Origin of the sequence: Streptomyces sp. NPDC059743, from assembly GCF_042732975.1 — a bacterium.
In the GTDB taxonomy this organism is placed as follows: domain Bacteria; phylum Actinomycetota; class Actinomycetes; order Streptomycetales; family Streptomycetaceae; genus Streptomyces.
In genome coordinates this window covers 288,358-344,511 of the sequence record NZ_JBHWGS010000006.1, presented here as the reverse complement: position 1 = coordinate 344,511, position 56,154 = coordinate 288,358, and the positions used below count along the sequence as shown (strand labels likewise).

55 protein-coding genes (2 of these 55 cut by a window edge) are annotated in these 56,154 nt (G+C 69.5%); 13 read left to right on the top strand and 42 right to left on the bottom strand.

The genetic code is table 11. The features are described from left to right. From ACFV6H_RS14065 to ACFV6H_RS14015, 11 genes are all read right to left on the bottom strand, one after another. Positions 1–476, bottom strand: partial view of an ABC transporter ATP-binding protein gene (locus tag ACFV6H_RS14065; protein WP_385541430.1) — the 5' portion only. Its footprint begins 442 nt before the window's first position; the window shows 476 of its 918 coding nt (coding positions 1–476); it begins with the start codon at positions 474–476; its stop codon lies off the left edge, out of view. Continuing rightward, a complete protein-coding gene (locus ACFV6H_RS14060) occupies positions 473–823 on the bottom strand; it encodes a transcriptional regulator (protein WP_385541428.1) in 351 nt (116 codons plus the stop codon). Before ACFV6H_RS14060 ends, ACFV6H_RS14065 begins: the two co-directional genes overlap by 4 nt. Continuing rightward, positions 820–1,326: a hypothetical protein gene (locus tag ACFV6H_RS14055; protein WP_385541426.1), complete on the bottom strand. Its 507-nt coding sequence runs from the start codon at positions 1,324–1,326 to the stop codon at positions 820–822. Before ACFV6H_RS14055 ends, ACFV6H_RS14060 begins: the two co-directional genes overlap by 4 nt. Before the next feature lie 180 nt (positions 1,327–1,506). After that, complete coding sequence (locus ACFV6H_RS14050; RefSeq protein WP_093589444.1) at positions 1,507–1,845, bottom strand: metal-sulfur cluster assembly factor; 339 nt, start codon at positions 1,843–1,845, stop codon at positions 1,507–1,509. Next, positions 1,842–2,306, bottom strand: coding sequence for a Fe-S cluster assembly sulfur transfer protein SufU (sufU, locus tag ACFV6H_RS14045; RefSeq protein ID WP_385541423.1), 465 nt, complete (start codon positions 2,304–2,306; stop codon positions 1,842–1,844). The genes ACFV6H_RS14050 and sufU overlap by 4 nt, the downstream gene beginning before the upstream one ends. Before the next feature lie 24 nt (positions 2,307–2,330). After that, complete coding sequence (locus ACFV6H_RS14040; protein ID WP_385541630.1) at positions 2,331–3,626, bottom strand: cysteine desulfurase; 1,296 nt, start codon at positions 3,624–3,626, stop codon at positions 2,331–2,333. A 5-nt stretch (positions 3,627–3,631) separates the two neighbouring features. Then, positions 3,632–4,396, bottom strand: coding sequence for a Fe-S cluster assembly ATPase SufC (gene sufC / locus ACFV6H_RS14035; protein WP_384781926.1), 765 nt, complete (start codon positions 4,394–4,396; stop codon positions 3,632–3,634). A gap of 7 nt (positions 4,397–4,403) precedes the next feature. Next, the gene (locus ACFV6H_RS14030; RefSeq protein WP_066950228.1) at positions 4,404–4,721 is read right to left on the bottom strand and encodes a bifunctional 3-phenylpropionate/cinnamic acid dioxygenase ferredoxin subunit; all 318 of its coding nucleotides are present in this window, start codon (positions 4,719–4,721) and stop codon (positions 4,404–4,406) included. Next, positions 4,721–5,899 carry a Fe-S cluster assembly protein SufD gene (gene sufD / locus ACFV6H_RS14025; RefSeq protein ID WP_384979515.1) on the bottom strand — a complete coding sequence of 393 codons (1,179 nt, stop codon included), beginning with the start codon at positions 5,897–5,899 and terminating at the stop codon, positions 4,721–4,723. Before sufD ends, ACFV6H_RS14030 begins: the two co-directional genes overlap by 1 nt. 75 nt (positions 5,900–5,974) lie before the next feature. Beyond that, positions 5,975–7,396 carry a Fe-S cluster assembly protein SufB gene (gene sufB, locus ACFV6H_RS14020; RefSeq protein ID WP_384979518.1) on the bottom strand — a complete coding sequence of 474 codons (1,422 nt, stop codon included), beginning with the start codon at positions 7,394–7,396 and terminating at the stop codon, positions 5,975–5,977. Next, complete coding sequence (locus ACFV6H_RS14015) at positions 7,393–8,142, bottom strand: helix-turn-helix transcriptional regulator (RefSeq protein WP_385541420.1); 750 nt, start codon at positions 8,140–8,142, stop codon at positions 7,393–7,395. The genes sufB and ACFV6H_RS14015 overlap by 4 nt, the downstream gene beginning before the upstream one ends. Before the next feature lie 189 nt (positions 8,143–8,331). Here ACFV6H_RS14015 and ACFV6H_RS14010 point away from each other — a divergent pair, with 189 nt between their 5' ends. The 3 genes from ACFV6H_RS14010 to ACFV6H_RS14000 all read left to right on the top strand — a co-directional run bounded on the left by ACFV6H_RS14010 (position 8,332) and on the right by ACFV6H_RS14000 (position 11,259). Further along, positions 8,332–9,315 (top strand): ABC transporter ATP-binding protein, encoded by a 984-nt coding sequence (locus ACFV6H_RS14010; RefSeq protein WP_385541418.1) that lies wholly within the window; start codon positions 8,332–8,334, stop codon positions 9,313–9,315. 32 nt (positions 9,316–9,347) lie between these two features. Further along, positions 9,348–10,154, top strand: a complete 807-nt coding sequence (locus ACFV6H_RS14005; RefSeq protein ID WP_385541628.1) for an ABC transporter permease — start codon at positions 9,348–9,350, stop codon at positions 10,152–10,154. 130 nt (positions 10,155–10,284) lie between these two features. Further along, positions 10,285–11,259 carry a heme A synthase gene (locus ACFV6H_RS14000; protein ID WP_385541416.1) on the top strand — a complete coding sequence of 325 codons (975 nt, stop codon included), beginning with the start codon at positions 10,285–10,287 and terminating at the stop codon, positions 11,257–11,259. A 181-nt stretch (positions 11,260–11,440) separates the two neighbouring features. Here ACFV6H_RS14000 and ACFV6H_RS13995 read toward each other — a convergent pair whose 3' ends face one another. Beyond that, a complete protein-coding gene (locus ACFV6H_RS13995) occupies positions 11,441–12,739 on the bottom strand; it encodes a transcriptional regulator (RefSeq protein ID WP_385541414.1) in 1,299 nt (432 codons plus the stop codon). A gap of 118 nt (positions 12,740–12,857) precedes the next feature. Between ACFV6H_RS13995 and ACFV6H_RS13990 the strand changes: the two genes are divergently transcribed. Continuing rightward, on the top strand, positions 12,858–13,667 hold the full coding sequence (locus ACFV6H_RS13990) for a shikimate dehydrogenase family protein (protein ID WP_385541412.1): 810 nt from the start codon (positions 12,858–12,860) through the stop codon (positions 13,665–13,667). 90 nt (positions 13,668–13,757) lie between these two features. Here ACFV6H_RS13990 and ACFV6H_RS13985 read toward each other — a convergent pair whose 3' ends face one another. Next, positions 13,758–14,090 carry a hypothetical protein gene (locus ACFV6H_RS13985; protein ID WP_385541410.1) on the bottom strand — a complete coding sequence of 111 codons (333 nt, stop codon included), beginning with the start codon at positions 14,088–14,090 and terminating at the stop codon, positions 13,758–13,760. A gap of 161 nt (positions 14,091–14,251) precedes the next feature. Here ACFV6H_RS13985 and ACFV6H_RS13980 point away from each other — a divergent pair, with 161 nt between their 5' ends. The 4 genes from ACFV6H_RS13980 to ACFV6H_RS13965 are packed head-to-tail and all read left to right on the top strand — an operon-like array spanning position 14,252 to position 15,697. Continuing rightward, positions 14,252–15,115: a helix-turn-helix domain-containing protein gene (locus ACFV6H_RS13980; protein WP_385541408.1), complete on the top strand. Its 864-nt coding sequence runs from the start codon at positions 14,252–14,254 to the stop codon at positions 15,113–15,115. Next, positions 15,112–15,315: a DUF397 domain-containing protein gene (locus ACFV6H_RS13975; protein WP_385541406.1), complete on the top strand. Its 204-nt coding sequence runs from the start codon at positions 15,112–15,114 to the stop codon at positions 15,313–15,315. Before ACFV6H_RS13980 ends, ACFV6H_RS13975 begins: the two co-directional genes overlap by 4 nt. After that, on the top strand, positions 15,306–15,506 hold the full coding sequence (locus ACFV6H_RS13970) for a DUF397 domain-containing protein (protein WP_385541404.1): 201 nt from the start codon (positions 15,306–15,308) through the stop codon (positions 15,504–15,506). Before ACFV6H_RS13975 ends, ACFV6H_RS13970 begins: the two co-directional genes overlap by 10 nt. After that, the gene (locus ACFV6H_RS13965) at positions 15,497–15,697 is read left to right on the top strand and encodes a DUF397 domain-containing protein (RefSeq protein ID WP_385541402.1); all 201 of its coding nucleotides are present in this window, start codon (positions 15,497–15,499) and stop codon (positions 15,695–15,697) included. Before ACFV6H_RS13970 ends, ACFV6H_RS13965 begins: the two co-directional genes overlap by 10 nt. Here the strand turns inward: ACFV6H_RS13965 and ACFV6H_RS13960 are convergent. The 15 genes from ACFV6H_RS13960 to ACFV6H_RS13890 form a co-directional block, all read right to left on the bottom strand. After that, complete coding sequence (locus ACFV6H_RS13960) at positions 15,685–16,674, bottom strand: sugar kinase (protein WP_385541400.1); 990 nt, start codon at positions 16,672–16,674, stop codon at positions 15,685–15,687. The two genes, ACFV6H_RS13965 and ACFV6H_RS13960, sit on opposite strands and share 13 nt — an antisense overlap. Next, entirely contained in the window at positions 16,671–17,648 is a 978-nt protein-coding gene (locus tag ACFV6H_RS13955; RefSeq protein WP_385541398.1) for an SMP-30/gluconolactonase/LRE family protein, read from the bottom strand. The genes ACFV6H_RS13960 and ACFV6H_RS13955 overlap by 4 nt, the downstream gene beginning before the upstream one ends. Beyond that, positions 17,645–18,286 (bottom strand): bifunctional 4-hydroxy-2-oxoglutarate aldolase/2-dehydro-3-deoxy-phosphogluconate aldolase, encoded by a 642-nt coding sequence (locus ACFV6H_RS13950; protein ID WP_385541396.1) that lies wholly within the window; start codon positions 18,284–18,286, stop codon positions 17,645–17,647. The genes ACFV6H_RS13955 and ACFV6H_RS13950 overlap by 4 nt, the downstream gene beginning before the upstream one ends. 56 nt (positions 18,287–18,342) lie before the next feature. Continuing rightward, on the bottom strand, positions 18,343–19,221 hold the full coding sequence (locus tag ACFV6H_RS13945; RefSeq protein WP_385541394.1) for a hypothetical protein: 879 nt from the start codon (positions 19,219–19,221) through the stop codon (positions 18,343–18,345). Beyond that, positions 19,215–20,360 carry a galactonate dehydratase gene (gene dgoD, locus ACFV6H_RS13940; RefSeq protein ID WP_384979561.1) on the bottom strand — a complete coding sequence of 382 codons (1,146 nt, stop codon included), beginning with the start codon at positions 20,358–20,360 and terminating at the stop codon, positions 19,215–19,217. The genes ACFV6H_RS13945 and dgoD overlap by 7 nt, the downstream gene beginning before the upstream one ends. Further along, the gene (locus ACFV6H_RS13935) at positions 20,357–21,196 is read right to left on the bottom strand and encodes a FadR/GntR family transcriptional regulator (protein WP_385541391.1); all 840 of its coding nucleotides are present in this window, start codon (positions 21,194–21,196) and stop codon (positions 20,357–20,359) included. The genes dgoD and ACFV6H_RS13935 overlap by 4 nt, the downstream gene beginning before the upstream one ends. Before the next feature lie 67 nt (positions 21,197–21,263). After that, positions 21,264–22,022, bottom strand: coding sequence for an SDR family NAD(P)-dependent oxidoreductase (locus tag ACFV6H_RS13930; RefSeq protein WP_385541389.1), 759 nt, complete (start codon positions 22,020–22,022; stop codon positions 21,264–21,266). 147 nt (positions 22,023–22,169) lie between these two features. Beyond that, positions 22,170–24,344, bottom strand: coding sequence for an alpha-galactosidase (locus tag ACFV6H_RS13925; RefSeq protein WP_385541626.1), 2,175 nt, complete (start codon positions 24,342–24,344; stop codon positions 22,170–22,172). A gap of 56 nt (positions 24,345–24,400) precedes the next feature. Beyond that, positions 24,401–25,291, bottom strand: coding sequence for a carbohydrate ABC transporter permease (locus ACFV6H_RS13920; RefSeq protein WP_385541387.1), 891 nt, complete (start codon positions 25,289–25,291; stop codon positions 24,401–24,403). Continuing rightward, positions 25,291–26,172, bottom strand: coding sequence for a carbohydrate ABC transporter permease (locus tag ACFV6H_RS13915; protein WP_385541624.1), 882 nt, complete (start codon positions 26,170–26,172; stop codon positions 25,291–25,293). Before ACFV6H_RS13915 ends, ACFV6H_RS13920 begins: the two co-directional genes overlap by 1 nt. A 136-nt stretch (positions 26,173–26,308) precedes the next feature. Then, positions 26,309–27,598, bottom strand: a complete 1,290-nt coding sequence (locus tag ACFV6H_RS13910; RefSeq protein ID WP_384781981.1) for an ABC transporter substrate-binding protein — start codon at positions 27,596–27,598, stop codon at positions 26,309–26,311. Between the two features lie 134 nt (positions 27,599–27,732). Continuing rightward, on the bottom strand, positions 27,733–29,922 hold the full coding sequence (locus tag ACFV6H_RS13905; RefSeq protein ID WP_385541384.1) for a glycoside hydrolase family 27 protein: 2,190 nt from the start codon (positions 29,920–29,922) through the stop codon (positions 27,733–27,735). A gap of 222 nt (positions 29,923–30,144) precedes the next feature. Beyond that, entirely contained in the window at positions 30,145–31,257 is a 1,113-nt protein-coding gene (locus tag ACFV6H_RS13900) for an amidohydrolase (protein WP_385541383.1), read from the bottom strand. Positions 31,258–31,402: 145 nt separating this feature from the next. Beyond that, positions 31,403–31,810, bottom strand: a complete 408-nt coding sequence (locus ACFV6H_RS13895) for a hypothetical protein (RefSeq protein WP_385541381.1) — start codon at positions 31,808–31,810, stop codon at positions 31,403–31,405. A gap of 131 nt (positions 31,811–31,941) precedes the next feature. After that, a complete protein-coding gene (locus ACFV6H_RS13890; RefSeq protein ID WP_384781990.1) occupies positions 31,942–32,889 on the bottom strand; it encodes a heme o synthase in 948 nt (315 codons plus the stop codon). Between the two features lie 327 nt (positions 32,890–33,216). On the opposite strand from ACFV6H_RS13890, the gene tkt reads away from it, so the two are divergent. From tkt to pgl, 5 genes are read left to right on the top strand one after another with little or no spacing between them, the layout of a single operon-like run. Beyond that, a complete protein-coding gene (gene tkt, locus ACFV6H_RS13885; protein ID WP_385541379.1) occupies positions 33,217–35,292 on the top strand; it encodes a transketolase in 2,076 nt (691 codons plus the stop codon). A gap of 34 nt (positions 35,293–35,326) precedes the next feature. After that, a complete protein-coding gene (gene tal, locus ACFV6H_RS13880) occupies positions 35,327–36,445 on the top strand; it encodes a transaldolase (RefSeq protein ID WP_093599227.1) in 1,119 nt (372 codons plus the stop codon). 5 nt (positions 36,446–36,450) lie between these two features. After that, positions 36,451–37,983 carry a glucose-6-phosphate dehydrogenase gene (gene zwf, locus ACFV6H_RS13875; protein WP_384979592.1) on the top strand — a complete coding sequence of 511 codons (1,533 nt, stop codon included), beginning with the start codon at positions 36,451–36,453 and terminating at the stop codon, positions 37,981–37,983. Next, on the top strand, positions 37,980–39,026 hold the full coding sequence (opcA, locus tag ACFV6H_RS13870) for a glucose-6-phosphate dehydrogenase assembly protein OpcA (RefSeq protein ID WP_384979595.1): 1,047 nt from the start codon (positions 37,980–37,982) through the stop codon (positions 39,024–39,026). The genes zwf and opcA overlap by 4 nt, the downstream gene beginning before the upstream one ends. Then, on the top strand, positions 39,023–39,805 hold the full coding sequence (pgl, locus tag ACFV6H_RS13865; protein ID WP_384786273.1) for a 6-phosphogluconolactonase: 783 nt from the start codon (positions 39,023–39,025) through the stop codon (positions 39,803–39,805). Before opcA ends, pgl begins: the two co-directional genes overlap by 4 nt. 88 nt (positions 39,806–39,893) lie before the next feature. On the opposite strand, the gene ACFV6H_RS13860 is transcribed toward pgl, so the two are convergent. The 14 genes from ACFV6H_RS13860 to uvrC all read right to left on the bottom strand — a co-directional run. Beyond that, positions 39,894–40,733 carry a poly-gamma-glutamate hydrolase family protein gene (locus tag ACFV6H_RS13860; protein WP_385541376.1) on the bottom strand — a complete coding sequence of 280 codons (840 nt, stop codon included), beginning with the start codon at positions 40,731–40,733 and terminating at the stop codon, positions 39,894–39,896. Between the two features lie 84 nt (positions 40,734–40,817). After that, the gene (locus ACFV6H_RS13855; protein ID WP_385541374.1) at positions 40,818–42,440 is read right to left on the bottom strand and encodes a PH domain-containing protein; all 1,623 of its coding nucleotides are present in this window, start codon (positions 42,438–42,440) and stop codon (positions 40,818–40,820) included. Beyond that, positions 42,437–42,949: a PH domain-containing protein gene (locus tag ACFV6H_RS13850; protein ID WP_384979600.1), complete on the bottom strand. Its 513-nt coding sequence runs from the start codon at positions 42,947–42,949 to the stop codon at positions 42,437–42,439. Before ACFV6H_RS13850 ends, ACFV6H_RS13855 begins: the two co-directional genes overlap by 4 nt. Continuing rightward, positions 42,939–44,591, bottom strand: a complete 1,653-nt coding sequence (gene pgi, locus ACFV6H_RS13845) for a glucose-6-phosphate isomerase (RefSeq protein WP_385541622.1) — start codon at positions 44,589–44,591, stop codon at positions 42,939–42,941. The genes ACFV6H_RS13850 and pgi overlap by 11 nt, the downstream gene beginning before the upstream one ends. Positions 44,592–44,815: 224 nt before the next feature. Next, positions 44,816–45,151, bottom strand: coding sequence for an RNA polymerase-binding protein RbpA (locus ACFV6H_RS13840; protein WP_003976875.1), 336 nt, complete (start codon positions 45,149–45,151; stop codon positions 44,816–44,818). A 171-nt stretch (positions 45,152–45,322) separates the two neighbouring features. Continuing rightward, entirely contained in the window at positions 45,323–45,553 is a 231-nt protein-coding gene (secG, locus tag ACFV6H_RS13835; RefSeq protein ID WP_046495616.1) for a preprotein translocase subunit SecG, read from the bottom strand. A gap of 244 nt (positions 45,554–45,797) precedes the next feature. Beyond that, positions 45,798–46,574 carry a triose-phosphate isomerase gene (gene tpiA / locus ACFV6H_RS13830; RefSeq protein WP_384786265.1) on the bottom strand — a complete coding sequence of 259 codons (777 nt, stop codon included), beginning with the start codon at positions 46,572–46,574 and terminating at the stop codon, positions 45,798–45,800. Between the two features lie 7 nt (positions 46,575–46,581). Further along, complete coding sequence (locus tag ACFV6H_RS13825) at positions 46,582–47,793, bottom strand: phosphoglycerate kinase (RefSeq protein WP_385541371.1); 1,212 nt, start codon at positions 47,791–47,793, stop codon at positions 46,582–46,584. 140 nt (positions 47,794–47,933) lie between these two features. Further along, the gene (gene gap / locus ACFV6H_RS13820) at positions 47,934–48,938 is read right to left on the bottom strand and encodes a type I glyceraldehyde-3-phosphate dehydrogenase (RefSeq protein WP_384786259.1); all 1,005 of its coding nucleotides are present in this window, start codon (positions 48,936–48,938) and stop codon (positions 47,934–47,936) included. A 181-nt stretch (positions 48,939–49,119) separates the two neighbouring features. Then, positions 49,120–52,071 (bottom strand): M14 family zinc carboxypeptidase, encoded by a 2,952-nt coding sequence (locus ACFV6H_RS13815; protein ID WP_385541369.1) that lies wholly within the window; start codon positions 52,069–52,071, stop codon positions 49,120–49,122. A gap of 170 nt (positions 52,072–52,241) precedes the next feature. Continuing rightward, on the bottom strand, positions 52,242–53,231 hold the full coding sequence (gene whiA, locus ACFV6H_RS13810) for a DNA-binding protein WhiA (RefSeq protein WP_093596687.1): 990 nt from the start codon (positions 53,229–53,231) through the stop codon (positions 52,242–52,244). Then, positions 53,222–54,256: a uridine diphosphate-N-acetylglucosamine-binding protein YvcK gene (yvcK, locus tag ACFV6H_RS13805; RefSeq protein ID WP_384979606.1), complete on the bottom strand. Its 1,035-nt coding sequence runs from the start codon at positions 54,254–54,256 to the stop codon at positions 53,222–53,224. The genes whiA and yvcK overlap by 10 nt, the downstream gene beginning before the upstream one ends. Beyond that, positions 54,253–55,191: an RNase adapter RapZ gene (gene rapZ / locus ACFV6H_RS13800; protein WP_093596681.1), complete on the bottom strand. Its 939-nt coding sequence runs from the start codon at positions 55,189–55,191 to the stop codon at positions 54,253–54,255. The genes yvcK and rapZ overlap by 4 nt, the downstream gene beginning before the upstream one ends. Beyond that, positions 55,184–56,154: the final stretch of an excinuclease ABC subunit UvrC gene (gene uvrC / locus ACFV6H_RS13795; RefSeq protein WP_385541366.1), read on the bottom strand. It continues 1,180 nt past the right edge of the window; only the last 971 of its 2,151 coding nucleotides appear in the window; its start codon lies beyond the right edge, outside the window; it ends in the stop codon at positions 55,184–55,186. Before uvrC ends, rapZ begins: the two co-directional genes overlap by 8 nt.

The window sequence follows — 56,154 nt, the reverse complement described above, 5'->3', positions numbered from 1 at the left end:
AGGAGTTCGGGACGGCCGACGATGCCGAGCGCGACGTCCAGCCGCCGGCGCTGCCCGCCGGACAGCCGGTCCACCTGCCGGCCGGCCTGGTCGGTGAGGCCGACCAGGGCCAGCAGTCCGGCCGGGTCGCGCGGGTCGGGGTAGTACATGGCGAAGTGCGTCAGCAGCTCGGCGACCCGCCAGCGGCGGTGGTCGCGCCAGGACTGCAGGACCAGTCCGATCCGGCCGCGCCACGCGTCGTCGCCCCGCTCCGGGTCCGTACCGAGGACGCTCACCTCACCGGCGGAACGCCGCCGGAAGCCCTCCAGGATTTCGACGGTGGTGGTCTTCCCGGCGCCGTTGGGTCCGAGCAGCGCGAAGACCTCGCCGCGGTGGATGTCCAGGTCGACGCCGTGGAGGACGTCGACGTCGCCGTACGACATCGTCACGTCGCGCGCGTGGACGACGGGCTGGGCGTGTGTGTGCTTCGGCGTCATCGTCCTGCCCCCGAGTGGTATCGCGGTGATGGTGTTTCGGTCGCCGCCGGAGGACCGGCGCCCTCGACGATCGCCCGGAGCGCCGCGACGTGCCCCTCGAAGGCGGTACGGCCGCGGTCCGTCAGCCGTACCCTGGTGCGCCGCTTGCGGCCGCCGCCGTCCTTGTGGAGCTCCAGATATCCGGCCTCCTCCAGGGTGTGCAGCTGTTTGGACAGCGCGGAGTCGCTGAGCGAGAGGCTGTCTCGGACGAACGCGAAGTCCGCCCATTCGGTGGCGGCGAGCAGCGCGACCACCGACAGCCGGGTGGCGGGATGGATCAGCTCGTCGAAGCCGGCGGGAATGCTCATCGGTCCGCCCTCGCGCCTGCGGCCTGTGTGCCGCGGTCCCGCGCCGACCCGGCCGCCCAGCGGCTCGTCGGCCCGACGAACAGCACGAACACCGTCGCCGAGACCGTGGCCTGGATCAGACCGGCGGACATCGGCTCCAGCGAATCGACCAGACGGCCGGACAGCAGGGTCGTCCCGCCGGTCACCACCGCTCCCGAGACGAAGGTGCCGAGCATCCGCCGGGAGTACCGGGTGTGATGCAGGCGCACCCGGCTCCGGCGGTTGTGGAGCACGACCAGCACACTCAGCAGCGCGACGTACGCGGTGAGGACCAGCCCCACGCCCCACCCGGGCAGGTCCAGGCCCAGACCGGCCAGGAAGAGCCACATCAGCACGGCCGTGCCCCAGGTGGTGCCCCAGCCGCCCGCAGCGGACCGCTCGACCTCGTCGTACACCCGCTCCTGCGGCACTCGGATGCGCTGTAGGTCTCTCCATGCCTGTTCGGCATCCACCGGCGTGCTCATGTCCCTTGCCCTCCCGTCCCCGCTTTACTTTCCTACCAGGAAAGTACCTTTGGCTTTCCTCATAGGCAAGTCGGCGGTTCGCCGGCACCGGCAGGAACGGATCCAGCGACGCAGAAGCCCCATGACCCGGTCCTCGGGTCATGGGGCCTGTAGTGCATCCGCCCGGCGCGGCGCGGGCGGTCAGACGTTGAAGCCCAGTGCGCGGAGCTGTTCGCGGCCGTCGTCGGTGATCTTGTCCGGGCCCCATGGCGGCATCCAGACCCAATTGATCTTGAGTTCGCTGACGATGCCGTCCGTCGCCGCCTTCGCCTGGTCCTCGATCACATCGGTCAGCGGACACGCCGCCGACGTCAGAGTCATGTCCAGCGTCGCGTTGTTGGAATCGTCGATGTGGATGCCGTAGATCAGGCCGAGGTTGACGACATCGATGCCCAGCTCCGGGTCGACCACGTCGTACAGCGCCTCGCGGACCTCGTCCTCCGAGGCCGGCTTGATCGTCAGGGTCTCGTTCTCGCTCATGCCGTCTCCTTCGTCGCACGGTCGCCCAGGGCCTGGGCCGTCGCGTCCTTCCACGCCATCCAGCTCAGCAGGGCGCACTTGACGCGGGCCGGGTACTTGGAGACACCGGCGAACGCGATCGCGTCCTCCAGCAGTTCCTCCATCGCGTCGTCCGGCTCCAGCTGGCCCTTGGAGTGCATCAGCTCCAGGAAGGTGCCCTGGATCTTGTGCGCCGCGGCCAGCTCCTTGCCCACCAGCAGGTCGTTCAGCACGGATGCGCTGGCCTGGCTGATGGAGCAGCCCTGGCCCTCGTACGAGACATCCGCGATCCGCGAACCTTCGTACCGCACACGCAGCGTGATCTCGTCACCGCAGGTCGGGTTCACGTGGTGCACTTCGGCGTCGCCGTCCCGGAGACCGCGCCCGTGCGGGTGCTTGTAGTGGTCCAGGATGACGTCCTGGTACATCGAATCCAGCTTCACGGACAGCCTCTCAGTCCTCAGTCCTCATCCGAAGAATTGACGGACGTGCTCCAGGCCCTCGACCAGGGCGTCGACCTCGGCCGGAGTGGAGTACAGATAGAAAGACGCCCGCGTGGTCGCGGGAATTCCGTACCGCAGGCAGACCGGCCGGGCGCAGTGGTGGCCGACCCGGACGGCGATGCCCTGCTCGTCGAGGACCTGGCCCACATCGTGCGGATGGATGTCGCCGAGCGTGAAGGAGATCGTGGCGCCGCGGTCCTCGGCCGTCGCCGGACCGATGATCCGCAGGTCCGGGACCTCCAGCAGCCGCTTCACCGCGTATTCGGTGATCGCGTGCTCATGCGCGGTGATCCGCTCCATACCGATCGCGGAGAGATAGTCCACGGCCGCGCCGAGCCCGACGGCCTGCGCGATCGGCGGCGTACCCGCCTCGAACTTGTGCGGCGCGGGCGCGTACGTCGAGGAGTGCATCGAGACGGTCTCGATCATCTCGCCGCCGCCGAGGAACGGAGGCAGATCCTCCAGCAGCTCCTGACGGCCCCAGAGCACACCGATCCCGGTCGGTCCGACCATCTTGTGACCGGTGAACGCCACGAAGTCGGCCTGGAGCGCCTGGACGTCCAGCACCTGGTGCGGAGCGGCCTGCGAGGCATCGATGCAGACCAGCGCACCGACCTCCTGGGCCCGGCGGACTATCGCCTCGACCGGATTCTGGGTGCCCAGGATGTTGGAGACCAGCACAAAGGAGACGATCTTGGTCTTCTCGGTGATGATCCGGTCGATGTCCGAGAGATCGAGACGGCCGTCGTCGGTGATGCCGAACCACTTCAGCTTCGCGCCCGTACGCTGCGACAGAAGCTGCCACGGCACGATGTTGGAGTGGTGCTCCATCTCCGTGATGACGATCTCGGTCTCGTGGTCCACCCGGTAGGGCTCGTCCGCCCAGCCGAGCATATTGGCCACGAGGTTCAGCGACTCCGACGCGTTCTTGGTGAAGATCACCTCGTCGCGGCTGGGAGCGTTGATGAAGGCGGCGACCTTGTCGCGCGCGCCCTCGTACAGCGCCGTGGCCTCCTCGGCGATGGTGTACACGCCTCGGTGGACATTCGCGTTGTGCCGCTCGTAGTACTCGTTGAGCGCGTCGAGCACCTGGCGCGGCTTCTGCGAGGTCGCCGCGGAGTCCAGGTACACCAGCTTCTTGCCGTCGTGGATCACCCGGTCGAGGATCGGGAAATCCTTGCGGATCGCCTCGTCCAGCAGGCGGTCCGAGGCGGTGAGGTCTGATGCGGTGAGGTCTGATGCGGTGAGAAGGCCCGGCAGTTCTGTCACGCGGGTACGCCACCCTTCACATATGCCTCGTAGCCCTCTTCCTCCAGCTTGTCGGCCAGTTCCGCGCCGCCGGACTCGGCGATACGGCCCTGGGCGAAGACATGTACGAAGTCGGGCTTGATGTAGCGGAGAATCCGCGTGTAGTGCGTGATCAGCAGCGTGCCGACCTCGCCGGTCTCGCGGACGCGGTTGACGCCCTCCGAGACGACCCGCAGCGCGTCGACGTCGAGGCCGGAGTCGGTCTCGTCCAGGATCGCGATGCTCGGCTTGAGCAGTTCGAGCTGGAGGATCTCGTGGCGCTTCTTCTCACCGCCGGAGAAGCCCTCGTTCAGATTGCGCTCGGCGAAGGCCGGGTCCATCTGGAGACGCTCCATGGTCTCCCGGACCTCCTTCACCCAGGTGCGCAGCTTGGGGGCCTCGCCGCGTACGGCGGTGGCGGAGGTACGCAGGAAGTTGGAGACGGAGACACCGGGCACCTCGACGGGATACTGCATCGCGAGGAAGATCCCGGCGCGGGCGCGCTCGTCGACGGTCATCGCGAGGACGTCCTCGCCGTCCAGCGTCACGGTGCCGCTGGTGATCGTGTACTTCGGGTGGCCCGCGAGGGAGTACGCGAGCGTCGACTTGCCGGAGCCGTTGGGGCCCATGATGGCGTGCGTCTCGCCCTGCTTGACGGTCAGGTCGACGCCCTTGAGGATCTCGCGGGGGCCGGCCTCGGCCTCGACGGAGACGTGCAGGTCGTGGATTTCAAGCGTTGCCATGGGTGCCTCAGGACTCCTGTGTGACGGAGACGAGCACATCGTCCCCTTCGATCTTTACGGGGTATACGGGGACGGGGCGCGTCGCGGGCAGACCGGACGGCTTGCCGGTACGGAGGTCGAAGCTGGAGCCGTGCAGCCAGCACTCGATCATGCAGTCCTCGACCTCGCCCTCCGAGAGCGAGACATTCGCGTGCGAGCAGATGTCGTTGATCGCGAACACCTCGCCTCCGGTACGGACGACGGAGACGGGCGTGCCGTCGAGTTCCACCCGCTTCGGGGTGTCCTCCTCCAGCTCGTCCAGACCGCAGACACGGACGAAAGCCATCAGACTGACGCCTCCAGCTCCGCCTCGATCTTGGTCATCAGCCGCTCCTCGACATCCGGCAGACCGATCTTCTGGACCAGCTCGGCGAAGAAGCCGCGGACCACCAGCCGGCGGGCCTCGGTCTCCGGGATACCGCGGGCCATCAGATAGAAGAGCTGCTCGTCATCGAAACGGCCGGTGGCCGAGGCATGACCCGCGCCGACGATCTCACCGGTCTCGATCTCCAGATTCGGCACCGAGTCGACCCGCGCGCCGTCCGTGAGGACCAGGTTGCGGTTCATCTCGTAGGTGTCGGTGCCCACGGCCGAGGACCGGATCAGTACGTCACCGATCCAGACGGCGTGTGCGTCGGTGCCCTGGAGCGCGCCCTTGTAAGCGGCGTTGGACTTGCAGTGCGGCGCGTTGTGGTCCACGAAGAGCCGGTGCTCCTGGTGCTGGCCGCGGTCGGTGAAGTACAGGCCGAACAGCTCGGACTCACCGCCCGGCGCCGCGTACCGCACCTGAGGCGTGAGCCGTACGACATCGCCGCCGAAGGTGACCACCACGGACTTGAAGGACGCGTCCCGGCCGACCAGCGCGTTGTGCTGGGCGACATGGACGGCCTTCTCGTCCCAGTCCTGGAGCGAGACGACGGTCAGCTTGGCACCGTCGCCGAGGAGATAGTCGACATTGGCCGCGAGCACGGCGTCGCCGGTGTGGTCGATGACGACGACCGCCTCGGCGAAGGCGCCCAGCTCGACAATCTGATGGCCGTAGGAGGTACCGCCCTCGCCGTGGACGGCGATCCTGATCGGCTCGCTCAGCACGGTCTCCTTCGGCACCGAGACGACCGAGGCCTTCTCGAACGAGGAGAACGCCTGGGCGGCGACCCGGTCCACCGGCGTACCGGCCTTGCCGATCCGCGGGTCGTCACGGCCGACGGTCTCGACCACGACGCCGTCGGGCGCGGTCACCTCGACCGTGACGCCGTCCGCCGCGACGGCGGTGCCGTCGTGCAGCCCACGCAACCGCTCCAGCGGCGTGAACCGCCACTCCTCCTCACGGCCGTGCGGGACGGGAAAGTCCGCCACGTCGTAGGAAGGGGGCGCGCTCATGCGCGTGGCGACGGTCGACTCGGCGGCCACCGCGATCGAACCGGCGGTGGTGGAACCCGCCGGAATGTTCTGAGCCTCAGCCATGGCTGTCGTCGTGCTCTCTCTCTGCCTCTGCGTAAGGAATAACGGTCACCGGCCGAGCTGCCGGTCTGGCGTGGATCAGCCGACGGAGCCTTCCATCTGGAGCTCGATCAGCCGGTTCAGCTCCAGCGCGTACTCCATCGGCAGTTCCTTGGCGATCGGCTCGACAAAGCCGCGCACGATCATCGCCATCGCCTCGAACTCGGAGAGACCGCGGCTCATCAGATAGAAGAGCTGGTCCTCGGAGACCTTGGAGACGGTCGCCTCGTGGCCCATGGACACGTCGTCCTCACGGACGTCCACATACGGATACGTGTCGGAGCGGGAGATGGTGTCCACCAGCAGCGCGTCACAGAGCACATTGGACTTGGAGCCCGCGGCGCCCTCGCCGATCTCGATCAGACCACGGTAGGAGGTACGGCCGCCACCGCGCGCCACCGACTTGGAGACGATGTTGGACGAGGTGTTGGGGGCCATGTGGACCATCTTGGCGCCGGCGTCCTGGTGCTGGCCCTCGCCCGCGAAGGCGATGGACAGCGTCTCGCCCTTGGCGTGCTCGCCCATCAGATAGACGGCCGGGTACTTCATGGTCACCTTGGAGCCGATGTTTCCGTCGACCCACTCCATCGTCGCGCCCTCGTAGGCGACGGCGCGCTTGGTGACCAGGTTGTACACATTGTTCGACCAGTTCTGGATGGTCGTGTAGCGGCAGCGCCCGCCCTTCTTGACGATGATCTCGACCACGGCGCTGTGCAGCGAATCCGAGGAGTAGATCGGCGCCGTACAGCCCTCGACGTAGTGGACGTAGGCGTCCTCGTCGACGATGATCAGCGTCCGCTCGAACTGGCCCATGTTCTCCGTGTTGATACGGAAGTAGGCCTGGAGCGGGATGTCGACGCGCACGCCCTTCGGCACATAGATGAACGATCCGCCGGACCACACGGCCGTGTTCAGCGAGGCGAACTTGTTGTCACCGACCGGGATGACCGTGCCGAAGTACTCCTGGAAGAGCTCCGGGTGCTCCTTCAGCGCGGTGTCGGTGTCCAGGAAGATGACGCCCTGCTCCTCCAGGTCCTCACGGATCTGGTGGTAGACGACCTCGGACTCGTACTGCGCGGCGACACCCGCGACGAGGCGCTGCTTCTCCGCCTCCGGGATACCGAGCTTGTCGTACGTGTTCTTGATGTCCTCGGGCAGTTCCTCCCAGGAAGCGGCCTGCTTCTCGGTGGACCGTACGAAGTACTTGATGTTGTCGAAGTCGATGCCCGACAGATCCGAGCCCCAGCTCGGCATGGGCTTCTTGTCGAACAGGCGCAGGCCCTTGAGCCGCAGCTTCAGCATCCACTCCGGCTCGTTCTTCTTCTCCGAGATGTCGCGGACGACAGCCTCGGAGAGTCCGCGCTTGGCCGCGGCGCCCGCGGCGTCGGAGTCGGCCCAGCCGAATTCGTACGTACCCAGACCTTCGAGCTCGGGGTGGGCGGTCTCCGTGGGGAGCGTCATTCGGGGTTCCTCCCGGCTGTGCTTTCGGATGCGTGGTTTGTGGTCTCTTGGGTGGCGGTGGCGCGGGGGATGAACGTCGTACAGACACCGTCGCCGTGCGCGATGGTGGCCAGCCGCTGCACATGGGTGCCGAGCAGCTGGGAGAAGGACTCCGTCTCCGCCTCGCAGAGCTGCGGGAACTGCTCGGCGACATGGGCGACCGGGCAGTGGTGCTGGCAGAGCTGCTCGCCCTGCTGGTTGGGCGCGCTACGCGCCGTAGCAGCGTACCCGTCGGCGCTCAGTGCCCTGGCGAGGGCCTCGGTGCGCTTGTCGGGCTCGGCCGACTCGACCGCCGAGCGATAGGCCTCGGACTGGTCGGCGAGCCGGGCCCGGGCGAAGGCCGCCACGGCCGCCTCGCCGAGTGCGCCGCCGCCCGCGGCCCGCGCGATCCAGCGCAGGGCGTCGGCGGCGAGTTCGTCGTACGACTGGTCGAAGGCGTCCCTGCCGCAGTCGGTCAGGGCGAAGACCTTGGCCGGCCTGCCGCGCCCGCGCGAGCCGTAGACACGCTGCTCGCGCGGCTCCACGACGGCATCGGCGGCCAGGGCGTCGAGATGACGGCGGACGGCGGCCTGGGTGAGCCCGAGGCGCCCGGCCAGTTCGGAGACCGTGGAGGGGCCGTGGTCCAGGATGGAGCGCGCGACCCGGTTGCGAGTGGAGTGCTCACCGGTCGCGAGTTCCTCCTGGGAAGCCTCGCCGACGTATTTCACAACGCCATTGTTGCGTAATTCCGGCGGCACTGACAACCACGGTCCGCAGCGGCCGGCGGTGCGCTTTATCACTTAGGGTTACCTAACAAGCCACCGTCCTGCCGTACGGGACAAGGGTTTCCGGCCCCCTGAGGGCCCCTTTCGGCCCCGCGGGCCGGGCCTCGGCCGACACTGCATACACTTCCCGCCATGCACAGCAGCTTCCCGGGTGGCTCCCTGTCCGACCGCGGTCCCGCCGCGGGCCCGGCCCCCGGAGAGCCCGTGGTCGAGGTCCATGGCCTGGTCAAGCGGTACGGCGCCAAGACCGCGGTGGACGGTCTCGATCTGGTGGTGCGCGCCGGTACGGTCACCGCCGTGCTCGGTCCCAACGGCGCGGGCAAGACCACCACCGTCGAGATCTGCGAGGGCTACCGCCGGGCCGACGCCGGAACCGTACGCGTCCTCGGTCTCGATCCCGTCACCGAGGCGGCCCGGCTCCGCCCGCGCATCGGTGTGATGCTCCAGTCCGGCGGCGTGTACTCCGGCGCGCGCGCCGACGAGATGCTCCGCCATATGGCCCGGCTGCACGCACGTCCGCTCGATGTGGACACGCTGATCGAACGCCTCGGCCTCGGCGACTGCGGCCGTACTCCCTACCGCCGGCTCTCCGGCGGCCAGCAGCAGCGGCTCGCACTGGCTCTGGCCGTCGTCGGGCGCCCGGAGCTGGTCTTCCTGGACGAGCCGACCGCTGGGCTCGATCCGCAGGCCCGCCGCTCCACCTGGGAGCTCGTCCGCGAACTGCGCGCCGACGGCGTCACCGCCGTACTGACCACGCACTTCATGGACGAGGCCGAGGAACTGGCCGACCATGTCGTGATCATCGACGCGGGCCGGGTGATCGCCCAGGGCAGCCCGGAGGAGCTGTGCCGAGGCGGCGCCGAGAACACGCTGCGCTTCACCGGACGCCCGGGACTGGACCTCGGCTCCCTGCTGAAGGCGCTGCCCGACGGCACCGCCGCCGCCGAGCTGACCTCGGGCGCGTACCGGATCAGCGGCTCCGTCGATCCGCAGCTTCTCGCCACGGTGGCTTCCTGGTGCGCGCAGCACGGTGTGATGCCGGACGGGATCGCCGTCGAGCGGCACACGCTGGAGGACGTCTTCCTCGAACTGACCGGCAAGGAGCTGCGTTCATGACCGCCGATACGACGAGCGGCGCGAGCGCCTCCATGAGCGGCGCGGCGAGCGGGGTGACGGCCGGTGGCGTCGCGGGCGCCGGTACGTACGCTCCGGCGCCCGGCGCCGCTCCCGTGCTCCGCATGATCGCCGCGCAGACGGCGTTCGAGACGAAACTGCTGCTGCGCAACGGTGAGCAGCTCCTGCTGACCGTGATCATCCCTTCGCTGCTGCTGGTGCTGTTCTCGACGGTCGACATCGTGGACACCGGCGCGGACGAGGCGGTGGACTTCCTCGCACCCGGTGTGCTCGCTCTGGCCGTGATGTCCACGGCGTTCACCGGACAGGCCATCGCCACGGGCTTCGAGCGGCGGTACGGCGTGCTCAAGCGGCTCGCCGTGTCACCGCTGCCCAGATGGGCCCTGATGACCGCCAAGACTCTCTCCGTGCTGGTCACCGAGGTGCTCCAGATCGCGCTGCTGACGCTGATAGCCCTCGCGCTCGGCTGGTCCCCGCACGGCAACCCGCTCGCCGTCGTGCTGCTGCTCGTGCTCGGTACGGCGGCCTTCTCCGGGCTCGGTCTGCTGATGGCGGGCACGCTCCGGGCGGAGGCGACGCTGGCCGCGGCCAATCTGGTCTTCCTGCTGCTCCTGGTGGGCGGCGGAGTGATCGTGCCGCTGGACAAGTTCCCGGACGCGGCCCGGTCGGTGCTCGGGCTGCTGCCGATCTCGGCGCTCTCCGACGGGCTGCGGGACGTCCTCCAGCAGGGCGCGGCGATGCCCTGGGGTGATCTCGGTGTGCTGGCCGGCTGGGCGGCGCTCGGCCTGGGCGCGGCGGCGGTCTTCTTCCGCTGGGAGTGAGCCGTACGGGCCTCGTACGCCCTCCTGCACGGTAGGGACACGGCGTACGCAGCCCCGGAGAGCACCGGGAAACCGGCGTGCGGACGGCGTGCGGACCCCTCGTGAAAACCTGCACAAGCTCCCGCCTACGATGGTTTCCGTGCTGACCCCCCTCGCCCATATCGCCCAGCGCTGGACACCCTCACCCCGGACGGTCCGGCGCGCCGCGCTCACCGCCGTCGTGATGAGCGTGGTGATCGTCGTCACCGGCGGCGCGGTCCGGCTGACCGGCTCCGGCCTCGGCTGCGACACCTGGCCCAAGTGCACGGACGACAGTCTGTTCGCCACGCCCGAGCAGGGCATCCACGGTGCGATCGAGTTCGGCAACCGGATGCTGACATACGTCCTGTGCGCGGCGGTCGGCTGGGCGATCGTCGCGGTGCGCTCGGCGAAGCCCCGGCGGCGCGGACTGACGCGGCTCGCCTGGTCCCAGTTCTGGATCGTCATGGGCAACGCCGTGCTCGGCGGCGTCACGGTATGGATGGGCCTCAACCCCTGGACCGTGGCGGGCCACTTCCTGCTCGCCACCGGCCTGCTCACCGTCACCACCCTCACCTGGCTGCGTACCCGCGAGGGCGACGGCACGGTCCGGCCGCGTGTCCCACGTCCCGTACGCAAGCTGTCCTGGGCCCTGACCGGCGCGGCGGTGGTCCTGATCGCGGCGGGTACGACGGTGACCGGCTCGGGCCGGCACGCGGGCGACAGCAGCGATGTGCCGCGCATGCCCTTCGACTGGGTCGACGCCGCGCATGTGCACGCGGTGTTCGCCTGGCTCGTCTGCGCGCTGGCCGTGGCGATGTGGCTGGTGCTCCGGGTCGTGGACGCGCCCGCCGACACCCGGGCGCGCGCCCGCGAACTGCTGCTGGTCCTGCTCGCCCAGGGCGCCATCGGGTATGTGCAGTTCTTCACCGACACCCCGGAAGTCCTGGTCGGCGCCCATATGCTCGGCTCCTGCCTGGTCTGGATCGCCGTACTGAGGCTGGCGATGAGCCTGCGCGAACGCCCGCACACAACGGCGGAGATCCCGGCGCAGCCGGATCCGGCGCTCTCCACGGTCGCGGGCTGAAAGGCAGGGCCGGTCGATGCCGACTCGTGTGGCCGTCCACGGGGCCGGGTCCTGAGGACGGCCTTCTCCATAGTCCCCGCCGACGCCGGGTGTGAAGTGGACCTCATGTCACGCTCGCCACAGCCCGAACTCCGTTGAGCAGCGGGGCCCTTGCCTACCCTGCCTGTGCGTTTCGGATCTGTCAGGCCGGCACCGCGCCGGTTCGTACTGCGAACTCCCTCAGCCCCGGAAGGCTTTGGGGCGTGTAGAGAAGATCATTCGTGAGCGCACGAAGTGCTGGGCGGCGGACTTCCTCGGGTGCCCTGCGTTCGATGGCCCTGAGCGCACTGTACGTACGAGGGCCGTCGCCGATCTGGTGCCACATGCGGGCGGTGTCGGTCAGGTAGCGCGCGACGCGTTGGGTGGACGCCAGTTGCGCGGGAATGACACGTCGGGCGAAGGGCACGGCGTCGTCAGGGGTTCCGAGTGCGTTATAGGTGCTGATCCGGTACACGGCGCACTCGGTGGGACTCGCTGAGATCGTGAAGAGACCGGACGGCTCGCCACCTGCCGGGATACGGCCGGAGGTCTCTTCCGCTTCCTGAAGTAAGTCCAGCGCTGTGCTGCGCCGTCCCCCGGACGCGGCGGTGTAGGCCGCCGTCATGAGCAAGCACGCCTTGGCGGCGAGGGTCTCGACTGTCGGCGTGCCCTTCTCGGTTTCCAGGGAACTGGCGGTCCGGGCGAGGAGGTCGACGGCGGCTCGGCTGCGGCCGGCTCGGCGCATGGTGATGGCCAGGACCCGGGCGGCTTCGCTGATGGACTGTGGGTCGCCACTGGCACGGGCCGCTGTGAGCGCCCGGTCAGCGGTGGCCCAGGCGACTTCCGAGTGCTGTTTGACGGCGAGTTCGGTGGCCAGTACGTAGGAGCGCGCGACTACAGCCTGGGCGCGCTCGCGCCTGTGTCCGTCGGCACCGTCCCTGGTCGCTTCGGCCATGGCGATGAGGGACGGCAATGCGCCGCCGAGATCGGCGTAGCGAGCGTCCGCGAAGGCCGAACGGGCCGCGGAGAGCGCGTCACTCAGATCCGCCGGGCGCTGCGTCGCCGGCACGGTCGTCGGTTCGAAAAGGGCCAGCTCCATAGCGGCGGCCGGGTTCCCTGCGGCGGCCTGGGCACCTGCGGTCTCGGAGCCGGTACCAGCGATCATTCCGGCGCCGAGGCCCAGCGCCCCGGCCATGAATTCACGGCGTCGCACATCGTCCTCCTGCTCGGCTCCGGCCACCCTAGCGGCCGTGCGGACAGCAACGGCGGCGCTGCGCCGCATCTTGGGAGCGTCGGCGTCGGCTGTGCTACGAGCATCGGTGAGGCCCAACAGGGCGAGCGGGATGTTCAGACCGGTGGCGATGCGGATCAGGACCTCGACGCTCTGGACCAGGCGAAGGCCGCGTTCGATCTCGCTGACGTCGGACTGGGCGAGGCCCGATGACGGACCTGATCGCCGCATCAGCAGGCCTGATCCTTGGACAGCGTGGTCGCGGTGTCCCGGTCGCTGTGCTGCGGGGCATCGCCTACGAACCAAGCGACGAGGGCGTGGCCGCCATCCTTCACGGAGCGAACCGGCTGTGAGGCGACTCGCCGTTCTCGGCTCGCCTGTCAGCGGGGCGCTGTCGCCCGTGCTGCATCGGGCGGCCTACGCGGCGATGAACCTGCCCTGGACGTACCACGCGATTGAATGCCGCCCCGAGGAACTGGCGCCTTTCCTTGCCTCTCTGGACGGGAGTTGGGCCGGTTTCTCGCTGACAATGCCGCTGAAAACCGCCGCGGTTCCCCTCCTCGACGAGGTGTCGGACGCCGTCGTACGGACGGGCGCGGCGAACACCATTGTTGTGAGGGGCGGTCGGCTGGCCGGAGAGAACACCGATTTGTACGGAATGGTCCAAGCGCTTCGTGAGGCGGGAGTGACCGTGCCGTCCACTTTCACCGTGCTCGGCGCGGGAGCAACCGCCCGCACGGCTCTGGCTGCGGCCCGTGAGCTGGATTGCGACCAAGCTGTTGCCGTCGTCCGGGACACCGGTCGGGCCAAATCACACCTTGCGGCAGCGGCCAACCGGATCGGTATCGGGCTGCGCATCAGGCCGTGGACGGCAGCGACCCGCCACCTGTCCGCCAATCTTGTCGTATCCGCAGTACCGCCCCACGCTGCTGATGACCTCGCGCTCGGCTGGCCGCATGGAACCGGCACGCTCATGGACGTCACCTACCGTCCCTGGCCCACCGCTCTCGCCCGGGCCGCTCGGAACACTGGATGGAGTGTGCTGGGAGGGCTGCCGATGCTGGTGCACCAAGCCGTCCGGCAGGTCGTTCTCCAAACCGGAAACAGCACGGTCCCCTATGGGGAGATGCTGCTTGCCGCTACCGCCGAGGTGGGTTGAGCGGCACAACAACAGGGCTGTCGGCTTGGGTCCAGGAATGCCTCTTGGACCCAGCCCGGCAAGGTCCGAAAGACACCCGGAGAAGGGACCTTACAGCCACACCAGGTGCGGCACGATCCGCGTCCCGAACCGGTAGGTGCGCAGGGCGCGTTCGGGAGACGGGACGCGGTGCCGGCGGTGGCCCTCGACGCTGATCACTTCGGCGTGGTCCTCGAACGCCATGCCCCAGGCGGCGACTCGTCCGTCGACTCGGTCGCCGTACTCCTGGGCGACGGCGAACAGCCTCGGAGCGGTGTCGGTGACCAACTCCTTGAGGAGAACGGAGAACTCTTCCCGGTCACACAGCGGAGGCAGGCCGGTGGGATCCGGGACGAGCAGGTCGAGAGCGGGGGTACCGCTGGTCCAGCGGGTGAGGTTGTCCATTGCTGCCTCCGTGTCGTTGGAACGGGCCACGGCGTTGGGCCTGTGAGTAGGATGCCTGACAAGGATTCATTCCGGGCAACATTCCTGGAATTTAGACCCGAACGAGTTGTGGAGCCGATGCTGGAGGCGACAGAATGTCCGGCATGGCATGGAAGAGGGGCATGGCCCCGCAGTCGGTCTATCGACGTCAACTTGCAAAGCGACTGGGTGAGTTGAGGGAGGAAGCAGGGCTCACTCTTGCCGAGGTGGCGGCGCGGATCGAAGTGCATCAGGGGACGCTCAGCCGCCTGGAGAACGGTGATCGCGGGACCACGCCGGTCATGGTGAACTCCATGCTCGACTGCTACGGCGTCCAGGACCCGGCCCTGCGCGAGGACATCCTCGATCTCGTACGGGCCGACCGAGCGCAGAGCAAGCCGTGGTGGCGGAAGTACTCAACTGTCCTCAGCCCGACGCGATATGACGGCTACCTGGCTCTGGAAGCCAGCGCGGTGTCCATGCGCAGTTACCAGCCAATGTTGGTGCCCGGCCTGCTCCAGACGGAGGAGTACGCGGCGGCGGTCATTGGAGGCATGAGGCTGGACCTTACCTCGCGACAGGTCAAGCCACTGGTCGACGTACGTATGAAGCGACAGGCGGAGCGCCTCGGAGGGGACAGCCCCGTAAGGTTCTGGGCGATCATCGATGAATCCGCTCTGAGCCGCCAGATCGGTTCCCCGGCAATCATGCGGGACCAGCTCCAGAAACTGGTTGACCTCCATGAACTGCCTCATGTGACGGTTCAGTTGCTGCCACTGGCCTGCGGAGCGCATCCTGGCTTCTACGGCCCGTTCGTGCTCATGAGCTTCCCGGAACCGAATCCGGACCTGGTGTGGCTGGAGCTTCGCAAGAACTCCGTTTACCTTGAGGGGCAGGGGGACGTGGACGGATACGCGGACGTCTTCGACCATCTGCGCGCTCTGGCGCTCAGCCCGCCCGATACCCGGGCCCGAATCGAACAGATCATCAGGGAGTTGCCTCAGTGAACCGCGAACTCGACCTTACCCAGGCCCGGTGGCGCAAGAGTTCGTACAGCGGCGGAGACAACGACTGTGTTGAAGTCGCCGTGTTCCGCGAGCAGGTGGCCATTCGTGACTCCAAGCGCCCTGGGCGGCCCCCGCTGGTTGTCAGCCGTGCTGACGCGCGGGCGTTCATCGTCGGTATCCAGACGGGCCCATGGGAATGATCGACCTTAACCAGGCCCAGTGGCACAAGAGCTCCTACAGCGGTGGGGACAACAACTGCGTTGAGGTCGCCGTAGTCGACGGCCAGGTGGCCATTCGTGATTCCAAGTGTCCCGAACGGGCCCCACTTGTTGTCAGCCGTGCCGACGCGCAGGCGTTCATCAACGGTATCCAGGCGGGCCCATGGGAGTAATCGACCTCTCCCAGGCCCGGTGGCGCAAAAGCTCCTACAGCGGTGGCGCCAACAACTGCGTCGAAGTCGCCGTGCTCGACGGCTACATCGCGATACGTGATTCCAAGCGTCCCGAACAGTCTCCGCTCGTTGTCAGCCGTGCTGGGGTCCAGACGTTCATCGTTGGTATTCGGGCCGGTCACGTGGGTTGATAGGTTGCCCAGGTCTCCTCGTCCGCCGTCAGCAGTTCCCTCAGCCGGGCCCCTGGTGGCAGTGGGCCGTGGTCTGCGGTGACGCGTAGCGCTGATGCGGCCGTGAGGTGGCCCAGGCGCAGGGCGTGTACGGGATCGCCGTTGGTCCGTAGTCCTGCCAGGAAGCCCGCTGCGAACGCGTCGCCTGCGCCGACCGGTTCGATCACTTCGACGCGTGGGGCCGGGACGGAGTAGGGCACCGGGCCGAGGTAGGCCGTGGCCTCACGGGCGCCGTCCTTGATGACCAAGGTGTACGGGCCGGGCAGCAGGGCACGTACCGCCGCCGCGTCCGTCATCGTCGGGCCCCATAGTGCCTGGGCCTCGTCCAGGCCTACGAAGACGAGATCCGCGCGGTCGGCGAGCGTACGCAGGATCTCCGGTGCCGGGCGGCCGGGCCAGAGTGCGGCGCGGTGGTTCACATCGAAGCTGACCGGGTAGGGCCGGTCGGGCGCGAGCGCCTCCTCCACCAGGGCCAGACAGCTTGCCGAGAGGGCGGGAGTGATACCGGTGAGATGGACAAGTCCCGCCTCCCGTACGGCCGTCGACCGCAGTACGTCCGGGCCGAGCGCGGAGGCGGCGGAGCCGCGCCGGTAATAGAGGACACGGGTGCCGTCGGCGCCGGGATTCTTGATCAGCAGACCGGTGGGCCGCGTGGGATCCGTCCGTACGCCGGTGACATCCACGCCGAAGGACGCCACCCGCCGGCGGATCCGTGCGCCGAACGAATCGTCGCCGAGCGCGGAGATCCAGCGCACCGGTACGCCGTGGTCGGCCAGATACATCGCCACATTCGACTCGGCGCCCGCGATGTCCAGCCGGAGCAGTTCGGCGTCGTCGAGCGGCGCGACCGGCTCGGGCGCCAGCGCCGCCATCGTCTCTCCGACACAGACGACGGGCCCGGCACCGATGAGCCGTCGGCCGTTGTGTGCGGAGGTCATGACGCGGCTCTCGTCTCCGGGCGGTAGGACGCCGTCGGCAGACCCGGTACCTCGACCCGTACGGCGAAAACCGCGCCGTCGAGCGGTCCCGGCCGGGACAGACCCGTACGGGCGCTCGTGACGAACAGCGTGCGGCCGTCCTCTCCGCCCAGACAGACTCCGGCAGGCTGCGACGCGGGCACCGGCACGACCTGGTCGAGGGCGCCGTCCGGCCGGTAACGGTGCACCACACCCTCGCCCCAGACGGCGGTCCACAGACCGCCCTCCGCGTCGACAGCCATGCCGTCCGGACCGCCCGCGTCCAGCGCCGTGAACACCGAAGGATCACCCAGCTCGCCCGTCACCGGATCGACCGGATACCGCCTGATCAGCCCACGCGCGCTGTCCGCGAGGAACATGGTCCGTCCGTCGCCGGAGAACGCGGGACCGTTCGGTACGGTGATGCCGCTCAGCGCCCGGACCACCGTTCCGTCGCGGTCGACGCGGTAGAGGGATCCGGCGCCCTCGACGCCGTCGTACGCCATGCTGCCCGCCCAGAAGCGGCCGTGCGGATCGGCGGTCGCGTCGTTCATCCGCATCCGTACGGACGTACCGCCCTCCGGACGCGCCAGCCACCGCACGCCGTCAGCCGCGTCTCCGTCGGGACCGTCTCCCTCTGTGTCGAGCAGACAGATCCCCGGGCCCGCCGCCGCGATCCAGGTCCCGGGCCGGCCCTCGACCGGAGCCACCGCGCCGAGGGCCATGGGCAGCCGGGCCAGCTCGGCCAGGCCCTGTCCGGCTCGGTCGGCGGGCGGCGCGGCGAGCAGCCGGCCCGCGAGGATGTCGACCAGGACGATCCGGCCGTCGATCCAACGGATGCCCTCGCCCAGTTCGAGCCGGTCCGGCCAGTGGACCTCGGCCCTGCTGCCGTCTGCCCCGGTGCCGTCTGCCCCGATGTCGTCCGCCCTGCTGCCGTTTGCACCGATGCCGTTCATCGCTTCTGCTCCGCCCGCTCGCGGACCACGGCGAGGAACTCCCTTGCCCGCGCCCGCAGTCCGTCGATGTCACCGCCGTCCGCCGCGTCCCCGATCAGCGGCGAGCCGACGCCCACCGCCACCGCTCCCAGCGCCAGATACTCGCGCGCGGCAGCCGCGTCCACTCCGCCGACCGGGACGAACGGCAGGTCGGGGAACGGCCCGCGCAGCGCCCGCAGATACGCCGGGCCTCCGGTCTGCCCGGCCGGGAAGATCTTGAGCGCCTCGGCACCGAGCCGCAGCGCGCTCAGGATCTCGGTCGGTGTCATCACTCCGGCGAGAACCGGCATGCCCAGCTCCCGGGCCACCGTGATGCCGTCGCTGACCGCCGGTGTGACGATGAAGTCAGCGCCTGCGTCGTGTGCGGCACGCGCGTCGTCGGGACCGAGGACCGTGCCCGCGCCGAGCGGCGCGTCCGGGCCCAGAGCGGTCCGGGCCCGTGCGATGACATCCAGCGCGTTCCGGCCGGAGAGCGACACCTCGATCAGGGCGACACCCTCCTCGGCGAGTGTCAGTACGGTCCTCAGCGCCGCGTCCGGATCGTCTCCGCGCACGATGGCGACCAGCCGGTGGGCGCGCAGCGCGCTCAGCAGATCCACAGGTTCTTCTCCTTGTTCCTGTTCATGGGTGATGCCGCCTCAGAAGTGCTGTCACGTCAGGAGTGCCGCCGTACCGACAGCGTGAGCCGCCAGCGGACCTCGCCGGACGCAGGTACGCACGCCGCGTCCGTCTCCTCCGCGTGGGCCAGGTCGAAGACCCGGCCGAGCATCGGCTCGACACCGATGGAGCGGTACGGCGCGTCCTCCGGGAAGCCTCCGAGGTTCCGCCAGAGTGCGACGGAGACCGGCTGTCCCTCGGCCTCGACCGACAGACACAGCTCGTCGGCACCGTCCCGTACGGACACCTGGTCCGTGTCGACCACGGCGCCCATGGCCGTACCGTCGGCCGGGCCGAGCCGGTCGAGCGGCACGCCCGCCACCGTGGGCCAGTGGCCCGGGAGCCAGCGCGCGCCGCCGTCGGGATACAGCCGTACGGCCGCGCCCTCGGCCATCAGCGCCCGCGCCTGCCCGGAGAGTTCGAGCAGCGCGTGGACGGCCCAGAGGAACCGGTAGCCGGGCGCGGCGGACAGCCGGTAGTCCACGACCGTACGCGCGGCGTCCGTGGTGATCCGCCGGACCAGCCGGAAGTCCGGACAGTCCACCTCCTCGGCCGCCGCCTCCGACGCTCCGACCGACGCGCCGTCGCCGGTCCGCCTCCACACCCGTGACCACGCGTCGCCGTGATCCGGTGTCCCCCGGATCGTCGGAACACACTCCTCCAGACCGCCGGCGTCGGCGAACGCGTCCCCGGGACGGACGCCCGTCCGGCGCGGCTCGTCCCGGAACCACAGCCACTCCCGACCGCCGCCCTCGCCGCCCTCACCGCCTCCTCCGCCGCCCTCACTGCTCCCGCCGCCTCCGCCACTCAGCGACGTCCAACGCCCGCCGTGCGCCGGATCCGTGACAACAAAAGGCCCGGCCCCGGTGCTCACCATTCCGCGAACGACCCGTCCGCGTGCCGCCACACCGGATTGCGCCACGCGTGTCCCCGGCGGTCGGCGGCCCGTACCGCCTCCTCGTCCACCGTGATACCGAGGCCCGGCAGCCCGGTGCGGTGCGCCTGCCCGGCCTCGAACCGGAACGGTTCGGTGTCCACGACGTACGACAGCAGATCCGCGTCCTTGTTGTAATGGATGCCCCTGCTCTGCTCCTGGATGAGGAAGTTCGGTGTGCAGAAGGCGATCTGGAGGCTGGCGGCGAGCGCGATGGGCCCGAGCGGGCAGTGCGGCGCCAGTTGCGCGCCGTACGTGTCCGCCAGCGACGCGATCCGGTGCACCTCCGAGATGCCTCCCGCGTGCGAGAGGTCCGGCTGCGCCACCGCGATGCCCGCCCCCAGCGCGGGCAGGAACTCGGCCCGTCCGTAGAGCCGTTCACCGGTGGCTATGGGCACCGGGCTCGCCGCCACCAGTCCGGGCAGCAGATGCCCGTGCTCGGGCAGCAGCGGCTCCTCGGCGAAGAGCGGATGCAGCGGGCCTATCTCCTGGAGGACGCGGCGGACACCGGCCGGGCCGAAGCGCCCGTGGAAGTCCACGGCGACATCGCGGTCCGGGCCGAGGACCTCGCGAGCCGCGGCCACCCGCTCCACCACCGCGTTGGTCTCCGCGAGGGTGGTGATCGGCGACGTACGGCCCGCCGCGTTCATCTTGACGGCGGTGAAGCCCGCCTCGACCTGCTCGGTTATCTCCTCGACCAGCCGCGCCGGTTCATCGCCGCCGACCCATGCGTAGACGCGTACGGTGTCCCTCACCGGGCCACCGAGCAGGGCGTGCACGGGCGCTCCGTACGTCTTGCCCGCGATGTCCCACAGCGCCTGGTCGATGCCCGCGACGGCGCTGGAGAGCACCGGACCGCCGCGGTAGAAGCCGCTCTTGCTGAGGATCTGCCAGTGGTCCTCGATCCTGAGCGGATCCTGGCCGATCAGATACTCGGCGAGTACGTCGACCGCGGCCCGTACGACCTCGGCCCGGCCCTCGACCACCGGTTCACCCCAGCCGACCACGCCCTCGTCGGTCTCGACGCGGCAGAACAGCCAGCGAGGCGGGACGAGGAACGTCTCCACGCGAACGATCTTCACTTGGCCTCGGGGCCCTTCTCCTCGGTGCCGCCGCCTGGCGTCTCCTCAGTGCCGCCGCCTGGCGCGCCGTGGTTCTCCGTGCTGTCGCGCGGCGCGCCGTGCACCTTGTCGAGGTCGCGTACGGCCTGGTCGAGCAGGGCGCGCATGGCGCGCTCCGCCGCGTCCTGGTCCTGCGCCCGTACGGCGTCGAGGACGGCGCGGTGGCTGGGTACGGGATCCTCGCCGTGCGGTGAGCTGTGCACGATCTGGTCGCGATGGGCGAGTCCGGACTCGATGACCATCTCCATGCGTTCCAGCAGTTCGTTGTGGGTGGCCGCGAGCAGCGCGCGGTGGAAGGCGAGGTCGGCCTCGACCGCACGGGCGGCGCCGCTTGCCCCACCGGTCCCGTCGGCTCCGTCTTCGTACTCCGCCGTGCCGCCCATCGCCTCCAGCGCCGCCTCCAGCGCCGCGAGATCGGCGTCGGTACGGCGCGCGGCGGCGAGCCGTACCGCGGCCGGTTCCACGATCCCGCGCACCTCGCCGAGATTGCGCAGCAGACCGAGGTCGGCCTCGGAGCTGGTGCCGTCGGCGAACTGCCAGCGCAGCACATCCGCGTCCAGCAGATTCCAGTCGGCGCGCGCTCTGACGAAGGTGCCTCTTCGCTGGCGCGCGTCGACCATCCCCTTGGCCCCGAGCACCTTCAGCGATTCGCGCAGGGCGGTCAGACTGACGTCCAACTCTCGCTGCAACGCCACGAGATCAAGTGTCGCCCCCTCGGGAATCTCCCCGCTGAGCACCCGGCGCGCAAGAATCTCCACGGTCTGGCCGTGCACTCCGCGGCGCGCGTACGGCGTCATGTCGTTCTGCCTTTCTGCTGGTCGGTCGTTGTCCGGCGGTCGGTGGCGCGTGTCGGGCGGCCGGCGGTCAGGCCGACGCCTTCACCACGCTCCAGCCGCCGTCCACGAGCAGGCTCGATCCGGTGATGTACGAGGCTTCCTCGGCCGCCAGGAAGGCGATCGCGGCGGCGACCTCCTCGGGTCTGCCGAAGCGGCGGGCGGCGGTCTCGGCGATGCTGCGCTCCCGGTCCTCGGCCGGCACCCGGTCCCAGGCGGCGGTCAGGATCGGGCCCGGCAGAACGGTGTTGACCCGGACCTCGGGCCCGTACTCCACGGCGAGCTGTCCGCCGAGCGAGAGCAGCGCGCCCTTGGAGGCGGCGTACGCGGGATGCCCGGGAATGCCCTTGTGCGCGTGCACGGACGAGGTGAGGACCACCGCGCCGCGCTGCTCACGCAGATCGGGCAGGACTGCCTTGAATCCGAGGAAGCCGCCGGTGAGATTGACGGCGAGCTGCCGCTCCCAGGCGTCGAGCGACATCTCATGGGCGGGCGCGACCCGCACGGTGTAGGCGTTGCTGACGAGGACTCCGACGGGCCCGTAGGTGTGCGCGGCGGCCACGATCCGGTCCCAGTCGCCCTTGTCGGAGACATCCGCGGGGACGAACGCGGCACGGCCGCCGGCCGCGCGGATGTCCGCGGCGACGGCTTCGCCGCGCTCCTTCGCGATGTCCGCGAGGATCACGGCCGCGCCTTCGGCGGCGAGCCGCTGCGCGGTGGCGGCGCCGATGCCCGAGGCGGCTCCGGTGACCACGGCGACGCGGTCGGTGAAACGGGCGGTTCCGTTCATGGGACGGGTCGACTCCTTGGAAGGTAAGGGCGGTTGGCCGGGTGCGGCCGGGCGTCGGATACGGAGTGTCGGATGCCGGGTGCCGGGTGCCGGGTGCTCGACAGGGCCCGGGCGTCCTGACTGTAGTGACTGTGCGGTCCAGTCCGGTTACTCGCGCATGAGGACCACCAGCTCCGCGTCGTACCGCTCCGTCCAGGCGAACGGCACACCGGAATGGACGAGATGGGCGCCGCTGTACAGGACGCCCGACGCCTGGTCGCGATAGCGGGCCGCCGGATCGAGCCCGCGCAGCCGCAGTCTGGCCGCGCGTCCCGGGACCAGCGGCGCGCCGTCCAGGCGTCCGGTGTTCCACGCCGTGACGACGACCCGGCCGCCGCCCGGCTCCTCGTACTGGACTCCGCAGGTGGCGTTCGTCGGCGAGTTCAGCAGCCGCGCCTCGCCGTGGTGGACGACCTCGCGGATCTCCTTGTAGTGGGCGATCCACTCCGCCGCCTCGGCGCGCTGCTCCTCGGACCAGTGCCGGATGTCGGCGCCGATGCCGAGCACGCCCGCCGCCGCGGTGACGAAGCGGAAGCCGAGCGAGCGCGGGCGCGGGTCGAAGACACCGGGCGCGTCGGTGACCCAGGAGCTCATGGTGTGCGGTGCGTGCGCGTGGAGATAGCCGTACTGGATGGAGAGCCGGTCGAGCGGCGCGGTGTTGTCGCTGGGCCACACCACATCCGTACGGGCGAGCGTGGCGTGCTCGATCCGGGCGCCGCCGCCCGCGCATCCTTCGACGGTGACCTCCGGATGGCGCGTACGGAGATGGTCGAGGACCCGCAGATAGCCTGCGACATGCGCGGCGTCGAGATCCTGTTCCTCGACGGGACCGCCGCCGGGCCTGCCGCGTTCGGTGGGCGGGCGGTTCATGTCCCACTTGAGATAGCTGATGGCGTGGCCGTCGAGCAGCCGGTCGAGCGTGCCGAGGACAAAGTCCTGTACGTCTTCGCGGCCGAGGTCGAGAAGGAGCTGATTGCGTACGAGCGTGGCGGGACGGCCCTCCAGCCGGTAGACCCACTCGGGATGCGCCGCGTACAGCTCGGAGGCCGGGCTGATCGCCTCCGGCTCCACCCACAGTCCGAAGTCCAGGCCCAGATGCCGGACTTGAGCGATGAAGTGGTCGAAGCCGTCCGGGAAGGACGCCGGATCGGGATACCAGTCGCCGAGCCCGCCGGTGTCGTCGGACCGCCCGGGGAACCAGCCGTCGTCGACGACGAACAGCTCGGCTCCCATCCCGGCGGCGATCCGGGCCAGTTCGAGCTGGGTCGCGGCGCCGACGTCGAAGCCGGTGGCTTCCCAGGAGTTGTAGAGCACCTTGCGGGGCCGGTGCATCCGGTCGCCGGTGAGACGGCGCTCGTAGCGGTGCCAGACCCGGGTGAGTCCGTCGAGCCCGTCCGGACTGAAGGCGCAGGCGAGCCGCGGAGTGGTGAGTGTGGCACCGGGAGCGAGCCGTACCGCGCCCTCGTGCGGGACGCGGCCCGCCCGGACACGGACCGCGCCGCCGGGCTCGGCGTCGGTGGTGATGTGCCAGTTGCCGGACCACTCCAGCGCGATGCCGTAGGTGGGAGTGGCGCCTTCGGCCGGGTACGAGGCGTCCTGGACGGCGAGCCAGGGCGCGTAGGCATGGCCGGGGACGGCCTGGTTGGAGGACATCCCGAAGCTGCCACGGGCCAGTTCGAGCTGGGTGAGCTGGAACTCCTGGGACCACTGGCCGGTGAGATACGTCAGCCGGGCGCCGCCCGTGACGGGAATGTTCACGGCGGCGGAGTCGAAGCGCTCCAGCCGCAGTCCGGTCTCCGCGGTCTCCGCGGTCTCCGCGGTCTCCGCGGTCTCCGCGGTCTCCGCGGTCTCCGCGGTGCAGGTCAGTTCGGTCCAGCGGAGGATCACATCGGTGCCGGGAACGGTCTCGTAGCACAGGGCCGTCGTCAGTCCGAGGCTCTCGTCGGTGAAGACCAGCCGCAGGGAGGAGTCGCCGTCGTGCGTCGCCTCGGTGAAGGTCCACCACACGCCGCGCTCCTCGCCGGGCCGCTGGGCGACCAGATCGGCGCCGGTGAACGGCCGCAGCCCGTACGGGATGTACTCGGCGGGCGCCAGATCGGCCGGTGTGATGAAGTGCGTACGGCGTGACCAGTCCAGCGCCGAGGGCCCGGTCTCGGCGCCGTGCGGGCCCCATGCGGTCAGTTCGGCCCAGCGGCCGTCACCGGCGAGGGCGACCGCGTAGACGGTGTTCTCGGTGCGCAGCAGCCACCGGCCGTCCCGCGCGTCGGAGTCGTGCGCGTTCAGGTCGTGCGCGTTCTGATCGGGCACGTTCAGGTCGTACGCGCTCGGGTCGTGCGTGGTCACTTGACTGCTCCCAGATTGAGTCCGGCGACGAAGTGCCGCTGGAACCGCAGGAATACGATCACGGTCGGCGCCGCCGCGATCACCGAACCGGCCGCGATCACGTTCCACATCGACACGTACTGGCCCTGGAGGCCGATGAGCGAGGCCGTGATCGGCATCTTGGTGTCCGTACGCAGCACGGTGATCGCCCACAGCAGATCGTTGAAGATCCAGGTGAAGGAGAGCGCGCTGAGCGCGGCGAGGGCCGGCGTGGTCAGCGGCATGATGATGCGCCGGTAGATCTGCCACGGGCTCGCGCCGTCGATGACGGCGGCCTGCTGGATCTCGGGCGGGATGGAGCGCATGAAGCCGTGCAGCACGAAGACGTAGAAGCCGACGCCGAAGCCGACCTGGACGCCTATCAGCGCGTACAGCGAGTCGTACAGCCCGAGTGACTCGCTGATCTTGGAGACCGGGATCAGCAGGATCTGCGGAGGCAGCAGATTGCCGCCGAGCATCAGAAGCAGCAGCGTACGGCGCAGCGGCAGGTCGTAACGGGCGAGTCCGAAGGCCGCCAGCGAGGCCAGCGCGAGCGACAGCAGCACGGTCGGCACGGTCACGAGCAGGCTGTTGGCGAGCGCGCGGGCCTGGCCGCCGTCGGTCCACGCCTGGCCGAAGCCGCTCAGGGTGAAGGAGTGCGGCAGGCTGCCGAGGCCGTTGGCGGCGATGTCGTCGAAGGACCGTGTGCTGGTGACGAGGACGAGGACGATCGGCACCAGCCACAGCACGGACAGCGCGCCCGCGCCGAGATGGAAGCCGACGGTGGACCACACGCGGCGCCGGGCCCGGCTCCCGCCGGACGCCGGAGCGGGCGAGGCCGACGGCGTGTTGGCTCGGGTGACGCTCATCAGTCGGCCTCCCGGAAGGCGCGGACGAGATAGGACACGATGACTCCGAAGGCCAGCACGAAGATCACGACCGCGAGTGCGGAGCCGTATCCCAGCCGCAGCGACTGGAAGGCGGTGGAGTACATATAGGTGCTGAGCAGCTCCGAGGAGTGGTACGGACCGCCTCGGGTGAGCGCCCAGACCACGTCGAACGAGCGCAGCGAGTCGATGACGATCACCGACAGGACCACCGCGTTGACGCTGCGGAGCTGCGGCAGCGTGATGTGCCGGAACTGCTGCCGGCGCGTGGCGCCGTCGACCTTCGCCGCCTCGTAGAGCACCGGGTCGATGCCCTTGAGACCGGCGAGATAGAGCACCATCACATAGCCGATCTGGCGCCACAGCGCGGGCACGATCACCGCGTAGAGGGCGGTGTTCTGATCGGCCAGCCAGGCATGGCGCAGACTGCCGAGCCCGACGGCTTCGAGCGTGTTGTTGATCAGCCCGTCGGGCTGGTACATCGCCTGCCACACCAGGGCGGTGGCGGTGAGCGAGAACACCACGGGCAGGAAGAGGGCCGCCCGGTAGAAGCCGATCCCGCGCCGCTCCTGCTGGAGCAGCAGGGCCGCGCCGAGGCCGAGAATCACGGAGAGACCGCCGAAGAGCAGCAGCCACAGCACGGTGTCGAGCAGGGCCGTACGGAAGACGCTGTCGCCGAACATCTCGCGGTAGTTGGCGAGTCCGACGAACGACGGTGCCGAGACTCCGTCCCAGTTCGTCAGGGAGAGATAGAAGCCCTGGACCGCCGGCCAGAACACCCAGAAGGCCTCGGCGAGCAGCGGTACGAGCACGAAGACAAGGACGACGGGCCTGACGCGTGTCGCGCCTCGGCCGCCCAGCAGCCCGCTGCCTGCCGGCCGTCCGCCGCCGCCCGGCAGCTTGTCGCCGCCCTGCCGTCCTCGGCCTCCGGGCCCGCTGCCTCCCGGCCGTTTCCGGTCTCCGCGCCGCCCGGCCCTGGGCGCGGTCAGTGCCGTCACCTCACTGTCCCCAGATCTTCTGGGCGTCCCGCTGCCAGGTGGTGAGGATCGAGTTGATCTCCTTGGGCTTGGCGAGGAAGCGGGTGAGCGCGGTGTCCGCCGTGGGCTGGAGGGCGTCGCTGGAGTCGCGGTTGAAGAACTGGGTGACGTCCGCCGCGCTCTCTATCAGCGCGCGGCCCTTCTTGACCAGCGGTGTCCCGGTGTCCTTGGCCTTCGGATTGGTGGGCAGCGCGGTGCCGGAGGAGCCCTTGAGATAGATCTCCTGCGCCTCGACGGTGGCCATATAGGTCATCAGCTCCCTGACTTCATCCTTGTGGCCGGTACGGGCGCTGGCGAAGTAGCCGTCCGTAGGGCCCTCCTCCGCCAGAGGCACCTTCGGGTCGATGACCGGGAAGCGGAAGAAGTCGATGTCGTCGAGCTGGTCCTTGGGCGCGGAGTCCGCGAAGAAGGTACCGATGAGCATCAGTCCCGTACGGCCCTGGAGCAGCGCGGTGGTGGCGTCCTGGAAGGCCAGCGCCGTACCGTTCGGATCGAAGTACGGCAGGGCCTCGCTCCACCGGTCGAAGACCTTGCGGACCTCGGGATCGTCGAAGCGGTGCTTTCCTGCGAGGAGGTCGCGGTGGTACTGCGCGCCGTTGATCCGGATGTTGAGGTAGTCGAACCAGGAGGACGCGACCCAGGCCGTGTTACCGCCGGCGCCGATCCCGATCGGCGCGACGCCCTTGGACTTGAGCGTGTCGCACAGATCGAGGAACTCGTCCCAGGTCTTCGGCTCCTGTACGCCCCACTTGGCGAAGTTGGACTTCCGGTAGAAGCAGCCCCACCAGTAGTAGGTGGCCGGTACGAAGACCTTCTTGCCCGCCGAGGAGGTGCACAGCTTCTTGAGGGCCTCGCTGTAGCCCGAGAGTTCGGGCTTCTCCCAGAGGTCGCTGATGTCGAGCAGCAGATCCTTCTTGGCGTACGAGTCCGCCACCGAGCCGGGATACCAGGTCAGCAGGTCCGGCGGCTGGGCCGAGGTCAGATACGTCGGCAGCTGGGTGCGGAAGGTCTCGGAGGCGACGGTGTTGAGCGAGGCCTCGGCGCCGCCGCGCTTGTTGAACGCGGCGACGAGATCCTCCATGGCCTTCTTCGCCTGCGGCGAGGAGAGGTTGGACTGAAGGGTGACCGGGCCGCCGCCGGAGGAGGTCTTGGCGCTGGGTCCCGAGGTGACACAGCCGCTCAGGAACGCGGCGGCGCCGACCGCTCCGGTGCCCGCCAGGAACCGGCGGCGGCTGGGGGCTGAACTGTTCATGGAAGTGCTCCCTGATGGCTCGAAAAGTCTGTGGGGGCGTGGACTGCGGAGGGTGTGGGGTTTGCCTGGGTGGGGCCCTGGACAGGGCCCCACCCAGGGCTACGGTGTGGTGCGGCCGGTGCGATACGGCGCGGTCAGAGACCGCTCTGGTGGACGCGGTCGCCCACGCCTCGGAAGACGGTCAGCACCCGGCCGTCCGGACCTGCGGTGGCGCCGAGGGCGCCCCGGAACACATCGCTCTTGAACTCGTCACGCTTTGACCAGCCGCCCCAGCCGTCGGCACTGTCCGTCCGGTACGAACGGGTCCAGAGGGTGTAGTCACTCGCCCTCGCGAACAGGTGCACGGTGTTCCCCGACGCCACGAGAGTCGGGCTGCCGCTGATGGTCCCGCCCAGCGAGGACCACGCCGACCAGGCTCCGGAGCCGTCCCGCGTCCTCGTCCACACCGCGTCGTCGGCGGTGCGTACGGCGAGATGGGTCAGGCCCGCCGAGTCGGTGACGGCCGAAGGACGTCCGTACACCGCCAGGCCCTCCGGCGTCCCGAGCGCGGTCCAGTGTGCCGAAGGACCGCCCGACGGTCCGCGCGAGGAGATGGTGCCGTCCTCGCCACGGGCGAAGAGCGTCCAGTCGTCCGGGCCGCGGAAGGCGACACCGGGCGCGTCCGTGAGTGTGCCGCCGAGCTTCTGCCACGGCCCCCAGTGCCCGGCGACGGAGGTGCGCCGGTAGGCGGCGTTGTCCGTGCCGCGTACGAAGACATCAATCCTGCCGCCTTCGGAGGCGTACGCGGCGGGCTGGCCGAGAATCCGGCCGTGCGTCGGTCCGCCCAGTGCGGTGGTACGCGTCGGCCAGTCGCCGTCGCGTCCCGTCTGCTGCCGCAGCGAACCGTCCGTACCCCGCGTGAAGGCGGTCAGTACGCCGGCGCCGTCCGCCACCAGCGCGGGATCCGCCGAGGACGGTACGCCGAGCGGCACGCCGGGAGCCTGGTCCGTACCGGACAGCCGGAGGAAGGCCGTGCCGTGTGCGGGAACCGTCACGGTGTACGAGCCGGTGTGCGTCCCGGCGCTCTTCCTGGCGCGCAGATCCCGTACCGCGACCTGACCGCTCAGTCCCGCGTCGGCGAAGGTCACCGTGCGCTCGGCCGGCCGCTCGGAGCGGTTGAGCAGCACCACCGCGCGCTTGCCCGCGCCCTGGAGCACCTTGCTGTAGACATCGCCGGTGGCGTCGGTGGCGATCCGTACGCCCTGGACGGCCAGCGGATCCTGGTCGACGGCGAGGATCTCGGGATTGCGCAGTGTGTCGATCATCGACTGGGGAAGGGTACGCGGATCGGAGCCGATGACCAGCGGTGCGCCCATCTCGGCCCACAGCACCAACTGGCTGGTGGACTCCTCCTCGTTGAGCTCGTACGAGCCGTCCGCGGTCTTGCGCATCGGGAGCAGATAGTCGGGATCGTTGTAGTGGCCCGGGCCCTGCGCCTCGGGATGCCAGGCGTTGGCGTCGGCGCTGCGCAGGATATTGGTCCAGTTGCCCGGGTAGGGCGTGCCGAACGCGAGGTCGGTGCCGGTGCGCCAGGAGTCGGCGATCGTCGGGCCGTAGACATACGCGTTGTGCGCGTCCTGCGCCGGCGTGTGCGGCAGTCCCCAGTCGTCGGTGAGCGGATTGCACAGATTCAGCAGCATCCGCCGGCCGGATGTGGCGACCGCGTCGCTGAACTCCTTGAACGCCGGGCCCGGATCGAGCTTCGCGCCGATACCGCAGAGGAAGTCGACCTTGATCGCGTCGATCTTCCAGTCCGCGAACTGCCTGGCGTCCTCGGTGTAGTGGCCACGGCTGCCGAGACCGCAGCTCTTGCCGCCGTCGTACTCACCGGCGTCGGTGTAGATGCCGGCCTTGAGTCCGCGCTGATGGAGATAGGTCACCAGCGCGGGTATGCCGGAGGGAAAGCGGTCCGGGTGCGCGGCCAGCCGTCCTCGGCCGTCCCGGGGATTGTCGGCCTGCCAGCCGCCGTCCAGCCAGACGATGTCGTAGCCGCTGCTCTTGAGGCCGCTGCTGACGAGATAGTCGGCGACGTCCTTCACCGCGCTCTCGGTCGGGGCGCCCAGACCGTAGTAGGTGTTCCAGCCCATGTACGGCGTGGGTGCCAGCCCGCTGTCGTAGTACGTGGGCGCGCCCTGGTCGTCCGCGGCGCGCGGCTTTTCGGCGGTGCGCTGCGCGGAGATCCGTGGGGCGGAAGCGTCCGGCTCGACGGCGTGCGCCATGGGCATCGCCGCCCCGGCCAGCGCGGCGACTCCGAGAACCGCTCCGGCCCGCCGGGCACGCACCATCCCTGCACGATGCGAAGTCAACTGTGTCTCCCGAGGATTGGGGTCCATGGGCGCCACTAGGCCGTGTCTGACCGCCCTCCCGTCCCGAGAGCGCGGCGGCGGCGCCACGACGAAGACTGTGACCCGACGGCCCGACCCTGTCAACGATAATTACTAATTAAGTGAAACAAGCTTCGGTGCGCTCTCGTCCCGTATCGGTTTGCAGGAGTGACCGACGGTCCGTCAGTCGCCCAGCAGCCGGTAGAGACGGCGGGCATTGCCGGACGCGATCATTCCGGCAACGCGCTGGGCGTCCCTGGGCGCCCATGCGCCGTCGGCCACCCAGCCGCCGAGCACCCGCTCCAGCGCCTCCCGGAACACCCGCGCTCCCACCACATGCAGCTCGGGCAGCCCGCGCGCACCGCTGGAGAACAGCAGCTTCCCGAACGGCGCGAGCTCCAGGATCTCCGCGAGTACGGCCGTGGCCCGCGCGCCCGTATACGCGAGGGCGGGCCCCAGATCCGCGTACACATGCGGGAAGAATCCGGTGAGCTGGGCCGCGTGCCGGTGGTACGGATAGGCGCCGAGCAGTACGAGATCGGTACCGAGCCCGGCCGTGGCCGCCGCGAAGCCGGTCAGCGGCAGCGGATCGGAGCGTCCGGCCGACGGAAGGACTCCGGCACTTCCCGTGTGCAGTTGCAACGGAAGCCCGGAGCCGACGGCGGTCCACAGCAGATGGCGGAGCAGCACCGGATCGGTGAGCGGTGCACCGGCCGGACGCCCGGCCAGCCAGCGATCGGCCGCACCGCGCACCTCGCCGGGCCCGGGCGGCTCGGGCGCCAGCGCGAGACCGTGCCGGATCCCGGCGACGGAACTGAAGGCGACGGCCGAGGCGGCGGCGGTGTGCACGGACTCCGCGAGAGCAGCGAGAAAGGTGCCGACACCGCCCGCGTCATCGGCGACGCGCTCGGCGAGCGGTTCGAGCCGGACGATCTCACGGGCCTCGGCCGCGCCGGCCGAGGCGATCTCGTCCGGCCCGGTCAGATCGCCGGGCAGCCCGGTGTCCACCAGATAGGTGGCGATCCCGGTGGAGCGCAGCAGCCGTCTGCCCGCCTCCAGTACGCCCAGCTCCCGGCGGCGGGCCAGATAGCGGGCCGGCTGGCAGTGCGGTTCGAGGCCGAGCACGGGCGGGCACCAGCGGCGTACCGCGAATCCGGTCTGGGTGTCGAAGAAGGTGGTGCCCGCGGCGGGCGGTCCCGCCGTCCTGCCCAACTGGGCCTCGAAGGTGCCGAGGCCCAGCTCTCTGCGGAGCACACCGTGGCAGTACTGGTCCACCAGGGACGCAGTTTCGATCATCAGGATTCCCGTCGTGGACGTACTCCTACACGTCCTAACGGGTAAGTCGCGCTCGGGTGGCGCCCGGGCGCCGCGCGACCGCCCACCGCGCGGGCCGTTGACACCTCACCGTTGACGCCGCGGCCCGGTCCGAAAGACGGGCCTGTCAGCGGCTCCCGTGCCGGCCGCCGAGCTGGATCCCGGCCATCCTCTTCCACTCGTACGGACCAGTGCGGACCTTGGCCGCGAGCTCTCCGTCGAAGGACTCGTGCAGCGTGAGCCCGGCCTTCTCGGCGGCGCTGCGCGCGACGGCGTAGGTGGGAGCGACGAGATCGCCCCAGCCGCCGTCCTCACCGACGAGCACGATGCGGGTGCCCGACTGTCCGAGATAGGCGAGCTGGCCCTCCGCGCCGCCGTGCCGCTGGGCGAAGGCGCCGATCTGCCTGGCCAGCCGCGCGGCCCTGCGCTCCGCGCGCGCCGCCCGCCGGTCCGGGGCCCTGCTCTCGCCGCCCTCGGCGCCCTGGCCGCTCTCGTCGCTCTGGTCGCTCGGATCAATCTGCTGGGTCTCTGCCATAACTTGATGCTACCCACGGGTAGATCAACGGGCGACGGGCAGGAAGCGTGGCATCGGCCACGCGTCCCGCCCGTCGCGAGTTCTGGAGGGAGTCCCGCGGCCCGGCGGTGGGCTAACGCAGGAGTGGTGGGCTAACGCAGGAAGGGATCCACCGCCACCGCCACGAAGAGCAGCGACACATACGTGATGGACCAGTGGAAGAGCCGCATCTCCTTGAGCTTGCCGCCCGTCTCGCCGGCCTTGGCACGGGCGTGCAGTCCGTGTGCCTCCCACAGCCACCAGCCGCCCGCCGCCAGCGCCACCGCCGTGTAGAACCAGCCGGTGTAGCCCAGCGGCGTCAGCAGCAGCGAGACGGCGACCATCACCCAGCTGTAGAGGACGATCTGGCGGGCCACCACACGGTTGGTCGCGACGACCGGGAGCATCGGCACGCCCGCGCGCACGTAGTCCGCCTTCACCTTCATCGACAGCGGCCAGTAGTGCGGCGGCGTCCAGAAGAAGATGACAAGGAAGAGGATGACGGCGGCCCAGGACATCGAGCCGGTGACGGCGGACCAGCCGATCAGCACCGGCATACAGCCGGCGATCCCGCCCCAGACGATGTTCTGCGCGGTACGGCGCTTGAGGATCATCGTGTAGACGACGACATAGAAGAGGAGCGCGCCCAGGGAGAGCGCCGCCGACAGCCAGTTGACCAGGAAACCGAACCAGAGCGTCGAGCCCACGGTCAGGGTGAGGCCGAAGACCAGTCCCTCGCGGGGCGAGACCATGCCGGTCACCAGAGGACGCTGTGACGTACGGTCCATGAGCGCGTCGATGTCACGGTCGATGTACATGTTCAGCGCGTTGGCGCCACCGGCGGAGAGATAGCCGCCGACACATGTGGTGACCACCAGCCACAGATCGGGCACGCTCCCGGCGGCCAGGAACATCACCGGAACGGTGGTGATGAGCAGCAGCTCGATGATCCGCGGCTTGGTCAGCGCCACGAATGCTTTGACACGGGCCCCGAACGGCCGATGGCCTCCCGGACTCGGAGTCTGGACGACCCCAGCGGGTCGGGACTCGACGGCCGTCACGCACACCCCTGACAGAGAAATCCCAGCAAGCTCCGGGCCTGCGGCCCCGGTGATGACTTGCGCGTACCACGCCACTCTAGACGTTGCCCAGATGCCGATCTTCGCGGGGGTTGGGATGGCATCCGGGGCGCCCGCAGAGCCGTCGCGGCGGGCCCGGAAGCGTCCGTATGCCTGCCGGGAGGCTGCCGAGAGGCGAAGTCCATCCCACCGCCGCACCCTGGTTACGCACGGGAAAGGTTGGGCCGGGCTACGAGGGTAGGCTCGACAACGAACCGGTGCGCCCTCAGACACCGGGATTGGACATGTGGAGAGGAGCCCTGACTCAGGGTGAGCACCAAGCCGACCACCACAGACCTAGAGTGGACCGAACTGGACCGCCGGGCGGTCGATACCGTTCGTGTCCTGGCCATGGATTCCGTACAGAAGGTCGGCAACGGCCATCCCGGTACGGCCATGAGCCTGGCCCCTGCCGCCTATGTGCTCTTCCAGAAGCTCATGCGGCACGATCCCGCCGATGCCCGGTGGACCGGGCGCGACCGGTTCGTCCTCTCGGCCGGCCACTCCAGCCTGACTCTCTACATCCAGCTCTATCTGGCCGGTTACGGCCTGGAGCTGAGCGATCTGGAGTCGTTCCGCACCTGGGGCTCGAAGACTCCGGGCCACCCGGAGTACGGGCACACCGTCGGTGTCGAGACCACCACGGGCCCGCTCGGCCAGGGTGTCGCGAACGCGGTGGGCATGGCGATGGCCGCCCGTTACGAGCGCGGTCTGTACGACCCGGACGCACCGGCGGGCACCTCACCGTTCGACCACACCATCTGGGCGATCGCCGGTGACGGCTGTCTCCAGGAGGGCATCTCCGCCGAGGCGTCCTCGCTGGCCGGCCACCAGAAGCTGGGCAATCTGGTGCTGCTCTGGGACGACAACCACATCTCGATCGAGGGCGACACGGAGACCGCGGTCTCCGAGGACACCCTCAAGCGGTACGAGGCCTACGGCTGGCACGTCCAGCGCGTCGAGCAGCTCCCCGACGGCGATCTCGACCCGGCCGGGCTCTACCGGGCGCTGAAGGCCGCACAGGCCGAGACCGAGCGTCCCTCCTTCATCGCGGCCCGTTCGATCATCGCCTGGCCCGCTCCGCACGCGCAGAACACCGAGGCCGCGCACGGCTCGGCGCTCGGCGACGCGGAGGTCGCCGCGACCAAGAAGGTCCTCGGCTTCGACCCGGAGAAGTCCTTCGACGTCTCCGACGAGGTGCTCGCGCATACCCGTGAGGCCCTGGACCGGGGCCGTGAGGTCCGCGGCGAGTGGGAGAAGTCCTTCGCCGCGTGGCGCACCGCCAATCCGGAGCGCGCGGCGACGTTCGACCGCATCAGGGCCGGTGAACTGCCCACAGGCTGGGAGGAGAAGCTCCCGGCGTTCGAGGCCGGCAAGTCGGTCGCCACGCGTGCCGCGTCCGGCAAGGTGCTCCAGGCGCTCGGCGCGGTCATTCCCGAGCTGTGGGGCGGCTCCGCCGACCTGGCGGGCTCGAACAACACCACCATCGACAAGACGTCGTCGTTCCTCCCGGTGGGCAATCCGCTGCCGGGAGCCGATCCGTACGGCCGCACGGTGCACTACGGCATCCGCGAGCACGCCATGGGCTCGACGATGAACGGCATCGCGCTGCACGGCAACACCCGTATCTACGGCGGCACTTTCCTGGTGTTCTCCGACTACATGCGCCCGGCCGTACGGCTGGCGGCGCTGATGCGGGTGCCCGTCACCTATGTCTGGACGCATGACTCGATCGGTCTGGGCGAGGACGGTCCGACCCATCAGCCCGTCGAGCACCTCGCCGCGCTGCGCGCCATCCCCGGGCTGAACATCGTCCGCCCGGCCGACGCCAACGAGACCGCGGTCGCCTGGCGCGAGATCCTCAGGCGGCACGACAAGGGCGCTCCGCACGGTCTGGCGCTCACCCGCCAGGGCGTGCCGACGTACGAGCCCAACGACGAGGCGGCCAAGGGCGGTTATGTGCTGTTCGACGCCGAGGGCGGCGCTCCTCAGGTCGTACTGATCGGTACGGGCTCCGAGGTGCAGCTCGCCGTGGCGGCGCGTGAGCAGCTCCAGGCCGACGGCATCCCGACGCGAGTTGTCTCGATGCCTTCGGTCGAGTGGTTCGACGAGCAGGACCAGGCGTACAAGGACAGTGTTCTGCCGCCTTCCGTCAAGGCGCGGGTGGCGGTCGAGGCCGGCATCGGACTGACCTGGTACCGGTATGTGGGTCAGGCCGGCCGCATCGTGTCGCTGGAGCACTTCGGAGCTTCGGCCGACGGCAAGGTCCTCTTCCGCGAGTTCGGCTTCACCGCGGAGGCGGTGGCTGCCGCGGCCCGGGAATCTCTGACGGATTCGGCGCGCTGACACCCGTATACGAACAGTAGGAGATGCAACTCTTATGACAGACGCACTCAAGCGCCTCTCCGACGAAGGCGTCGCGATCTGGCTCGACGACCTGTCGCGCACGCGCATCACGACCGGCAATCTCGCCGAACTGATCGATCAGCAGCATGTGGTGGGCGTGACCACGAACCCGTCGATCTTCCAGAAGGCGATCTCCCAGGGCAGCGGCTACGACGCCCAGCTCGCCGATCTCGCGGTCCGCAAGGTCACCGTCGAGGAGGCCGTCCGCATGATCACCACGGCGGACGTCCGTGACGCCGCCGACATCCTGCGTCCGGTCTTCGACGCGACGCAGGGCCAGGACGGCCGGGTCTCCATCGAGGTCGACCCGCGCCTGGCACACAAGACCGAGGCGACGATCGCCGAGGCCAAGCAGCTCGCCTGGCTGGTGGACCGTCCCAACACCCTGATCAAGATCCCGGCGACGAAGGCCGGTCTCCCGGCCATCACCGAGACCATCGGCCGGGGCATCAGTGTCAATGTCACGCTGATCTTCTCGCTGGAGCGTTACCGCGAGGTCATGGACGCCTATATCTCGGGTCTGGAGAAGGCCAAGGCCGCCGGCCTCGATCTCTCCAAGATCCACTCGGTGGCGTCCTTCTTCGTGTCCCGCGTGGACACGGAGATCGACAAGCGGCTCGACGCGCTGGGCACGCCCGAGGCCAAGGAGGCCCGCGGCAAGGCGGCCCTGGCCAACGCGCGTCTCGCGTACGAGGCGTACGAAGAGGTCTTCGCCTCCGACCGCTGGGCGGCCCTGGACCGGGCGCAGGCCAACAAGCAGCGTCCGCTGTGGGCCTCGACCGGTGTGAAGGACCCGGCGTACAAGGACACGCTGTACGTCGACGAGCTGGTGGCCCCGAACACGGTGAACACCATGCCGGAGGCGACTCTGGACGCCACCGCCGACCACGGCGCCATCACCGGTGACACGGTGCGCGGTACGTACGACCAGGCGCGTGCGGATCTGGCAGCTGTCGCCGCGCTGGGCATCTCGTACGACGACGTCGTCCAGCAGCTGGAGGACGAGGGCGTCGAGAAGTTCGCGGTGTCCTGGAACGACCTGCTCAAGTCGACCGAGGCGGAGCTGAAGCGCCTCGCCCCTTCGGAGGGCTGATCCCCTTGACCGCAACCCACGGAGCGAATCCGCTCCGTGACGCCGCGGACCGACGGCTCCCGCGTATCGCGGGGCCGTCGGGCCTGGTCATCTTCGGTGTCACGGGCGATTTGTCCCGCAAGAAGCTGATGCCCGCGATCTACGACCTGGCCAACCGCGGTCTGCTCCCGCCGGGCTTCTCGCTGGTCGGTTTCGCACGCCGCGAGTGGCAGGACGAAGACTTCGCGCAGGAGGTCCACGACGCCGTCAAGGAGCACGCGCGTACGCCGTTCCGTGAGGAGGTCTGGCAGCAGCTCATTCAGGGGATGCGCTTCGTCCAGGGCGACTTCGGCGACGACGACGCGTTCGAGAATCTGCGGGCGACGATCGCGGACCTCGACAAGACGCAGGGCACCGGCGGCAACTTCGCGTTCTATCTCTCCGTACCGCCCAAGTTCTTCCCGCAGGTCGTCCAGCAGCTCAAGAAGCACGGGCTGGCGGACCAGAAGGAGGGCTCCTGGCGGCGCGCGGTCATCGAGAAGCCGTTCGGCCACGATCTGACCTCGGCGAAGCAGCTCAACAAGGTCGTCCACGAGGTCTTCCCGTCCAACGAGGTCTTCCGGATCGACCACTATCTGGGCAAGGAGACCGTCCAGAACATTCTGGCGCTGCGCTTCGCCAACACTCTTTTCGAGCCGATCTGGAACCGGTCGTATGTCGACCATGTCCAGATCACCATGGCCGAGGACATCGGCATCGGCGGCCGGGCCGGCTACTACGACGGCATCGGCGCCGCCCGCGATGTCATCCAGAACCACCTTCTCCAGCTGCTCGCGCTGACCGCCATGGAGGAGCCCGCCTCCTTCGACGCGGACGCGCTGGTCGCGGAGAAGACCAAGGTGCTGGGCGCGGTGCGGCTGCCCAAGGACCTGGGCGCGGACACCGTGCGCGGGCAGTACGCGGCGGGCTGGCAGGGCGGCCAGCAGGCCGTCGGCTATCTCGAAGAGGACGGGATCGACAGCAGGTCGAAGACCGACACCTATGCCGCGGTGAAGCTGCAGATCGACAACCGCCGCTGGGCGGGCGTCCCGTTCTATCTCCGTACCGGAAAGCGGCTCGGCCGCCGGGTCACCGAGATCGCACTGGTCTTCCAGCGCGCTCCGCACTCTCCGTTCGACCACACCTCCACGGAGGAGCTCGGGCAGAACGCCCTGGTCATCCGGGTGCAGCCGGACGAGGGTGTGACGATGCGGTTCGGCTCCAAGGTGCCGGGCACCTCGATGGAGGTCCGGGACGTCTCGATGGACTTCGCGTACGGCGAGTCCTTCACGGAGTCCAGCCCCGAGGCGTACGAGCGGCTCATCCTCGATGTGCTGCTCGGCGACTCGAACCTCTTCCCGCGCCTGGAGGAGGTCGAGCTGTCCTGGAAGATCCTCGATCCGATCGAGGAGCACTGGGAGAAGCACGGCAGGCCCGCGCAGTACGAGTCCGGGACCTGGGGTCCGGTCGAGGCGGACGAAATGCTCGCACGAGACGGACGGAGCTGGCGCCGGCCATGAAGATCGACCTTACGGACACCACGTCCAGCAAGATCAACAAGGCATTGGTGCAAGGGCGCCGGGCGATCGGCACACCCGCCGTCGGCATGGTCCTCACCCTGGTCATCGTCACCGACGAGGAGAACCAGTACGACGCGCTCAGGGCCGCCGACGAGGCGTCCCGCGAGCATCCGTCGCGCAAGCTGGTCGTCGTCAAGCGGGTCTCGCGCTCGGCGCGCGAACGGTCCAAGGCGCGGCTGGACGCCGAGGTACGGGTGGGCGCGGACGCGGGCACCGGCGAGACGGTCGTCCTGCGGCTGTACGGCGAGGTCATCGACCACGCCCAGTCGGTGGTGCTGCCGCTGCTGCTGCCCGACGCGCCGGTCGTCGTGTGGTGGCCGGTGAACGCGCCGGTCAATCCGGCCAAGGACGCGCTGGGCAAGCTGGCGCAACGCCGGGTCACGGACACCCACGCGGCGGAGAACCCGACCGAGGAGCTGACGGTACGCGCCGACGCGTACACGCCCGGCGACACGGATCTGGCCTGGACGCGGATCACACCCTGGCGCTCGATGCTGGCCGCCGCGCTGGACCAGGTGGACTGCGCGGTCACCTCGGTGGAGGTGGAGGGCGAGCAGCACAATCCGAGCTCCGAGCTGCTGGCCATGTGGCTGGCCGACCGGCTGCACGTACCGGTTCGGCGCTCCGTCTCCTCGGGGCCGGGCCTGACGGCCGTACGGCTGGAGACGAGCTGCGGTCCGATCAGTCTGCACCGGGCGGACGGCTCGCTGGCGACGCTCTCCATCGAGGGCCAGCCGGACCGCGCGGTGGCGCTGAAGCGGCGGGGCACCTCCGAGCTGATCGCGGAGGAGCTGCGCCGGCTGGATCCGGACGACATCTACGCGTCGGCCCTGCGGTTCGGTGTCGAGCGGCTGGCCGGCGCGGCGGACACATCGTCCGCCGGAGCCTCCAACGGCTCAGGCGCGAGCGGCTCCGATACGGCGGACACGGCCGCGGCCGGCCCGGCGAAGAAGGCTCCGGCCAAGAAGGCGGCGTCCAAGTGAGTGCCCCGCAGGTGGTCGTCCACCGGGACAAGGAGCTGATGGCCCAGGCCGCGGCGGCCCGGCTGATCACCAAGGTCGTGGACGCCCAGGCCGCCCGGGGCTCCGCCTCGGTGGTGCTGACGGGCGGACGCAACGGCAACGGGCTGCTGGCCGCGCTGTCGGCGGCGCCCGCCCGGGACGCGATCGACTGGGCACGGCTGGATCTGTGGTGGGGAGACGAGCGCTTCCTGCCGGAGGGCGATCCGGAGCGGAACATCACCCAGGCACGGGAGGCGCTGCTCGACTCGGTGCCGCTGGATCCGTCCCGGGTGCACGCGATGCCGGCCTCGGACGGTCCGTACGGCAGCGATGTGGAGGCCGCGGCAGCCGCGTACGCCACGGAGCTCGCCGCGGCGTCCCGGCCGGAGGACCATGGTCCGGTGCCGACGTTCGACGTCCTGATGCTGGGAGTCGGGCCCGACACACATGTCGCCTCGCTCTTCCCGGAGCTGCCCGGCGTACGGGAGACCGAGCGCACGGTGGTCGCCGTGCACGGCGCTCCCAAGCCGCCGCCGACCCGTATCTCGCTCACGTTGCCCGCGATCCGCGCGGCCCATGAGGTCTGGCTGCTCGCGGCGGGCGAGGACAAGGCGAAGGCGGCGGAGATCGCCCTGTCGGGCGCGGGAGAGATCCAGGCTCCGGCGGCGGGCGCGTACGGCAGGAGCCGCACTCTGTGGCTGCTGGACGCGGCGGCGGCCTCGGGGCTGCCGCGCGACCTCTATCCGCCGGCCTCGGCCTGACGGTCCGTCAGTTCGGTTCTACGAAGGCCCGGTTCGTCTCCTTCAGGCGGACCGGGCCTTCGCGTATCAGTCCATATCAGTCCGGCAGTCAGAGGATGATCTGCTCGGCGGTCGCCTCCAGATTCGCGATCGCGGTACGGGCCGCTCCCACGAAGCTGTCGAAGACCGCGTTGGTGGAGCCGGGACGTCCCGCCCGGGTGAAGGTGCCGAACATGCTCTCGCGCAGCTCGGTGGTGATCTCCAACTGGCCTCCCATGCCCAGGAGTGTCCGGTTGGCGATGTTCTGGGTCTGCACTCCGGCGAGGTCCGGCAAGGTCGAGCCGTCGATCGTCTGGAATCCGGCCGCGCCGAACGCCGAGTGCAGCAGCTGCTTGAAGCGGTCGTTGCGACCGCCCACCACGACGGCCTCGGGACGGTTCGCGGGCGCGCTGGTCTGGTCGGCCCGACAGCCGTGGATGCTCAGTACGTTGAGGCTGCCGGCCGCCAGGGAGAGCGCGACGGTGTCGTCGCAGTGCGACGCGGTGACATGCATCGTCCCGTTGCCGGTGGACAGGAGCCCTTCGAACATCCAGTAGTCGTACACCGGGCCACCCGCCGGTGTGACCGCGAAGGTGGCCGGGTGGTAGCCGGCTATGCCGAGGCACAGCTCCGAGGTCCCGGGTTCGATGCCGCCGCCGTGCAGCGCCAGGATGGCGGTGCGTGGATAGCGGTAGACCGTACCGAGGCTGTTGTCGAAGGTCTCGTGCCGCTTGTAGCGGCGGGCGAAGTCCAGGCCCTCCCGGCCCGCGAGCTGGGTGTAGAGGTCCGTGTTGGACGCGTAGTCGTCGGCCGCGTACGCGGGTGAGGCGCCGACTCCGGTCAGCAGAGGCCCGCTCACGGCGGCGGTGGCCAGGGCGGCCAGGACTGTGCGACGGCTGGTCTGTGTCATGTCTCCATGATCCGGATCTCCCGCCGCAAAGGCGAGGCCTTTCCCGCGCCGCCCTTCCCGGTCGGCCGGACCGGAAAAGATCACTCACTGATCAGAACTGATCGTAAAGGGCTCCAGCAGTCCGGGAACGGCCTCCGCCGCGAAGGCCAGGCCCTCGCCCTCCGCCGTGTCGTACACGTGGTACGCGCCGCCTCCGGCGGCCGTGGTCGCCGTCAGCGTCAGCAGGCCCGCACGGCGCTGGAAGTAGGACTGCCGGACCGTCCAGCCGATCACTCCGCCGCGCTGGAGGGCGACCGTCGTACGGCGCAGTGTGCCCGAGCGGGTCACCAGATAGCCGCCGCCGAGGCCATGGCCCAGATTGCGGTACGCGTCGAGCGCGAGCAGTACGGCGACCGGCAGGACGACCACGGCGATCACCGCCGCGACGGTCAGCAGCACCTCGGTCAGCAGCAGTCCGAGGACCGTGAGGAGCAGCAGCGGCGGCAGTGCGGCGGACAGGGCCCAGCGCAGCCTGCGCGCACGGGCCGCGCGAGGGTGCGGGACCAGTTGGACGGTCCGCGTCGGGGAGGCGGGCTCCCGCAGTATCCGCGCCGCCACCTCGTCCGCCACGGCGCGCGGCGCGGGCGGCAGCAGGCTCTTCTGGTCGGCCTGCTCGTCCTCCTCGTCCTGCGCGAGGCCCGTGGCGATCGCGTCCAGCCTGGCCGCGCCGGCCAGCCGGACACCGAGCGGCTCGACCAGCTCCACTCCGCGCAGCCGCCGCTCCTCGATGGAGACCGAGCGGGAGGTGAACAGCCCGCGCCGGACCCGCAGAGTGCCTCCGGGCTCCCGCTCCAGCCGGTAGTTCCACCACATCTCGATCCAGAGGGCGAGCGCGCCGACGACGCCCGCGATCCCGGCGGCCACCATCAGCCCGACGAACAGCACGATCCCCCAGACGGGAGAGATGTCCCGCACCCGGTCGCCCGCCCAGTGGACCACTCGGCCCTGCACACCGAGCCACTCGCTGAGCTGGAGCAGTCCGCCGATGCCCGCGCCGGCCAGCGCCAGACTGAGGAAGGAGAGCGGCGCGTACCGGATCCAGCCCGGATCGAGCGCCGCCAGCATGCCTTCACCGGCGCCTCCGGCCGTACCGTCCGCCTCGGCGGCCCGGCCGAGCAGTTCCGTACGGAGCCGTTCGCCCTCGGCCCTGGTGACCGGATCGAGCTCCAGTGTGGACTCGCCAAGGGTCTGCTCACCGGTCCCTATCCGGACCTTCACCAGCCCGAGCAGCCGGAGCAGCAGATTGGCCGTGAGATCGACCGTACGTATCCGCTCGCGCGCCAGCGAACGCCGTTTGACCAGGAAGAGACCTGTGTGCAGCTCGGCGCGCTCGGGCCCGATGCGGTACCGGGTACGGCGCCAGCGGACATAGTCACCGGCCGTGCCGAAGACGATCAGCAGCGCGGCGCCCGCCAGTACCCAGCCGAGCGCCTCTCCGACCGGGCGGCTGCCCGACAGACCTATGGCGGCCGGCACACCGGCGCCCACGACGAATCCCGTCATGACCGCCACGGTGACCAGCACAGTGCGCCGGTCGAGCCGCCGCCAGGCCTCTTCACCGGCCGCCACGGCCTCCACGGCCGTCCCCGAGTCCAAGCCCAGGTCCGCTGAGTCCGAGCCCAGGTCCGCTGAGCCCAGGCCCGCCGCGGTCTCTGCGCTCTCACTCATGTGGCGTCCCCGGGAGTCGCCTCGGTGATCCTGGTCAGCCGCTCGGCCAGCTCAGCGGCCAGCTCGTGGTCGAGCCCTGCGATCTGGACCGATCCCTTGGACGACGCGGTGGTGACGATCACCGTCGAAAGCCTGAAGAGCTGCTCCAGCGGACCGCGCACGGTGTCCACGGTCTGTATCCGGGACATCGGCGCGATCCGCCACTCCTGCCAGAAGAAGCCGGTACGGACATAGACCGCCTCCTCCGTCACCTCCCAGCGGTGCACCCTGAACCACCACACGGGTATCAGCGCCGTACAGAGAAGGCCGAGCACCGCCAGCACGGCGGCCGGGACCAGCAGCCACGGCCGTGCGGGAGCGATGAGCGCTCCCAGCACGGCCAGTACTCCCGCCACCGCCACGGTCAGCGTCAGCCACTGCACGCGCCACCAGCCGATGGCGCGTTCGTTCAGTGTGTTGTCGGGCGGCCGGAGCCGCCGGGCCCCCTCCGCCACCGGTTCAGCGGCCACGCAGTGAACGGTACGTGGCGACCAGCGCCGCGGTCGAACCGTCGAGCTGGTCGCCGGACTCCTCACCGGTGAGCACGGGCTCGATCCGCTTGGCGAGCACCTTGCCCAGCTCGACGCCCCACTGGTCGAAGGAGTCGATGTTCCAGACGGCGCCCTGGACGAACACCTTGTGCTCGTAGAGCGCGATGAGCTGGCCCAGCACGGACGGGGTGAGCGTCTCGGCGAGGATCGTGGTCGTCGGATGGTTGCCGCGGAAGGTCTTGTGCGGCACCAGCTCCTCCGGCACGCCCTCGGCCCGTACCTCCTCCGGCGTCTTGCCGAAGGCCAGCGCCTGCGTCTGCGCGAAGAAGTTGGCCATCAGCAGATCGTGCTGCGCGACCAGACCGGGCCGCAGATCGTCCACGGGCCGGGCGAAGCCGATGAAGTCGGCCGGGATGACCTTGGTGCCCTGGTGGATCAACTGGTAGTACGCGTGCTGCCCGTTGGTGCCCGGAGTGCCCCAGACCACGGGTCCGGTCTGCCATTCGACCGGCCGGCCCTCCCGGTCCACCGACTTGCCGTTGGACTCCATGTCGAGCTGCTGGAGATACGCGGTGAACTTCGACAGATAGTGGCTGTAGGGCAGGACGGCATGCGACTGGGCGTCGAAGAACGATCCGTACCAGATGCCCAGCAGGCCCAGCAGCAGAGGCGCGTTGGCCTCCGGCGGCGCGGTACGGAAGTGCTCGTCCACGAGATGGAAGCCGTCGAGCATCTCCCGGAACCGGTCGGGACCGATCGCGATCATCAGCGAGAGGCCGATGGCCGAGTCGTACGAGTAGCGCCCGCCGACCCAGTCCCAGAACTCGAACATGTTGGCCGTGTCGATACCGAACTCGGCGACCTTGCCGGCGTTGGTGGAGAGCGCCACGAAGTGCTTGGCGACGGCCTCCTGCCCGGCGCCCAGCTCGGTCAGCAGCCAGGAGCGGGCCGAGGTGGCGTTGGTGATGGTCTCGATGGTGGTGAAGGTCTTGGACGCGATGACGAAGAGCGTCTCGGCCGGATCCAGATCCCGTACGGCCTCGTGCAGATCCGCGCCGTCCACATTGGAGACGAAACGGACCGTGAGATCACGGTCGGTGAAGGAACGGAGCACTTCGTAGGCCATCGCGGGACCGAGGTCGGAGCCGCCGATACCGATGTTGATCACGTTCTTGATGGGACGCCCGGTGTGCCCGGTCCACTCGCCGGACCTGATCCGGTCGGCGAACGCGCTCATCTTGTCGAGTACGGCGTGCACCGCCGGTACGACATTCTCGCCGTCCACCTCGATGACGGCGTCGCGCGGAGCGCGCAGCGCCGTGTGCAGTACGGCGCGGTCCTCGGTGGTGTTGATCTTCTCGCCGCGGAACATCGCGTCCCGCAGCTCCGCCACGCCGGTCGCCGCGGCCAGCTCACGAAGGAGCGTCAGCGTCTCGTCGGTCACCAGGTGCTTGGAGTAGTCCAGGTGGAGATCGCCCACCTTGAGGGTGTAGCCGGTGCCGCGCGCCGGATCGGCGGCGAACAGCTCCCGCAGATGCGTCTGCCCGAGCTGTTCACGGTGCTTGCCGAGCGCGTTCCACTCGGGCGTCCGGGTGAGCCTGGTACGGCCTTCTGCGTTCATCTCGGACATCGGTCCACTTCTTCTCGTGCGTGTGTGCGTGCCCTGCTGCCCGACCAACCTATGCGATCAGGGTGACCGCGCGGCGACGGGACGACACGAGCCACGGACGAGGCAGAACAAACCGGCCGGACACCTGTTGGGTGTCCGGCCGGCCGAAGTATGTCCAGATCCAGATGCTTCCGGATCTCGTTATGTCCAGATCCTGATGCGTCCAGATCTCGTGACTAGATCTCGCCGCGCAGTTTGGCGAGCGCTTCGGCGAGGATCGCTTCGCCGTCCGCGTCGCTGCGTCGCTCCCGTACATAGGCGAGGTGCGTCTTGTACGGCTCGGTGCGCGGCGGGTCCGGCGGATTGTCCCGGTCCTGACCGGCCGGGAATCCACAGCGCGGGCAGTCCCACGTCTCCGGAACCTGTGCGTCACTGGCGAAGCTCGGCTGCGTCTCGTGCCCGTTGGAGCACCAGAAGGAGATGCGCAGGCGCGGCGCGGACTCGCCACGCTCGGCCTCACCCATCGGCCCCGCTCCGACCCGGCTTCCCCGGATCGCGTTGCCACTTGCCACGGTCGTAACTCCCTGCGTGATGGTGCCGCAAAGCATCGATAGGCAGCTCCGCTGCCGGGCGCCCCAGTCTACGTAAGGCCCAACGCGCGTCCAGTGAAGGGAGTTACCCCCTGCCGCCCGGCGCGGAACCTCATGATAGGCCGCGCCCGCGACGCCGTACCGTACGTGTGTCTAGCTGTCCAGCTTCAGCAGCAGACCAAGAACGACAATGCACGCGAACCACAGCAGACCGACAACCACGGTGATGCGGTCGAGGTTACGCTCGGCGACCGAGGAACCACCGACGGACGACTGCATTCCGCCACCGAACATGTCGGAGAGGCCGCCGCCCTTTCCCTTGTGCATCAGCACGAGCAGCATCATCAGCAGGCTGAAGACGATGAGGGCGATCGAGAACCCCATTACCACGGCTGGACCAACTTCCTCGGACGGGCAGAACCGGCGGGATCTGGGAGTCAGACCCGATGGTTCCGATATGGACTGCGGGGACCCGCCGGGAGATGTTCCACCGTCCCGAGCCGGCCCCCGCAAGGGTACGACGGATCCGAGCCGCCGCATACTTACCGGTCCCGGAACCCGTGCTTACCGATTCCGGAACCCTGTGCTGACCGGTCGCCGACCGGCCCTTACTGGCTCTTACCGGTCCTTACTGGTCCCGGAACCGGACGATCTTGACGAACTCGTCGGCGTCCAGCGCCGCGCCGCCCACCAGGGCGCCGTCCACATCGGGCTGCGCCATGATCGCGGCGACATTCCCGGACTTCACCGAGCCGCCGTACTGGATCCGGACCTGGTCGGCCAGCTCCTGCGAGTACAGCTCGGCCAGCCGTCCGCGGATCGCTCCGCAGACCTCCTGGGCGTCCTCGGGAGTGGCGACCTCGCCGGTGCCGATGGCCCACACCGGCTCGTACGCGATCACCACGGACTCGGCCTGCTCGGCCGGGATGTCCTTGAGGCCGCCGTCGAGCTGGGCGAGCGTGTAGGAGACCTGGTCACCGGCCTTGCGGATGTCCAGGCCCTCGCCCACACAGAGGATCGGCGTCAGCCCGTGCTTGAACGCGGCCTTCACCTTGGCGTTGCAGATCTCGTCCGTCTCGGCGTGGTACTGCCGGCGCTCGGAGTGACCGACGGCGACATAGGTGCACTTCAGCTTGGACAGCATCGGGCCCGAGATCTCGCCGGTGTACGCGCCGGAGTCGTGCGCCGAGATGTCCTGGGCGCCGTACTTGATCTTGAGCTTGTCGCCGTCGGTCAGGGTCTGCACGGACCGCAGATCGGTGAAGGGCGCCAACACGGCGACCTCGACGGCGTCGTAGTCCTTGTCCGTCAGTGCGAAGGCGAGCTTCTGGACATGGGCGATGGCCTCAAGATGGTTGAGGTTCATCTTCCAGTTGCCCGCCATCAGCGGGGTACGGGTGCTCATTTGGTGGTCAGTCCTCCAGTGCGGCGAGGCCGGGAAGCGTCTTGCCCTCGAGATATTCGAGGCTGGCGCCGCCACCGGTCGAAATATGGCCGAATGCGTTCTCGTCGAAGCCCAGGATCCGGACGGCGGCGGCGGAGTCGCCACCACCGACGACGGAGAAGCCCGGGGAGTCCACGAGCGCCTGGGCGACGGCCCTGGTGCCCTCGGCGTAGTCGGGGTGCTCGAAAACGCCCATGGGACCGTTCCAGAAGACGGTCTCGGCGTCGGCGAGCTTCGAGGCGTACAGCCGGCCGGTCTCGGGGCCGATGTCCAGGCCCATCTTTCCGGCCGGAATGGCGTCGGCGGCCACCGTGTCCGGGTGCGCGGGCGCCTTGGTCCTGAGGTCCGGGAACTCCGCCGCGACCAGGACGTCCACGGGGAGTACGAACTCCACACCGCGCTCGTCGGCCCGCTTCAGATACTCCTGGACGGCCGGGATCTGGTCCTCCTGGACGAGCGAGGAGCCGATCTCATGGCCCTGTGCCTTCAGGAACGTGAAGAGCATGCCGCCGCCGATCAGGATGCGGTCGGCCTTCTCCAGGAGATGGTCGATGACTCCGAGCTTGTCGGAGACCTTGGCGCCGCCGAGTACCACGGCGTAGGGCCGCCGTACGTCGTCCGTGAGCTTCTTGAGCACGGCGACCTCGGTGGCGATCAGTCCGCCCGCGGCGTGCGGCAGCCGGGCCGGCAGATCGACGACCGAGGCGTGCTTGCGGTGCACCGCGCCGAAGCCGTCACCCACATAGAGATCGGCCAGCTCGGCGAGCTCGTCGGCGAAGGCGCCGCGCTCGGCGTCGTCCTTGGAGGTCTCGCCCGGGTTGAAGCGCAGATTCTCGATGACGGCGACCTGACCGTCGGCCAGGCCCGCGACAACGGCCTTGGCGGAGTCGCCGACGGTGTCGGTCGCGAACGCCACATCGGCACCGAGGAGTTCACCGAGGCGCGCGGCGGCGGGAGCGAGGGAGAAGGCGGGCTCCGGGGCGCCCTTGGGGCGGCCCAGATGGGAGGCGACGACGACGCGGGCGCCGGCCTCGGCGAGCCGGGCGACCGTCGGCAGTACGGCCCGGATCCGGCCGTCGTCGGTGATGGTGGTGCCGTCGAGCGGCACATTGAGGTCGGCACGGACGAATACGCGCTTGCCGCCGACCCCTTCGGCGAGAAGTTCGTCGATCGTCTTCATCTGCTGCTGGACTCCTTGGGATGTCTGGACAGGCCAACAGGGCTCGAACAGCGCAGCGGATGCGCCGACCGAGCCCTGTCGCTCATATCGAGATGCCTACCGGCCCTGAACTCAGCGGCCCTGAACTCATGGGCCCTGTGTCAGAGCTGGCCACCGACGAAGACGGTCAGGTCGACAAGGCGGTTGGAGTAGCCCCACTCGTTGTCGTACCAGCCGATGACCTTGACGCTCTTGCCCTGGACCATGGTCAGGGAGGAGTCGAAGGTGCAGGAGGCGGGCCAGTTGACGATGTCCGAGGAGACGATCGGGTCCTCGGTGTAGTCCAGGTAGCCCTTCAGCTCCCCTTCGGCCGCCGCCCGGAACGCCGCGTTGACCTCGTCCTTGGTCACCACGCGCTCCGTCTCGACGACCAGGTCGGTGACGGAGCCCGTGGGAACCGGGACCCGCATCGCCATGCCGTTGAGCTTGCCGGCCAGCTCCGGGATGACCAGACCGAGGGCCTTGGCCGCGCCCGTGCTCGCCGGAATGATGTTCTCCGCCGCGGCACGGGCCCTGCGCAGGTCCCTGTGCGGGAAGTCCTGGAGGCGCTGGTCGCTGGTGTAGGCGTGGACCGTGGTCATCAGGCCCGAGACGATGCCGAAGTTCTCCAGGAGGACCTTGGCCATCGGCGCCACACAGTTGGTGGTGCAGGAGGCGTTGGAGATGATGTCGTGGCTCGCCGCGTCGTACTTGTCCTCGTTGACGCCCAGCACGATCGTGATGTCCTCGTCCGTGGCCGGAGCCGAGATGAGGACCTTCTTGGCGCCGCCCGCGAGGTGCTTGGCGGCGTCGTCCCGCTTGGTGAAGATGCCGGTCGACTCGATGACGATGTCGACACCCAGCTCACCCCAGGGGATGTCGGCCGGGTTGCGCTCGGAGAGCACCTTGATCGTGTGGCCGTCGACGGTGATCGTGTCGGCGGTGTGGGTCACCTCGGCCTTCAGACGGCCCAGGATGGTGTCGTACTTCAGAAGGTGCGCCGTGGTCGCAGTGTCACCCAGGTCGTTGACAGCCACGATCTCGATGTCTGCACCCTGCTCCAGCAGCGCGCGGAAGTAGTTACGACCGATGCGGCCAAAGCCGTTGATGCCTACGCGGATCGTCACGAACCGATCTCCTCGTTAGGTACGCCGGGTTTCGACGCCGGCGAGTTGTATGGGATGTCCCCGACCTCGTATGACCCTACCTCTCCACGGCCCGCGTGGTGACATCGAGTGGCCCCGTGAGCCGACGGTGGCCCGTACCCGCGGGTACGGGTACGGGCCGCCGCGTGCGTGGGGGCGGGGATCAGTCCCGCAGGGCGCTCAGTGCCTTGCCGAGGAGCGTCACGCGCTCTCCCGTGTCCCGCACGTGTTCCAGACCGAATCCGAGCAGCACGGTGTCACGCGTGGTGACCGCCGCGTACGACTTGAAGAGCTCCTGGGCACGCGCCCAGTCCCCCTCCACCGCGGGGCTTCCCTCCGGCGCGCCCGGAGTGGTCCAGGCCCCCAGCGAGGTCTCGAAGCCCTCGGACGCCTGCTCCACGCCGCCCACGGCGAGCCGCGCGTCGTCCGCGAAGAGTCCGCGCCCGCCGCTGCCGGGGTCGGTGATGTAGCTGAGCGACAGTTCGGCCTTCTTGCCCGCGTAGGCGCTCAGGTCGAAGACGACCTGCTGCCAGCCGTTCGAACTGCCGGTGAGGCTGTTCCAGGCGCCGCTGGTGCCGGTCGCGGTGCAGGCCTCGTTGCCGAGGGTCAGATAGCGGCCGAGGAACGGGTGGCCCTGGAGGAAGAACCCGGCCTCGCACTCGGCGGGCACAGTGGTGCTGGTCGCGCCGCCGGCCTCCGGGAGGGTGGTCCAGTCGTCGGCACCGGCGGTGTGGGCCTCCAGGACCGCGTGGTCGTACCCCGGCTCGGTGTTCCAGTTGAGCGCGAGGCGCAGCTCCGGCTTGTCGGCCGCGTCGACCCCGGTGAGGTCGACGGTCCGGGTGAGCCGGCGCCAGTCGTTGTCCTGGTGGGTGGCGGCGGCCATCCACTGGCCCTCGTAAGGGGCGTACGGGTTCGGGGTTCCGGTGTACACGCCCGCCTGCGCGCTCGCGAACTGCGGGAAGGTCTCCGGGTCCAGGGTGTCGGAGGTGACGGTGTAGCTGCCCGCCGCGTTCAGCGGGTTGCCGGGCGCCGCGCCGAGTGCTCCGGCCGCTCCCGAGAGGACTCCCGCGCCGCTGAATCCGGTGGCGCGGGCGTTGGACGCGCGTCCGTAGGCGCCCAGGTAGTACTGGCTGAAGTCATTGGTCTGGGCCCGCCCGACCTGGGCGTTGCCACCAGCCAGCTCTCCGGCCTCGATGAGCTTGCCGCCCTCGTTGAGGAAGTCGCGTACGGCGAGCTGGGTCGGGCCGCCGGGGGCCACGGCGCCCGTGTAGTGGACGGCCGTGGAGAAGTGGCTGAGAACACCCAGCGGGTGCGGTGCGCCCTGGGTGGCGACGTCCCAGACGACGGCGGTACGGCCGTTGGCACGCAGGGCGTCGACGTAGGTCTGGGCCTGCTGGGCGGGCGCGCCCTCCTCGGCGATCACGAGCGTGTCGGCGCGGGGGACTTCGGCCACGGTGTAGGTGAAGTGCTCGCTGGAGGTGGCCTTTCCGTCCTCCGTCCGTCCGGTGAACCAGACCTCGACGCTGTCACCCGGACCGGCGCCCTCGACCTTGGCGCGGTACTGGTCGAAGTGGAGGTTGTCCTCGCCGCCGTAGGTCTCGCCGCCCTTCCAGGCCCTGATCCTCTCCTGCTCGGTACGGCCGCCGTTGACGCGGTAGTTGAGCTCCATCTTCCGCAGCGACGAGCGCGCGGTGACGGAGACCTCCTGGTCGGCGCCGCGCGCGTACGAGGTGGTGAACGGGTCGAGCGTGAAGTCGGGGGCGGTCAGGCCGACCGACGAGGAGGGCTGGTCGGGGTGGGCGGCCGTCTCGGCGACGGAGAGCGCGAAGGGGACGTTCTTGGCGAACTCCTCCTGGATCAGGTTCTCGTCGTCGGGGAAGTTGAAGCCGGACTGGCAGTCCCGTGCCTCCCACGCGTCGTCCGGGTCGTATCCGGACGCGGTCTGGCAGGTCGTCATCTCCGGCGTGAACATCATCGTGCCGTTGACGTTCGCCGCGTGGCCGTCGGCCTCACCGTTGGTGGTGTACAGCTCGGAGGAGACCTGCGGGTAGTAGCCGGGGATGGCGGAGTTCTCCGGGGTGCCCGCGAGCGCCTTGTAGAGCACGTCGTCGGGGGTCGGGGTCGCGACCTGCCAGCCCACGCCGTAGAGGAGCAGTTCGGCGGCGGAGTGGTAGTTGATGCCGTAGTCGAAGTCGATGCGCCGCTCGAAGCGGTCGATCGCCTGGGTCTCGGGCTCGGAGTTGGGGCCCGTGCCTCGGTACGTCTCGTTCGCGGGCTGCGGGGACGAACCCTCGTCGTCGTAGCCCCACTTGTAGGCGAAGTTACGGTTCAGGTCGACGCCGTCGCCGGAGGTGATCTGTCCGTTGCCGTCGACGTCACGGAGGTTCTTGCGCCAGAGGCGGGCGCTGTCGGAGCTGAAGGTGTAGTCGTAGCCGTCCGGGTTGGCGGAGAGGACGAACCACAGCTCGGTGGAGTCGACGATCTTCGTTATTCGGGGGTTCTTGCCGTAGTTGTCGATGTAGTGGTGCATCAGCCGGCGCGTCATCTCGGGAGTGATCCACTCCCGCGCGTGCTGGTTCGACATGTAGAGCACGGACGGCTTGGATCCGTCCTTGGCGGTGCGCGCGCCCTTGCTGACCTTGAGGGCGAGGATGTCCTGTCCCAGCACGGTCTTGCCGATGGAGACGACCTTGGTGATACCGGGATTGGCCTGCCCGGTCTCGACGATCTCCTCCTGGAGGTTGCCCTCACCGCTGTACGGGCGGAAGACTCCCTCGTCCGCCGCGCGGGTCCGGGCCGCCGACTTCGCGGGAACCTTGCGCTCGGCGACCTCGACGCCCTGCTTCTCCAGGGCGCGCGCCTGACCGTCGGTGAGGAACAGCTCGACCTTGGCGGTCCCCTTCTCGGGGGCCCGTTCGGTGAGTTCATGGGCGTCCTGGCCCGCCGAGAGGAGCAGCGGTATCTGCTCCTGGGTGACCTCGGCGTCGAAGACCTTCACCGCGTCGGCGCCGACGGCGGGCGCCGAGCCCGGCCGTGCCTGGGCGGCGGGCGCCGCGGTCACACCGGCGAGCAGCAGTGCGCCTGCGGCGAGTATCGATCTCGCTCTATGTCTCATGTGCCCCTCTTGCTGTAGTCAGCCACGTCCGTGAACTGACGTCAGGCTGACCACCCTCCATGATCATGTCAAGGGTATGTGTGGGTGCCATGAAATGCCGCCGCCGGCACCTGACTCGGTGCCGGCGGCGGGCAGTTGACCATGAGGGGCCGCTGAGGGCGGGGCCGGGCTCAGCCGACGAGACCGTCCGCCAGCTCCTCGCTCAGATTGGACTCCGTACCCGGAATCCCGAGGTCCTGTGCCCGCTTGTCGGCCATGGCCAGCAGCCGGCGGATCCGGCCCGCGACGGCGTCCTTGGTCAGCGGCGGATCGGCGAGCGCGCCCAGCTCCTCCAGGGAGGCCTGCTTGTGCTCCATCCGCAGCCGGCCGGCCGCGGCGAGATGCTCGGGCACCTCCTCGCCGAGGATCTCCAGCGCGCGCTGGACCCGGGCACCGGCGGCGACCGCGGCACGGGCGGAGCGGCGCAGATTCGCGTCGTCGAAGTTGGCGAGACGGTTGGCCGTGGCCCGGACCTCGCGGCGCATCCGCCGCTCTTCCCAGGCCAGCACCTGGTCATGCGCGCCGAGCCGGGTCAGCAGCGCGCCGATCGCGTCCCCGTCCCGTACGACCACACGGTCCACTCCGCGCACCTCACGGGCCTTCGCGGCGATCTGGAGCCTGCGCGCGGCACCGACGAGCGCGAGGGCGGCCTCGGGACCCGGGCAGGTCACCTCCAGCGAGGAGGAGCGGCCGGGCTCGGTGAGCGAGCCGTGCGCCAGGAACGCACCGCGCCACGCGGCCTCCGCGTCACAGGTGGCTCCCGAGACGACCTGCGGCGGCAGTCCCCGGATCGGGCGTCCACGGCCGTCGACCAGCCCGGTCTGCCGGGCGAGCTGATCACCACCGGTGATCACCCGTACGACGTAACGGCTGCCGCGGCGCAGTCCGCCCGGAGCCATCACCACCAGCTCCGAGTTGTGCCCGAAGATCTCCAAGATGTCCTTGCGGAGCCGGCGCGCGGCGATGCTGGTGTCCAGCTCCGCCTCGATCACGATGCGGCCGCTCACCAGATGCAGCCCGCCCGCGAACCGAAGAATCGCCGAGACCTCCGCCTTCCTACAGCATGTCCGGGTGACGGGGAGGCGGGCGATCTCGTCCTTCACCGCTGGCGTCATCGCCATGGGCCGATCCTTCCATGCATCCGAAAAATACGGTCGTACGCGGCTGCCAACAGCTCCGGATCATGGACCGGGGAACTGTCGGACGCTGCCACCGGCGCCAGCTCGACCGCGGCACCGAACCGGCCGGCGGCATCGGAGAGTGACTCACGGTCGGGCACGGCGGCCTTGTCGGCCAGCACCACGTCCAGGGCGAGTTTAGGGGCGTGTCGCCCCAAAACCTCCAAATGACGCTGCGGTGAGAAGCCATCGGTTTCACCGGGTTGTGGTGCGAGGTTCAGCGAGAGGACTCTTCGGGCCTTGGTCTCCATGAGCGCGTCGAGCAGTTCCGGCACCAGAAGATGCGGGATCACCGAGGAGAACCAGGAGCCCGGACCGAGTACCACCCAGTCCGCGTCCCTGACCGCCGCGACCGCCTCGGGAACGGCCGGCGGGTCGTGCGGCACGAGATGCACCGACTGCACCTCTCCCGGCGTGAGCGCGACCGTCGCCTGGCCGCGCACCGTGTTCACCTCGTCGGGGTACGCCGGGTCATGGCCCCGTACGAGCGCCTGCAACTCCAGCGGCACGGCGGACATGGGCAGCACCCGGCCGTGCGCGCCGAGCAGCTTGCCGACCAGGTCCAGAGCCTGGACATGGTCGCCGAGCTGCTCCCAGAGGGCGACGATCAGCAGATTGCCCACCGCGTGCTCATGGAGATCGCCCTGGGACTGGAAGCGGTGCTGGATCACCCGCGCCCAGGTCTGGCCCCAGTCGTCATCGCCGCAGAGCGCCGCCAGTGCCTTGCGCAGATCGCCGGGCGGCAGCACGCCCAGCTCCTCCCTGAGCCGCCCGCTGGAGCCTCCGTCGTCGGCGACGGTGACCACGGCGGTCAGATCTCCCGTGATGCGCCGCAGCGCCGCGAGAGAGGCGGACAGGCCCATACCACCGCCGAGCGCGACGACCTTCGGCTGGGCACCGCGCCCGCGCGCCGACTGTGCGGGTGCTCCCCGGCGCAGTCGGCGCATCCGGAAGGTGCGTCCGGTCACTCGCGCCCCATGTCCCGGTGCACGACGACGGTCTCGATTCCGGCGGAGACGAGGCGGGCGGCGACCTTCTCGGACATGGCCACGGAGCGGTGCTTGCCGCCCGTACAGCCGACCGCGACGGTCACATACCGCTTGCCCTCGCGCCGGTATCCGGCGGCGATGAGCTGGAGCAGCTCGGTGTAGCGGTCGAGGAACTCCTTGGCGCCCGGCTGGTTGAAGACATACGCGGACACCTCCTCGTTCAGTCCGGTGAACGGGCGCAGCTCCGGCACCCAGTGCGGATTGGGCAGGAAGCGGCAGTCCACCACCAGGTCGGCGTCGACCGGCAGTCCGTACTTGTAGCCGAAGGACATCACCGTGGCCCGCAGCTCCGGCTTCTCGTCGCCGGCGAACTGGGCGTCCATCTTGGCGCGCAGCTCGTGCACATTGAGGCTGGAGGTGTCGATCACCAGATCGGCGTCACCGCGCAGCTCGCGCAGCAGATCGCGCTCGGCCTCGATGCCGTCCACGATCCGGCCGTCGCCCTGGAGCGGGTGCGGACGCCGTACGGACTCGAAGCGGCGGACCAGCGCCTCGTCGGAGGACTCCAGGAAGACGATCCGCCGGGTGACCTCCTTGGCGTCGAGGTCGGCGAGGGACTCGCGGAGATTGTCGAAGAACCGTCTGCCGCGGACATCCACGACCACGGCGATCCGTGCCACATTGCCCTGCGAGCGCGCGCCCAGCTCCACCATGGTGGGGATCAGCGCGGGCGGCAGATTGTCCACCACGAACCAGCCGAGGTCCTCCAGGCATTTGGCGGCGGTGCTGCGGCCGGCGCCCGACATTCCGGAGATGATCACCAGCTCGGGAATGGCCGCCTCGCCGGTGTCACCTGCCTCCTTGGTGGTGCCCGTACTCACGTGCTCCGCTCCGTCCCGGTCGTGCTCAGTCATGCGTGCTGCCCCCGTCGTCTTCCATGATCTCTCCTGTTGCCGTGTTCACGGCGGGTGCCGCCGGGGCCGCCTTGGCGAGGGCCACGACGACGGACTCGGCCGTCTTGCGGCCCAGGCCCGGTACCTCGCAGATCTGGTCGATTGTCGCCTGCCGCAGCCGCTTCACCGAGCCGAAATGCTTGATGAGCGCCTGTTTGCGGGACTCGCCGAGGCCCGGGACCTCGTCCAGCGGGCTGGTCCTGACGCGCTTGGCGCGCTTGGTCCGCTGATAGGTGATGGCGAAGCGGTGCGCCTCGTCGCGTACGCGCTGGAGAAGGTAGAGGCCCTCGCTGGAGCGCGGCAGGACGACCGGATCGTCGTCGCCGGGCAGCCAGACCTCTTCGAGGCGCTTGGCGAGCCCGCAGACGGCGACATCGTCGATGCCGAGTTCGTCGAGGGCCCGCTTGGCCGCCGCGACCTGGGGCTGTCCGCCGTCGACCACGACGAGCTGAGGCGGATAGGCGAAGCGCCGGGGCTTGCCGTCGTCGTCGGAGCGGGCGGGGACCTCATGGGTCTCATGTGGCTCATGGGTCTCACGCGCGGCGTCCGGGGAGCCGTGCGCAGCGGGGGCCGAGAGGTCCGTGCCGGAGGCCGCAAGGGCGCCGCCGGGGCTGTTCCCGTTCCCGTTCCTGCTCCCGTTCCCGAGGGACTCGGCTCCGGCTGCGGCTTCGGCGGACTCCTCTTCGGCCCACTCTCCCGTACGCGTCTTCTCCACCAGGTACCGCTTGAAGCGACGGCTGATCACCTCGTGCATCGACCGGACGTCGTCCTGGCCCTCGAAGGTCTTGATCTGGAAGCGGCGGTACTCGCTCTTGCGCGCGAGGCCGTCCTCGAAGACCACCATGGACGCCACCACGTCGTCGCCCTGGAGATGCGAGATGTCGAAGCACTCGATACGCAGCGGCGCGCTGTCCAGGGCGAGGG

Bases quoted from the DNA above. Each gene is read 5' to 3' on its own strand.
- ACFV6H_RS14060 (WP_385541428.1), bottom strand. From the start codon at position 823: ATGAGCATTCCCGCCGGCTTCGACGAGCTGATCCATCCCGCCACCCGG.
- ACFV6H_RS14055 (WP_385541426.1), bottom strand. From the start codon at position 1,326: ATGAGCACGCCGGTGGATGCCGAACAGGCATGGAGAGACCTACAGCGC.
- ACFV6H_RS14050 (WP_093589444.1), bottom strand. From the start codon at position 1,845: ATGAGCGAGAACGAGACCCTGACGATCAAGCCGGCCTCGGAGGACGAG.
- sufC (WP_384781926.1), bottom strand. From the start codon at position 4,396: ATGGCAACGCTTGAAATCCACGACCTGCACGTCTCCGTCGAGGCCGAG.
- ACFV6H_RS14030 (WP_066950228.1), bottom strand. From the start codon at position 4,721: ATGGCTTTCGTCCGTGTCTGCGGTCTGGACGAGCTGGAGGAGGACACC.
- sufD (WP_384979515.1), bottom strand. From the start codon at position 5,899: ATGGCTGAGGCTCAGAACATTCCGGCGGGTTCCACCACCGCCGGTTCG.
- sufB (WP_384979518.1), bottom strand. From the start codon at position 7,396: ATGACGCTCCCCACGGAGACCGCCCACCCCGAGCTCGAAGGTCTGGGT.
- ACFV6H_RS14010 (WP_385541418.1), top strand. From the start codon at position 8,332: ATGCACAGCAGCTTCCCGGGTGGCTCCCTGTCCGACCGCGGTCCCGCC.
- ACFV6H_RS14005 (WP_385541628.1), top strand. From the start codon at position 9,348: ATGAGCGGCGCGGCGAGCGGGGTGACGGCCGGTGGCGTCGCGGGCGCC.
- ACFV6H_RS14000 (WP_385541416.1), top strand. From the start codon at position 10,285: ATGGTTTCCGTGCTGACCCCCCTCGCCCATATCGCCCAGCGCTGGACA.
- ACFV6H_RS13995 (WP_385541414.1), bottom strand. From the start codon at position 12,739: ATGCGGCGATCAGGTCCGTCATCGGGCCTCGCCCAGTCCGACGTCAGC.
- ACFV6H_RS13985 (WP_385541410.1), bottom strand. From the start codon at position 14,090: ATGGACAACCTCACCCGCTGGACCAGCGGTACCCCCGCTCTCGACCTG.
- ACFV6H_RS13980 (WP_385541408.1), top strand. From the start codon at position 14,252: ATGGCCCCGCAGTCGGTCTATCGACGTCAACTTGCAAAGCGACTGGGT.
- ACFV6H_RS13970 (WP_385541404.1), top strand. From the start codon at position 15,306: ATGGGAATGATCGACCTTAACCAGGCCCAGTGGCACAAGAGCTCCTAC.
- ACFV6H_RS13965 (WP_385541402.1), top strand. From the start codon at position 15,497: ATGGGAGTAATCGACCTCTCCCAGGCCCGGTGGCGCAAAAGCTCCTAC.
- ACFV6H_RS13960 (WP_385541400.1), bottom strand. From the start codon at position 16,674: ATGACCTCCGCACACAACGGCCGACGGCTCATCGGTGCCGGGCCCGTC.
- ACFV6H_RS13955 (WP_385541398.1), bottom strand. From the start codon at position 17,648: ATGAACGGCATCGGTGCAAACGGCAGCAGGGCGGACGACATCGGGGCA.
- ACFV6H_RS13945 (WP_385541394.1), bottom strand. From the start codon at position 19,221: ATGGTGAGCACCGGGGCCGGGCCTTTTGTTGTCACGGATCCGGCGCAC.
- ACFV6H_RS13935 (WP_385541391.1), bottom strand. From the start codon at position 21,196: ATGACGCCGTACGCGCGCCGCGGAGTGCACGGCCAGACCGTGGAGATT.
- ACFV6H_RS13930 (WP_385541389.1), bottom strand. From the start codon at position 22,022: ATGAACGGAACCGCCCGTTTCACCGACCGCGTCGCCGTGGTCACCGGA.
- ACFV6H_RS13920 (WP_385541387.1), bottom strand. From the start codon at position 25,291: ATGAGCGTCACCCGAGCCAACACGCCGTCGGCCTCGCCCGCTCCGGCG.
- ACFV6H_RS13910 (WP_384781981.1), bottom strand. From the start codon at position 27,598: ATGAACAGTTCAGCCCCCAGCCGCCGCCGGTTCCTGGCGGGCACCGGA.
- ACFV6H_RS13905 (WP_385541384.1), bottom strand. From the start codon at position 29,922: ATGGTGCGTGCCCGGCGGGCCGGAGCGGTTCTCGGAGTCGCCGCGCTG.
- ACFV6H_RS13900 (WP_385541383.1), bottom strand. From the start codon at position 31,257: ATGATCGAAACTGCGTCCCTGGTGGACCAGTACTGCCACGGTGTGCTC.
- ACFV6H_RS13895 (WP_385541381.1), bottom strand. From the start codon at position 31,810: ATGGCAGAGACCCAGCAGATTGATCCGAGCGACCAGAGCGACGAGAGC.
- tal (WP_093599227.1), top strand. From the start codon at position 35,327: ATGACAGACGCACTCAAGCGCCTCTCCGACGAAGGCGTCGCGATCTGG.
- opcA (WP_384979595.1), top strand. From the start codon at position 37,980: ATGAAGATCGACCTTACGGACACCACGTCCAGCAAGATCAACAAGGCA.
- ACFV6H_RS13860 (WP_385541376.1), bottom strand. From the start codon at position 40,733: ATGACACAGACCAGCCGTCGCACAGTCCTGGCCGCCCTGGCCACCGCC.
- ACFV6H_RS13855 (WP_385541374.1), bottom strand. From the start codon at position 42,440: ATGAGTGAGAGCGCAGAGACCGCGGCGGGCCTGGGCTCAGCGGACCTG.
- pgi (WP_385541622.1), bottom strand. From the start codon at position 44,591: ATGAACGCAGAAGGCCGTACCAGGCTCACCCGGACGCCCGAGTGGAAC.
- secG (WP_046495616.1), bottom strand. From the start codon at position 45,553: ATGGGGTTCTCGATCGCCCTCATCGTCTTCAGCCTGCTGATGATGCTG.
- tpiA (WP_384786265.1), bottom strand. From the start codon at position 46,574: ATGAGCACCCGTACCCCGCTGATGGCGGGCAACTGGAAGATGAACCTC.
- ACFV6H_RS13825 (WP_385541371.1), bottom strand. From the start codon at position 47,793: ATGAAGACGATCGACGAACTTCTCGCCGAAGGGGTCGGCGGCAAGCGC.
- ACFV6H_RS13815 (WP_385541369.1), bottom strand. From the start codon at position 52,071: ATGAGACATAGAGCGAGATCGATACTCGCCGCAGGCGCACTGCTGCTC.
- whiA (WP_093596687.1), bottom strand. From the start codon at position 53,231: ATGGCGATGACGCCAGCGGTGAAGGACGAGATCGCCCGCCTCCCCGTC.
- rapZ (WP_093596681.1), bottom strand. From the start codon at position 55,191: ATGACTGAGCACGACCGGGACGGAGCGGAGCACGTGAGTACGGGCACC.